The 57,671-nt window shown below is 52.9% G+C and carries 50 protein-coding genes and 4 pseudogenes (2 of these 54 only partly in view); 36 read left to right on the plus strand and 18 right to left on the minus strand.

Features of this window, described 5'->3' with window-relative positions; genetic code table 11:
- From HT085_RS01175 to HT085_RS01255, 17 genes and pseudogenes are all read left to right on the plus strand, one after another.
- Positions 1 to 880, plus strand: the 3' portion of a protein-coding gene (locus HT085_RS01175; protein ID WP_003689678.1) for a leucyl aminopeptidase. It extends 527 nt beyond the left edge of the window; 880 of the gene's 1,407 nt are visible here — the last part of the coding sequence; its start codon lies off the left edge, out of view; the stop codon is at positions 878 to 880.
- A 62-nt stretch (positions 881 to 942) separates the two neighbouring features.
- A complete protein-coding gene (locus tag HT085_RS01180; protein WP_003690667.1) occupies positions 943 to 1,383 on the plus strand; it encodes a DNA polymerase III subunit chi in 441 nt (146 codons plus the stop codon).
- Between the two features lie 259 nt (positions 1,384 to 1,642).
- Complete coding sequence (locus HT085_RS01185) at positions 1,643 to 2,461, plus strand: FKBP-type peptidyl-prolyl cis-trans isomerase (RefSeq protein ID WP_003689673.1); 819 nt, start codon at positions 1,643 to 1,645, stop codon at positions 2,459 to 2,461.
- A 106-nt stretch (positions 2,462 to 2,567) separates the two neighbouring features.
- The gene (purN, locus tag HT085_RS01190; RefSeq protein ID WP_003689670.1) at positions 2,568 to 3,194 is read left to right on the plus strand and encodes a phosphoribosylglycinamide formyltransferase; all 627 of its coding nucleotides are present in this window, start codon (positions 2,568 to 2,570) and stop codon (positions 3,192 to 3,194) included.
- 15 nt (positions 3,195 to 3,209) lie between these two features.
- Positions 3,210 to 3,881 carry a DUF3108 domain-containing protein gene (locus tag HT085_RS01195; RefSeq protein ID WP_003690671.1) on the plus strand — a complete coding sequence of 224 codons (672 nt, stop codon included), beginning with the start codon at positions 3,210 to 3,212 and terminating at the stop codon, positions 3,879 to 3,881.
- A gap of 117 nt (positions 3,882 to 3,998) precedes the next feature.
- Positions 3,999 to 4,421, plus strand: coding sequence for an OsmC family protein (locus HT085_RS01200; RefSeq protein ID WP_003689668.1), 423 nt, complete (start codon positions 3,999 to 4,001; stop codon positions 4,419 to 4,421).
- Positions 4,422 to 4,943: 522 nt separating this feature from the next.
- The gene (locus HT085_RS01205) at positions 4,944 to 5,660 is read left to right on the plus strand and encodes a GntR family transcriptional regulator (protein WP_003689664.1); all 717 of its coding nucleotides are present in this window, start codon (positions 4,944 to 4,946) and stop codon (positions 5,658 to 5,660) included.
- Between the two features lie 148 nt (positions 5,661 to 5,808).
- Positions 5,809 to 6,711, plus strand: coding sequence for a LysO family transporter (locus HT085_RS01210; RefSeq protein ID WP_003689662.1), 903 nt, complete (start codon positions 5,809 to 5,811; stop codon positions 6,709 to 6,711).
- Between the two features lie 42 nt (positions 6,712 to 6,753).
- A pseudogene (locus HT085_RS01215) lies at positions 6,754 to 7,528 on the plus strand (DeoR/GlpR family DNA-binding transcription regulator).
- Between the two features lie 111 nt (positions 7,529 to 7,639).
- Positions 7,640 to 9,328 carry a glutamine--tRNA ligase/YqeY domain fusion protein gene (locus HT085_RS01220; RefSeq protein ID WP_025455767.1) on the plus strand — a complete coding sequence of 563 codons (1,689 nt, stop codon included), beginning with the start codon at positions 7,640 to 7,642 and terminating at the stop codon, positions 9,326 to 9,328.
- A gap of 91 nt (positions 9,329 to 9,419) precedes the next feature.
- Entirely contained in the window at positions 9,420 to 10,376 is a 957-nt protein-coding gene (gene gshB, locus HT085_RS01225) for a glutathione synthase (RefSeq protein ID WP_025455768.1), read from the plus strand.
- Positions 10,377 to 10,534: 158 nt separating this feature from the next.
- Entirely contained in the window at positions 10,535 to 10,918 is a 384-nt protein-coding gene (locus HT085_RS01230; protein ID WP_003689658.1) for a diacylglycerol kinase, read from the plus strand.
- Between the two features lie 131 nt (positions 10,919 to 11,049).
- A complete protein-coding gene (locus HT085_RS01235) occupies positions 11,050 to 11,523 on the plus strand; it encodes a copper chaperone PCu(A)C (RefSeq protein ID WP_003689657.1) in 474 nt (157 codons plus the stop codon).
- A gap of 124 nt (positions 11,524 to 11,647) precedes the next feature.
- Entirely contained in the window at positions 11,648 to 12,751 is a 1,104-nt protein-coding gene (gene mnmA / locus HT085_RS01240) for a tRNA 2-thiouridine(34) synthase MnmA (RefSeq protein WP_025455769.1), read from the plus strand.
- A 70-nt stretch (positions 12,752 to 12,821) separates the two neighbouring features.
- Positions 12,822 to 14,492 (plus strand): AMP-binding protein, encoded by a 1,671-nt coding sequence (locus tag HT085_RS01245; RefSeq protein ID WP_003690674.1) that lies wholly within the window; start codon positions 12,822 to 12,824, stop codon positions 14,490 to 14,492.
- A 111-nt stretch (positions 14,493 to 14,603) separates the two neighbouring features.
- Positions 14,604 to 16,238 carry a CTP synthase gene (locus HT085_RS01250; protein ID WP_003689652.1) on the plus strand — a complete coding sequence of 545 codons (1,635 nt, stop codon included), beginning with the start codon at positions 14,604 to 14,606 and terminating at the stop codon, positions 16,236 to 16,238.
- Positions 16,239 to 16,379: 141 nt separating this feature from the next.
- Positions 16,380 to 17,033: an IS1595 family transposase gene (locus HT085_RS01255; RefSeq protein WP_171000407.1), complete on the plus strand. Its 654-nt coding sequence runs from the start codon at positions 16,380 to 16,382 to the stop codon at positions 17,031 to 17,033.
- Here HT085_RS01255 and HT085_RS01260 read toward each other — a convergent pair.
- From HT085_RS01260 to uvrA, 4 genes are all read right to left on the minus strand, one after another.
- Positions 17,030 to 17,218 (minus strand): transposase, encoded by a 189-nt coding sequence (locus HT085_RS01260; protein ID WP_014580099.1) that lies wholly within the window; start codon positions 17,216 to 17,218, stop codon positions 17,030 to 17,032. The two genes, HT085_RS01255 and HT085_RS01260, sit on opposite strands and share 4 nt — an antisense overlap.
- A 307-nt stretch (positions 17,219 to 17,525) precedes the next feature.
- Positions 17,526 to 18,659, minus strand: a complete 1,134-nt coding sequence (locus HT085_RS01265; protein WP_003689650.1) for a DNA cytosine methyltransferase — start codon at positions 18,657 to 18,659, stop codon at positions 17,526 to 17,528.
- A gap of 3 nt (positions 18,660 to 18,662) precedes the next feature.
- A complete protein-coding gene (locus tag HT085_RS01270) occupies positions 18,663 to 19,304 on the minus strand; it encodes an Eco29kI family restriction endonuclease (protein ID WP_003689649.1) in 642 nt (213 codons plus the stop codon).
- 17 nt (positions 19,305 to 19,321) lie between these two features.
- Complete coding sequence (gene uvrA, locus HT085_RS01275; protein ID WP_003690680.1) at positions 19,322 to 22,171, minus strand: excinuclease ABC subunit UvrA; 2,850 nt, start codon at positions 22,169 to 22,171, stop codon at positions 19,322 to 19,324.
- Positions 22,172 to 22,324: 153 nt separating this feature from the next.
- On the opposite strand from uvrA, the gene HT085_RS01280 reads away from it, so the two are divergent.
- Positions 22,325 to 23,104: a phosphatidylserine decarboxylase gene (locus HT085_RS01280; RefSeq protein ID WP_003690682.1), complete on the plus strand. Its 780-nt coding sequence runs from the start codon at positions 22,325 to 22,327 to the stop codon at positions 23,102 to 23,104.
- Positions 23,105 to 23,643: 539 nt separating this feature from the next.
- Here the strand turns inward: HT085_RS01280 and znuD are convergent.
- Positions 23,644 to 25,920: a TonB-dependent zinc receptor ZnuD gene (gene znuD, locus HT085_RS01285; RefSeq protein WP_014580101.1), complete on the minus strand. Its 2,277-nt coding sequence runs from the start codon at positions 25,918 to 25,920 to the stop codon at positions 23,644 to 23,646.
- Positions 25,921 to 26,330: 410 nt separating this feature from the next.
- Between znuD and HT085_RS01290 the strand changes: the two genes are divergently transcribed.
- Together HT085_RS01290 and trpD are read left to right on the plus strand one after the other, a co-directional pair.
- Positions 26,331 to 26,921 (plus strand): aminodeoxychorismate/anthranilate synthase component II, encoded by a 591-nt coding sequence (locus HT085_RS01290; protein WP_003689643.1) that lies wholly within the window; start codon positions 26,331 to 26,333, stop codon positions 26,919 to 26,921.
- A 63-nt stretch (positions 26,922 to 26,984) separates the two neighbouring features.
- Positions 26,985 to 28,013, plus strand: a complete 1,029-nt coding sequence (gene trpD / locus HT085_RS01295; RefSeq protein ID WP_010358628.1) for an anthranilate phosphoribosyltransferase — start codon at positions 26,985 to 26,987, stop codon at positions 28,011 to 28,013.
- 333 nt (positions 28,014 to 28,346) lie between these two features.
- Here the strand turns inward: trpD and HT085_RS01300 are convergent.
- Positions 28,347 to 28,676: pseudogene (locus tag HT085_RS01300) on the minus strand (transposase); the annotation flags it as partial.
- Positions 28,677 to 28,819: 143 nt separating this feature from the next.
- Entirely contained in the window at positions 28,820 to 29,938 is a 1,119-nt protein-coding gene (locus HT085_RS01305; RefSeq protein ID WP_010359793.1) for a histone deacetylase family protein, read from the minus strand.
- A 130-nt stretch (positions 29,939 to 30,068) separates the two neighbouring features.
- On the opposite strand from HT085_RS01305, the gene yajC reads away from it, so the two are divergent.
- The 9 genes from yajC (at position 30,069) to HT085_RS01345 (ending at position 38,504) form a co-directional block, all read left to right on the plus strand.
- Positions 30,069 to 30,335: a preprotein translocase subunit YajC gene (gene yajC / locus HT085_RS01310; protein WP_003687494.1), complete on the plus strand. Its 267-nt coding sequence runs from the start codon at positions 30,069 to 30,071 to the stop codon at positions 30,333 to 30,335.
- A 210-nt stretch (positions 30,336 to 30,545) separates the two neighbouring features.
- Positions 30,546 to 32,399, plus strand: coding sequence for a protein translocase subunit SecD (gene secD / locus HT085_RS01315; RefSeq protein ID WP_003687495.1), 1,854 nt, complete (start codon positions 30,546 to 30,548; stop codon positions 32,397 to 32,399).
- A 3-nt stretch (positions 32,400 to 32,402) separates the two neighbouring features.
- Positions 32,403 to 33,338, plus strand: a complete 936-nt coding sequence (gene secF / locus HT085_RS01320; RefSeq protein WP_003687497.1) for a protein translocase subunit SecF — start codon at positions 32,403 to 32,405, stop codon at positions 33,336 to 33,338.
- Positions 33,328 to 33,462 carry a hypothetical protein gene (locus HT085_RS12005; RefSeq protein WP_010356960.1) on the plus strand — a complete coding sequence of 45 codons (135 nt, stop codon included), beginning with the start codon at positions 33,328 to 33,330 and terminating at the stop codon, positions 33,460 to 33,462. The genes secF and HT085_RS12005 overlap by 11 nt, the downstream gene beginning before the upstream one ends.
- 80 nt (positions 33,463 to 33,542) lie before the next feature.
- Entirely contained in the window at positions 33,543 to 33,812 is a 270-nt protein-coding gene (gene rpsO / locus HT085_RS01325; protein WP_002217790.1) for a 30S ribosomal protein S15, read from the plus strand.
- Between the two features lie 277 nt (positions 33,813 to 34,089).
- Positions 34,090 to 35,214: an ABC transporter ATP-binding protein gene (locus HT085_RS01330; protein ID WP_010356995.1), complete on the plus strand. Its 1,125-nt coding sequence runs from the start codon at positions 34,090 to 34,092 to the stop codon at positions 35,212 to 35,214.
- A 15-nt stretch (positions 35,215 to 35,229) separates the two neighbouring features.
- Positions 35,230 to 36,195, plus strand: coding sequence for an ABC transporter permease subunit (locus tag HT085_RS01335; protein ID WP_003690691.1), 966 nt, complete (start codon positions 35,230 to 35,232; stop codon positions 36,193 to 36,195).
- Complete coding sequence (locus HT085_RS01340) at positions 36,195 to 37,082, plus strand: ABC transporter permease subunit (RefSeq protein WP_003687503.1); 888 nt, start codon at positions 36,195 to 36,197, stop codon at positions 37,080 to 37,082. Before HT085_RS01335 ends, HT085_RS01340 begins: the two co-directional genes overlap by 1 nt.
- Positions 37,083 to 37,208: 126 nt before the next feature.
- Complete coding sequence (locus tag HT085_RS01345; protein ID WP_003690692.1) at positions 37,209 to 38,504, plus strand: NAD(P)/FAD-dependent oxidoreductase; 1,296 nt, start codon at positions 37,209 to 37,211, stop codon at positions 38,502 to 38,504.
- 93 nt (positions 38,505 to 38,597) lie between these two features.
- Here HT085_RS01345 and HT085_RS01350 read toward each other — a convergent pair whose 3' ends face one another.
- From HT085_RS01350 to ppsA, 3 genes are all read right to left on the minus strand, one after another.
- On the minus strand, positions 38,598 to 39,902 hold the full coding sequence (locus tag HT085_RS01350) for an ammonium transporter (protein WP_003687507.1): 1,305 nt from the start codon (positions 39,900 to 39,902) through the stop codon (positions 38,598 to 38,600).
- A gap of 614 nt (positions 39,903 to 40,516) precedes the next feature.
- Positions 40,517 to 41,776, minus strand: a complete 1,260-nt coding sequence (gene rho, locus HT085_RS01355; RefSeq protein WP_003687508.1) for a transcription termination factor Rho — start codon at positions 41,774 to 41,776, stop codon at positions 40,517 to 40,519.
- A gap of 220 nt (positions 41,777 to 41,996) precedes the next feature.
- Complete coding sequence (gene ppsA / locus HT085_RS01360) at positions 41,997 to 44,381, minus strand: phosphoenolpyruvate synthase (RefSeq protein WP_003690694.1); 2,385 nt, start codon at positions 44,379 to 44,381, stop codon at positions 41,997 to 41,999.
- Positions 44,382 to 44,735: 354 nt separating this feature from the next.
- Here ppsA and HT085_RS01365 point away from each other — a divergent pair, with 354 nt between their 5' ends.
- Both HT085_RS01365 and ppsR read left to right on the plus strand, forming a co-directional pair.
- Positions 44,736 to 45,389, plus strand: a complete 654-nt coding sequence (locus HT085_RS01365) for an IS1595 family transposase (RefSeq protein WP_048596862.1) — start codon at positions 44,736 to 44,738, stop codon at positions 45,387 to 45,389.
- A 125-nt stretch (positions 45,390 to 45,514) separates the two neighbouring features.
- On the plus strand, positions 45,515 to 46,336 hold the full coding sequence (ppsR, locus tag HT085_RS01370; protein WP_003687512.1) for a posphoenolpyruvate synthetase regulatory kinase/phosphorylase PpsR: 822 nt from the start codon (positions 45,515 to 45,517) through the stop codon (positions 46,334 to 46,336).
- Positions 46,337 to 46,421: 85 nt separating this feature from the next.
- Here ppsR and HT085_RS01375 read toward each other — a convergent pair whose 3' ends face one another.
- Together HT085_RS01375 and HT085_RS01380 are read right to left on the minus strand one after the other, a co-directional pair.
- A complete protein-coding gene (locus HT085_RS01375) occupies positions 46,422 to 47,084 on the minus strand; it encodes an HAD family hydrolase (RefSeq protein ID WP_003690696.1) in 663 nt (220 codons plus the stop codon).
- Positions 47,085 to 47,121: 37 nt separating this feature from the next.
- Positions 47,122 to 47,949: a ferritin-like domain-containing protein gene (locus HT085_RS01380; RefSeq protein ID WP_003690698.1), complete on the minus strand. Its 828-nt coding sequence runs from the start codon at positions 47,947 to 47,949 to the stop codon at positions 47,122 to 47,124.
- A gap of 381 nt (positions 47,950 to 48,330) precedes the next feature.
- On the opposite strand from HT085_RS01380, the gene lolA reads away from it, so the two are divergent.
- The 5 genes and pseudogenes from lolA (at position 48,331) to HT085_RS01400 (ending at position 52,271) form a co-directional block, all read left to right on the plus strand.
- Positions 48,331 to 48,954: an outer membrane lipoprotein periplasmic chaperone LolA gene (gene lolA / locus HT085_RS01385; RefSeq protein WP_003687518.1), complete on the plus strand. Its 624-nt coding sequence runs from the start codon at positions 48,331 to 48,333 to the stop codon at positions 48,952 to 48,954.
- Positions 48,955 to 49,226: 272 nt separating this feature from the next.
- Entirely contained in the window at positions 49,227 to 50,363 is a 1,137-nt protein-coding gene (locus HT085_RS01390; RefSeq protein WP_010951012.1) for a polyamine ABC transporter substrate-binding protein, read from the plus strand.
- A 94-nt stretch (positions 50,364 to 50,457) separates the two neighbouring features.
- Positions 50,458 to 50,659: pseudogene (locus HT085_RS11645) on the plus strand (glycosyltransferase family 2 protein); the annotation flags it as partial.
- A 228-nt stretch (positions 50,660 to 50,887) separates the two neighbouring features.
- Positions 50,888 to 51,700: pseudogene (pglE, locus tag HT085_RS01395) on the plus strand ((galactosaminyl)2-N,N'-diacetylbacillosaminyl-alpha1-diphospho-di-trans,octa-cis-undecaprenol synthase PglE); the annotation flags it as partial.
- A 40-nt stretch (positions 51,701 to 51,740) separates the two neighbouring features.
- Positions 51,741 to 52,271 (plus strand): gamma carbonic anhydrase family protein, encoded by a 531-nt coding sequence (locus tag HT085_RS01400; RefSeq protein WP_003687524.1) that lies wholly within the window; start codon positions 51,741 to 51,743, stop codon positions 52,269 to 52,271.
- 167 nt (positions 52,272 to 52,438) lie between these two features.
- Here the strand turns inward: HT085_RS01400 and HT085_RS01405 are convergent, their stop codons facing one another.
- The 6 genes from HT085_RS01405 to pta form a co-directional block, all read right to left on the minus strand.
- A complete protein-coding gene (locus HT085_RS01405) occupies positions 52,439 to 54,034 on the minus strand; it encodes a peptide chain release factor 3 (protein WP_003687528.1) in 1,596 nt (531 codons plus the stop codon).
- 106 nt (positions 54,035 to 54,140) lie between these two features.
- Complete coding sequence (gene hisI / locus HT085_RS01410; protein ID WP_003687532.1) at positions 54,141 to 54,536, minus strand: phosphoribosyl-AMP cyclohydrolase; 396 nt, start codon at positions 54,534 to 54,536, stop codon at positions 54,141 to 54,143.
- Positions 54,537 to 54,566: 30 nt separating this feature from the next.
- Positions 54,567 to 55,334 (minus strand): imidazole glycerol phosphate synthase subunit HisF, encoded by a 768-nt coding sequence (gene hisF / locus HT085_RS01415; protein ID WP_003690707.1) that lies wholly within the window; start codon positions 55,332 to 55,334, stop codon positions 54,567 to 54,569.
- Between the two features lie 12 nt (positions 55,335 to 55,346).
- Positions 55,347 to 56,084, minus strand: coding sequence for a 1-(5-phosphoribosyl)-5-[(5-phosphoribosylamino)methylideneamino]imidazole-4-carboxamide isomerase (gene hisA, locus HT085_RS01420; protein WP_003687535.1), 738 nt, complete (start codon positions 56,082 to 56,084; stop codon positions 55,347 to 55,349).
- A 32-nt stretch (positions 56,085 to 56,116) separates the two neighbouring features.
- A complete protein-coding gene (gene hisH, locus HT085_RS01425) occupies positions 56,117 to 56,755 on the minus strand; it encodes an imidazole glycerol phosphate synthase subunit HisH (protein ID WP_003687537.1) in 639 nt (212 codons plus the stop codon).
- 129 nt (positions 56,756 to 56,884) lie between these two features.
- A protein-coding gene (gene pta, locus HT085_RS01430) for a phosphate acetyltransferase (RefSeq protein ID WP_010357022.1) crosses the window boundary here: on the minus strand, positions 56,885 to 57,671 show its 3' portion. The gene runs 716 nt beyond the window's last position; 787 of the gene's 1,503 nt are visible here — the last part of the coding sequence; its start codon lies beyond the right edge, outside the window; the stop codon is at positions 56,885 to 56,887.

A 57,671-nucleotide genomic window follows, 5' to 3' on the forward strand; every position in this document is an offset into this window, starting at 1 on the left:
GTTCCTCGCGCGTACCGCCAAAGCCGAAGCCGAGAAACTGGGCGCGCACGCCAAAATCATCGAAAAAGACTACATCAAAGAAAACATGGGTTCGTTTTGGTCGGTTGCCAAAGGCAGCGTCGAAGACCCATATTTGGTTGAACTGAGCTATTTCGGTGCGGCCGACAAAGAAGCCGCGCCTGTGGTATTGGTCGGCAAAGGCATTACCTTCGACACCGGCGGCATTTCCCTCAAACCCGGCCTGAACATGGACGAAATGAAGTTTGACATGTGCGGCGCGGCAACCGTCATCAGCACCTTCTGCGCCGCCGTCAAACTGCAACTGCCGATCAATCTGATTGCCATCGTCGCCACTTGTGAAAACATGCCTTCCGGTGCGGCAAACAAACCGGGCGATGTTGTGAAAAGTATGAAAGGGCTGACGATTGAAGTGTTGAACACCGATGCCGAAGGCCGTCTGATTTTGTGCGACGCGCTCACTTACGCCGAGCAGTTCAAACCCAAAGCCGTCATCGATGTCGCCACCCTGACCGGCGCGTGCATCGTCGCCTTGGGGCACGATGTCAGCGGCGTGATGGGCAATAATCAGGATTTGATCGACAGCCTGCTTGCCGCTTCCTACAACGTGGACGACAAAGCGTGGCAACTGCCGCTCTTTGAAACCTACAAAGACCAGCTCAAATCCAACTTTGCCGACATCCCCAATATCGGCACGCCCGGCGCGGGCACGATTACCGCCGCAACATTCCTGTCCTATTTCACCGAAGGCTACCCGTGGGCGCACCTTGACATCGCGGGTACGGCGTGGAAATCCGGAGCGGAAAAAGGTGCGACCGGCCGCCCCGTACCGCTGCTGATGAACTATCTGCGGAATCTTTAATTTTGCCACAATGCCGTCTGAAGCTTTTCAGACGGCATCATCCTGTCAAATGCTCAAACAATATGCCGAAAGTTACCTTTTATACCCATGTTGACCAAATCCCCCTTTTTACCTGTCGGTTGATTGCGCGCGCTATCCGAGACGGCGGCAGGATACTGGTGTGGTCCGACTCGTTCGGGCGGCTTCAGGAATTGGACAAAATGCTTTGGCAATACGAGGCCGAGAGTTTTATTCCGCACGAAATTTGGGAAACGGAAGAAGCCATGCCGTCTGACACATCCGTCCTGCTTGCCTGCGGCGGCAATCTGCCCCGAATTCCCGAAGGCATGGCCGTTTTGAACCTGTCCGACGGTTTTTGGAACACCGCTTCGGTCTTGCCCGCGCGCGTTTTGGAAATCGTCGGCAACAGCCTGGAAGATCTCGCCGACGCGCGCGAACGCTTTACCGCCTACCGCCGAAGCGGTTTTGCCATCGAACATCACGGCATGGAGGGCAAGGCATGAAATGCCGTCTGAAATGCCGCATTTACAAAATTTAAACAGGCTTGATTCTATTTGATTAAAATTTCCTTATCGGTTGAACCCCGCCACTTGGACATCTGTCCTTCGGGGCGGTAGAATCAAACCTTATTTTGGAAGGTTCAATCCCTTCCAAAACAGGGCAACACACAGATTGACGCTTTATGTGCCATCCTGTGTGTTGAAACATTCAAACTCGGCTATAATCCCGTTTTTCCGACTTTATCGACAGCGAAGATCCATCATGAACACCATTTTCAAAATCAGCGCACTGACCCTTTCCGCCGCTTTGGCGCTTTCCGCCTGCGGCAAAAAAGAAGCCGCCCCCGCATCTGCATCCGAACCTGCCGCCGCTTCTGCCGCGCAGGGCGACACCTCTTCAATCGGCGGCACGATGCAGCAGGCAAGCTATGCGATGGGCGTGGACATCGGACGCTCCCTGAAACAAATGAAGGAACAGGGCGCGGAAATCGATTTGAAAGTCTTTACCGATGCCATGCAGGCAGTGTATGACGGCAAAGAAATCAAAATGACCGAAGAGCAGGCCCAGGAAGTGATGATGAAATTCCTGCAGGAGCAGCAGGCTAAAGCCGTAGAAAAACACAAGGCGGATGCGAAGGCCAACAAAGAAAAAGGCGAAGCCTTCCTGAAGGAAAATGCCGCCAAAGACGGCGTGAAGACCACTGCTTCCGGTCTGCAGTACAAAATCACCAAACAGGGTAAAGGCAAACAGCCGACAAAAGACGACATCGTTACCGTGGAATACGAAGGCCGCCTGATTGACGGTACCGTATTCGACAGCAGCAAAGCCAACGGCGGCCCGGCCACCTTCCCTTTGAGCCAAGTGATTCCGGGTTGGACCGAAGGCGTACGGCTTCTGAAAGAAGGCGGCGAAGCCACGTTCTACATCCCGTCCAACCTTGCCTACCGCGAACAGGGTGCGGGCGAAAAAATCGGTCCGAACGCCACTTTGGTATTTGACGTGAAACTGGTCAAAATCGGCGCACCCGAAAACGCGCCCGCCAAGCAGCCGGATCAAGTCGACATCAAAAAAGTAAATTAAGTCCGAATCCATGCCCGAAACAGGTTTTCGGGCATTTTTACGGCAAATGCCGTCTGAAGCCACCAAACAGCGGTTCAGACGGCATCCCTTTCAAAAGCGCACCATTATGAAAAACATCGTCATCCTGATTTCCGGACGCGGCAGCAATATGCAGGCAATCGTCAATGCCGCCATTCCCAACGTCCGCATTGCCGCCGTGTTGAGCAACAGCGAAACGGCTGCCGGTTTGCAATGGGCGGCCGAACGCGGCATCCCGACCGACAGCCTGAATCATAAAAACTTTGAATCACGACTTGCCTTCGATACGGCCATGATGGAAAAAATCGACGCATATCAACCCGATTTGGTGGTTTTGGCAGGTTTTATGCGGATTCTGACCCCTGAGTTCTGCGCCCATTACGAAGGCAGGCTGATGAACATCCATCCGTCCATCCTGCCCTCGTTCACCGGGCTTCATACGCACGAACGCGCTTTGGAAGCAGGTTGCCGCGTTGCCGGCTGTACGATTCATTTCGTTACGGCCGAGCTGGATTGCGGCCAGATTGTATCGCAAGGGATTGTGCCGATACTTGACGGCGATACGGCAGACGATGTTGCCGCCCGGGTTTTGGCTGTCGAACACAAACTCTATCCGAAAGCCGTTGCCGATTTTGCCGCCGGCCGCCTGATTATCGAGGGAAACCGTGTCAGAAATTCGGAAAACGCCGATGCCGCCCGTTTCCTGACGGCGTAAACCGGGCGGGAGCAAATGATGAAGACTTTTAAAAATATATTTTCCGCCGCCATTTTGTCCGCCGCCCTGCCGTGCGCGTATGCGGCAAGGCTACCCCAATCCGCCGTGCTGCACTATTCCGGCAGCTACGGCATTCCCGCCACGATGACATTTGAACGCAGCGGCAATGCTTACAAAATCGTTTCGACGATTAAAGTGCCGCTATACAATATCCGTTTCGAGTCCGGCGGTACGGTTGTCGGCAATACCCTGCACCCTGCCTACTATAAAGACATACGCAGGGGCAAACTGTATGCGGAAGCCAAATTCGCCGACGGCAGCGTAACCTACGGCAAAGCGGGCGAGAGCAAAACCGAGCAAAGCCCCAAGGCTATGGATTTGTTCACGCTTGCCTGGCAGTTGGCGGCAAATGACGTGAAACTCCCCCCGGGTCTGAAAATCACCAACGGCAAAAAACTTTATTCCGTCGGCGGCCTGAATAAGGCGGGTACGGGAAAATACAGCATAGGCGGCGTGGAAACCGAAGTCGTCAAATATCGGGTGCGGCGCGGCGACGATACGGTAACGTATTTCTTCGCACCGTCCCTGAACAATATTCCGGCACAAATCGGCTATACCGACGACGGCAAAACCTATACGCTGAAGCTCAAATCGGTGCAGATCAACGGACAGGCCGCCAAACCGTAAATCGGTTTTCAGGCGGTTTTTTGCCGTTTTGTCCATATTTCTGTATAAGCCGCTTGAAATTGTTTACAATAACGCCATATGCAAAGCGGTTTTAACGCTATTTTCGGGAATGACACCATGCAGGTTACATCAAAATGGATAGACGGAATGTGTTTTGTCGGCACGGCGGAAGGCGGGCACAGCGTCGTTATGGAGGGATCGGCGGCAGAAGGCGCGGCCAAGCGCGGGCCCAGCCCTTTGGAAATGCTGCTGTTGGGGGTGGCGGGCTGTTCGAGCATCGATGTGGTGATGATTGCCGAAAAACAGCGTCAGAAAGTGACTGACTGCCGTGCGACGGTTACGGCGAAACGGGCGGACGATGCGCCGCGCGTGTTTACCGAAATCCACATCCATTTCAAGGTAATCGGGCATGATTTGAAAGAATCGGCCATTGAGCGCGCCGTTCAGATGTCTGCCGAAAAATACTGTTCGGCTTCGATTATGTTGGGCAAAGCGGCAAAGATTACCCACAGTTTTGAAATTGCCGGGGCGGAGAAATAGGCATCGGGCGGCATTATGGGGAAACGGCTGATGCCGTCTGAAGGGGAAAGGTGCGGCAGGCAATCCGGAGGCGCATAAAAAAGCAGATATATTCGGACTGCACCTCCCGAATATATCTGCCTGCTGTTTCCTCTTTATTCAGCCTTTATAATACTTGGACTTGTCGGGGTATTGTGCAGGCTTGATTCCGGATTGTCAACAATTTTCGGTCAAATTTTAAATGCCGCGTTTTAAAATGATGCCCGCCTGATTTTGCGGGCGGGCGGAAGGCGGGAATCCCGTTATTTTAAGCCATATATTAATTTATTGAATTAAAATAAATTTGTGCAATATAGTGGATTAACAAAAACCAGTACGGCATTACCTCGCCTTGCCGTACTATTTTTGTACTGTCTGCGGCTTCGTCGCCTTGTACTGATTTAAATTTAATCCACTATACTTTAATTTCTCCTACACGATTTGAAACACAGCCGTCTTAAAACATCTTAAAAAATTTGAAAGCGTAAAAATACGGAAAACATCATGAACTTTGAAAACGACGACATTATCCATGCGCCGACCACGTCTTCCCTGATTCTCGAAGAGCGGCACGATTCGGAGCTGTTCCGTGTTTACGCCCTGATTTTGGACGGCATTACCGATCAGGTGCTGCTGCCCGGCAAAAAGCTGACCGAATCCGAACTTTGCCGTCAGATGGTGTGTTCGCGCAACACCGTCCGCGGCGCGCTGTCGCTTTTGGCGCACGACAAGATTGTCGATTTGCAACCCAACAGGGGCGCGTTCGTCCACGTTCCCGATTTGAAAGAAATGCAGGATGTGTTCAATGCGCGCATCGAAATGGAGACGATGATTTTGAACATCCTCGCCGGCCTGCCGGATTTGGAAACGCGCCTCAAGCCGCTTTATGCGATGATAAGGTGCGAAGAAGAGGCCTCCGGCAGGGGCGACCGCGTCGGCTGGAACCGCCTGTCCAATGCCTTCCACGTCGAACTGGCGCGCCTGGTGGGCAACGATGTGCTGTTCGACATTATGAACACGCTGTGCGCGCGGTCTTCCCTGATTGTCGCCGTGGCGGGCGTGCATCGCGAGAAAAAACACGCCATCAATACGCATACGCATTCCGAACACCGCGAAATCCTCGACCTGCTGCTGGCGGGCAGGCGCAACCGCGTGGTCAAAATCCTGCGCCGCCATTTGGGCAACTGTATGGAGCGTTTGGAAAAGACTTTGGAAGATTGAATGCCGGAGCGGATAAGCCGCCTGAACCTTCAGGCGGTTTTTTAATGGCGAACCTGATGCCGTCTGAAATATGGATGCGGGTATCTGCAATTTTCAGACGGCAATTTTTAAGCCGCACATATCATGCGGCAATAAAGGAGGGTAGGGGATGAGCAGCCTGATGACGTTGTTTTCGGTATTGGTACCGATGTTTGCCGGATTTTTTATCCGTGTTCCCAAGCCTTACCTGCCCGCTTCGGACAAGGTGCTGTCGGTTTTGGTGTATGCCGTGCTGCTGCTGATCGGCGTATCGTTGTCGCGCGTGGAGGATTTGGGTTCGCGGTTGGGCGATATGGCGTTGACGGTTCTGTGGCTGTTTGTTTGTACGGTAGGGGCGAACCTGCTTGCCTTGGCAGTGTTGGGAAAGTTGTCCCCGTGGCGGATAGGGGGAAAAGGGAAGGGCGTTTCGGTCGGCGTGTCGGGCAGTGTGAGGCAGCTCGGATGCGTACTGATCGGTTTTGTGTCCGGCAAATTGATGTGCGATATTTGGATGCCGTCTGAAAACGCGGGTATGTACTGCCTGATGCTGCTGGTGTTCCTCATCGGCGTACAGCTCAAAAGTAGCGGCGTATCGTTGCGGCAGGTTTTGCTTAACCGGCGGGGCATCCGGCTGTCGGTTTGGTTTATATTGTCATCTCTTTCAGGCGGGCTGCTGTTTGCCGCATCGGCAGATGGTGTGTCGTGGACGAAAGGTTTGGCGATGGCTTCCGGCTTCGGTTGGTATTCCCTCTCGGGTTTGGTAATGACCGAGGCTTACGGGGCGGTATGGGGCAGCATCATGCTGCTGAACGATTTGGCACGAGAGCTGTTTGCACTGGCATTTATTCCGCTGCTGATGAAGCGTTTTCCGGATGCGGCGGTGGGGGTCGGCGGCGCGACCAGTATGGATTTCACATTGCCCGTAATTCAGGGTGCGGGCGGTTTGGAAGTCGTGCCGGTAGCGGTCAGCTTCGGCGTGGTGGTCAATATCGCCGCCCCGTTTCTGATGGTGGTGTTTTCCACGCTGGGCTGAACGCGGTAAAATCGGCATCCCGATGCAAGGAAGCAGAAAACGATGAAACCGAAAATCCAAAGGCATGGAGAGATTTTAAGCCTTGTCCGCCGGCATCAGTTTATGTCGGTGGACGAGCTTGCCGCCGCATTGGACGTTACCCCGCAGACGATACGTTGCGACATCCGCGAGTTGGAGGAGGGCGGCAGCCTGAAACGCCATCACGGCGGCGCATCTTCGGGCGGAAACTTGCCGGAGGGTCTGCCCGCCGACCGCCAAACCCGGTGTCAAAACGAAAAAAACGCCATTGCCCGGCTGATTGCGGAACACATCCCCGACGGTTCGTCGCTGTTCGTCAGTATCGGTACGACCATGGAAGCCGCGGCATCAGAGCTGGTGAAGCGGCGCAGCAGCCTGCGGATTATTACCAACAATATCCACGTCGCCTCCGTCGTTTCGGCACGTACGGATTACACGGTCATCATCACATCCGGCGTCGTCCGCCCTTTGGACGGCGGTATTACCGGCGTGGCGACCGTCGACTTTATCAACCAGTTCAAAGTCGATTATGCCGTGATGAGCACGCACGGCGTGGAAAGCGACGGTTCGCTTTTGGATTACGATTACAAGGAAGTCAGCGTCATGCAGGCGATGATTGCCAACGCGCGCGTCCGTTTTCTCGGCGTGGATCACAGCAAATTCCGCAGCAACGCGCTGGTCAGGCTCGGCGGCATTACCGGCGTTTGACAAAGTATTTACCGACAGGTTGCCTGATACCGCGATGCAGAAGATGCTGAAAGAGGCGGGGGTGGAATGCCTGATTGCCGATGCCGTCTGAACGCTATGTCAAAGCGCGCAAGTCGGGTACAATAAACACATCATCAAACCGCTTCAGACGGCATACGGAACCTCCCCAATGCCGTCTGAAGCCATCTGTTTAAAGAAAACCATGCTCAATAAAGACCAATTCGCGGACAACCATTTCATCCGCACCATCATCGAAGACGACCTCAAAAGCGGCAAACACGAAGCCGTCCAAACCCGTTTTCCGCCCGAACCCAACGGCTATTTACATATCGGACACGCCAAATCCATCTGCCTGAACTTCGGTTTGGCGTATATTTACGACGGTTTGTGCAACCTGCGTTTCGACGACACCAACCCGGAAAAAGAAAACGACGAATACGTCAACGCCATCAAAGAAGACGTCGAGTGGCTCGGTTTCCATTGGGCGGGCGAACCGCGTTTCGCTTCCGACTATTTCGACCGGCTTTATGACTACGCCGTCGGTTTAATCAAAGACGGCAAAGCGTATGTCGATGATTTGACGCCCGAAGAAATGCGAGAATACCGCGGTACGCTGACCGAAGCGGGTAAAAACAGCCCTTACCGCGACCGCAGTATCGAAGAAAACCTCGACCTGTTCACGCGTATGAAAAACGGCGAGTTCCCCGACGGCAGCAAAACCCTGCGCCTGAAAATCGACATGGCGGCAGGCAACATCAATATGCGCGATCCCGTCATCTACCGCATCCGCCGCGCCCATCACCACAACACCGGCGACAAATGGTGCATCTACCCGATGTACGATTACACGCATTGCATTTCCGATGCCATCGAAGGCATCACGCATTCCTTGTGCACGCTCGAATTTGAAGCGCACCGTCCGCTTTACGACTGGGTGTTGGACAACATCCCCGCGCCGCACGCCACCCGTCCGCGCCAATACGAGTTTTCCCGTTTGGAGCTTTTGTACACCATTACCTCCAAACGGAAATTGAATCAGTTGGTTGTGGAAAAACACGTTTCCGGCTGGGATGATCCGCGTATGCCGACCATTTCCGGTATGCGCCGCCGCGGCTACACGCCCGAAGGGGTGCGCCTGTTTGCCAAACGCGCCGGTATTTCCAAATCTGAAAACATCGTCGACATGAGCGTGTTGGAGGGTGCGATTCGCGAAGAGCTGGAAAACTCCGCCCCGCGCCTGATGGCGGTTTTGAACCCGCTCAAAGTGACCCTGACCAACTTTCAAGCCGGCAAAACCCAAAGCCGCCGTGCCGCGTTCCATCCGAACCACGAAGAAATGGGCGATCGCGAAGTACCTGTTTCACAAACCATCTACATCGAAGCCGACGACTTTGCCGAAAATCCGCCCAAAGGCTTCAAGCGTCTGATTCCCGGCGGCGAAGTACGCTTGCGCCACGGCTATGTCATCAAGTGCGGTGAAGTCGTCAAAGACGAAGCAGGCAATGTGGTTGAACTCAAATGCAGCATCGACCACGACACCTTGGGCAAAAATCCAGAAGGCCGCAAAGTTAAAGGCGTGATTCACTGGGTTTCCGCCGAACACGCCGCCGAAATCAAAGTCCGTCTGTACGACCGCCTCTTTACCGTCGAGCGTCCCGGTGCCGTGCGCGGCGAAGACGGCGAATACCTGCCGTTTACCGATTTCCTCAATCCGGAATCCGTTAAGGAAATCACTGCTTACGCCGAACCTGCCGCGAAAGATTTGCCGGCGGAAAGCCGTTGGCAGTTCGAGCGCATCGGCTATTTTGTGACCGACCGCCAAGACCACGGCAAAGACACGCCGGTGTTTAACCGCACGGTGACGTTGAAAGATTCTTGGCAGCCTAAGTAAACCCCATCCTTGCCGTCTGAATATTGTTCGGGCGGCATTTCTCCTTTACCCGCGAAATGCGGCACATTCGGCACACCGGAAAGGAAATATGATGAAAGTCCTCTTTATCGCCGACCCGATGGCAAGTTTCAAAACCTACAAAGACACCACCTACGCGATGATGCGGGAAATGGCAAAACGCGGCTGGCGGCTGTTTCATACCTTGAGCGGGGAATTGTCTGTAAACGGCGGTTTGGTAACGGCACAGGCATCGGCATTTGAATTTTCGGGTGCAAAAAACGATGATGACCATGAATGGTTTAAAGCGGCGGACAAAGTTCAGACGGCATTAAAAGAATTTGATGCCGTGATTATGCGTACCGATCCGCCGTTCGATATGCAATACCTTTACTCCACCCAATTACTGACGCTGGCGGAACAGCAGGGCGCGAAAGTGTTCAACAGCGGACGGGCGATGCGCGACTTTAACGAAAAACTGGCGATTTTGAATTTCAGCCGCTTTACCGCGCCCACGCTGGTAACGACCCGTTCCGCCGATGTCCGCGCATTTTTGAAAGAACACGGCGACATCATCGTCAAACCGCTCGACGGCATGGGCGGCATGGGCATCTTCCGCCTGACCGAAAAAGACCCCAACATCGGCAGCATCCTCGAAACCCTGATGCGGTTTGATTCCCGCACCATTATGGCGCAACGCTACATTCCCGAAATCGTACACGGTGACAAACGCATCTTGATTATCGGCGGCAAAGTCGTCCCCTATGCTTTGGCGCGTATCCCGCAAAACGGCGAAACACGCGGCAATCTGGCGGCAGGCGGGCGCGGTGTGGCGCAGGAATTGGACGGACGCGACCGGGAAATTGCAGAGACTCTGGCTCCCGAGCTTAAACGGAGCGGCATCCTGCTGGCCGGTTTGGACGTTATCGGCAGCAACCTGACCGAAGTCAACGTAACCAGCCCGACCGGATTCCAAGAAATTATGAAACAAAAAAGTTTCGACGTGGCGGCAATGTTTGCCGATGCCGTTGCCGCGTGGTTGGTACGTTAAACCGATGCCGTCTGAAAGGCTTTTGCTTCGTAACCGCTTGGTTTGTTCGGGCAGGCAGGGTTTTCCCTCGGCCGGCAGGGATGCGCTTAATGCCGTACGGACACCCCTCCGCCCCGTTTTCAGACGGCATATATTGAGGACATTTTGAAAGGATACCGATGGAACCTTCCTCCTACGCGGCAGAAAAAAAAGGCAAAAGCGGCATCAGGCGCGTCATCAACGCATTCGGCTATTCGATAGACGGCATCGCCGCCGCCTACCGTTACGAAGCGGCATTCCGTCAGGTTTTGTGGCTGAACGCGCTGCTGGTGTGCGCGGCATTTTTTTGGGTTTCCGAAACCGCCGTCCGCCTGCCGTTGATTATCGCGTCTTTTGTGTCGGTCATTGTCGAACTGTTCAACACCGCCGTCGAAGCCGCCGTCGATCATACTTCGACCGAAAAACACGAGCTGGCCAAACGCGCCAAAGATGCAGGTTCTGCCGCACAACTGGTTGCCATGCTGATGTTGGCGGCGGTTTGGCTGTCCGCCCTGTTCGGGTAAAACGCTTGCAGCAGGATTTGTAATCCTTTAGGATTAGTATTTATTATTCACTTAATCTACATCAAATTTCCGAGCAGTATTTGTATGTAAGATTAAGCACATTCCCCGTCTGATATTAAAGGAGCAGGAAGATGAAAAAATTATTGGCAGCCGTGATGATGGCAGGTTTGGCAGGCGCGGTTTCCGCCGCCGGAGTCCATGTCGAGGACGGCTGGGCGCGCACCACTGTCGAAGGTATGAAAATGGGCGGCGCGTTCATGAAAATCCACAACGACGAAGCCAAACAAGACTTTTTGCTCGGCGGAAGCAGCCCCGTTGCCGACCGCGTCGAAGTGCATACCCACATCAACGACAACGGCGTGATGCGTATGCGCGAAGTCAAAGGCGGCGTGCCTTTGGAGGCGAAATCCGTTACCGAACTCAAACCCGGCAGCTATCACGTGATGTTTATGGGTTTGAAAAAACAACTGAAAGAGGGCGACAAGATTCCCGTTACCCTGAAATTTAAAAACGCCAAAGCGCAAACCGTCCAACTGGAAGTCAAAACCGCGCCGATGCCGGCAATGAACCACGGTCATCACCACGGCGAAGCGCATCAGCACTAATCTGCTGGAAATATTTGAAATGCCGTCTGAAAAAGCCCGGGCTTTCAGACGGCATTTTTATGCCCGCCTTTAAAATGTGTTAAAATCCGCCTTTAAAAACCGCCGTTTCCAAGCCATCCTGCGTATGAATACGACATCAAACACTTCCAATATCATCGTCGGGCTTTCCGGCGGTGTCGATTCTTCCGTAACCGCCGCCCTGCTCAAGCAGCAGGGTTATCAAGTGCGCGGTGTGTTCATGCAGAACTGGGAAAACGACGACAACGACGAATATTGCAGCATCAAACAGGATTCGTTCGATGCCATCGCCGTTGCCGATATTGTCGGCATCGACATCGACATCGTTAATTTCGCCGCGCAATATAAAGACAAAGTTTTTGCTTATTTTCTTCAGGAATACAGTGCGGGGCGCACGCCGAATCCGGATGTGTTGTGCAATGCCGAAATCAAATTCAAATGCTTTTTGGACTACGCCGTAGGGCAGGGCGCGGATACCATTGCCACCGGACACTATGCGCGCAAAGAAGTCCGCAACGGCGTGCATTACCTGCTCAAAGGTTTGGATCGAAACAAAGACCAAAGCTATTTTCTCTACCGCCTCAAGCCTTTCCAACTCGAACGCGCGATTTTTCCGTTGGGCGGTTTGGAAAAACCCGAAGTGCGCCGCCTTGCCGCCGAATTTAATTTGCCGACTGCCGCTAAAAAAGACAGTACCGGCATCTGTTTCATCGGCGAGCGTCCGTTCCGCGAGTTTCTGCAGAAATACTTGCCGACCGACAACGGCAAAATGGTGACGCCCGAAGGGAAAACCATCGGCGAACACGTCGGGCTGATGTTTTACACATTGGGTCAGCGCAAAGGATTGGGCATCGGCGGCGCGGGCGAACCGTGGTTTGTTGCGGCTAAAGATTTGACGAAAAACGAACTCATCGTCGTACAAGGACACGACCATCCGCTGCTCTATACCCGCAGCCTTGTGATGAACGATTTGAGTTTCACGCTGCCCGAACGTCCGAAGGCAGGACGCTATACCTGCAAAACGCGTTACCGTATGGCGGACGCGCCTTGCGAATTGTGCTATTTGGATGATGAAACCGCCGAGCTGGTGTTTGACGAACCGCAATGGGCGGTTACGCCGGGTCAGTCCGCCGTGCTGTACGACGTCGACATCTGTTTGGGCGGCGGCATCATCCAAACGACCGACAAACCCGTCATCATCACGCGATAAAGGTAATGCCGTCTGAAACGGTTTTCAGACGGCATTGTTCCGCTCAATTCCACTTTAAAGACCGATACCTATGGAAAAAATCTGGTTAGAAAGCTACGAGAAGGGCGTCAGTGCCGAAATCGACATCACGCAATACAATTCCGTCAGCGACGTATTCCGCCAAAGCGTGGAAAAATTTGCCCGTCTGCCCGCTTTTCAAAATATGGGCAAAACGCTCACTTATGCCGAAACCGGCAAACTGGCGACCGATTTCGCCTCTTATCTGCAAAACGTCCTCAAGCTGCCGCGCGGCGAACGTGTTGCCATTATGATGCCGAACGTATTGCAATATCCGATTGCCCTTTTCGGTATTTTGCAGGCAGGTTTGGTGGCGGTGAACACCAATCCGCTCTATACGCCGCGCGAGTTGGAGCATCAGCTGAAAGACAGCGGTGCGACCGCCATCATCGTTTTGGAAAATTTCGCCAACACGCTGGAGCTGGTGCTGCCGCGCACGCAGATCAAACACGTCATCGTCGCCTCCGTCGGCGAAATGTTCGGGCTGCTTAAAGGTTCGCTGATCAATTTCATCATCCGAAAAATCAAGAAAATGGTTCCCGAATACCGTATTCGGGAAACCGTTTCCTTTCAGACGGCATTGAAAGAGGGGGCGAAGCACGTTTTCCAACCTGTCGCATTAAACCGCGAAGATACCGCATTGTTGCAATACACGGGCGGCACGACAGGCGTTGCCAGAGGCGCGGTGCTGAGCCACGGCAACATCTGCGCCAATATGCTTCAGGCAAAAGAATGGATTAAAAACCAATTGCGCGAGGGAAAAGAAACCGTTATCGCCGCCCTGCCGCTGTACCACATCTTCGCCCTGACAGTGAATCTGATGATTTTTGCCAATGCCGGCTCGAAAATTGTCCTGATTGCCAACCCGCGCGATATGAAAGGCTTTATCGGCGAACTGAAAAAGCAGCGGGTTAACGTATTTATCGGCGTGAACACGCTGTTTAACGCGATGGTCAACCGGCCCGATTTCGCCGAAGTCGATTTTTCAGGATTGCGGCTGACTTTGGGCGGCGGTATGGCGACCCAAAAAGCCGTTGCCGAAAAATGGAAAAAAATCACCGGCACGCCCATCGTCGAAGCCTACGGTTTGACCGAAGCCAGCCCCGGCGTGTGCTGCAACCCCTTAAACATCGAATCATACAGCGGCAGCATCGGTTTGCCCGTCCCGTCCACCGAAGTCGAACTGCGCGACGCAAACGGCAAAGAAGTCCCCGTTGGGCAGCCGGGCGAATTGTGGGTAAAAGGCCCGCAAGTGATGCAAGGCTACTGGAACCGCCCCGAAGAAACCGCCAAAGCCATAGACGCGTGCGGCTTTTTGGAAACCGGCGATATTGCCGTGATGGACGAAAAAGGCCGTCTGAAGCTGGTCGATCGCAAAAAAGACCTCGTCGTCGTTTCCGGATTCAATGTTTATCCGAACGAAATCGAGGAATTCATCGCGCACCACGAAAAAGTTATGGAAGTTGCGTGTATCGGCGTACCCGACGAAAAAACCGGCGAGGCACTCAAAGTGTTCGTCGTCAAAAAAGACCCGTCTTTGACCAAAGAAGAACTCACCGCTTTCTGCCGTACCGGTCTGACCGCATACAAAGTGCCGAAAGACATCGAATTCCGCGACGAGTTGCCCAAGTCCAATGTCGGCAAAATCCTGCGCCGCGAGTTGCGCCAAAGTGCCGGGAAATAAAGAAAAGATACCGTCTGAAAACAGCCGTCCACCGTTCAGACGGCATCCGTCCGTTTGCAAGAACCGCGCGCTTCACGTTAAAATCACGCATTCCAATACGGGTATTCCATCATGACCAAATTCATTTTCGTAACCGGCGGCGTTGTCTCCTCACTGGGTAAAGGTATCGCCGCCGCTTCTATTGCCGCCATCCTCGAATCGCGCGGCTTGAACGTTACCATGCTCAAGCTTGATCCTTATATCAACGTCGATCCCGGCACGATGAGCCCGTTCCAACACGGCGAAGTGTTCGTAACCGACGACGGCGCGGAAACCGACCTCGACTTGGGACACTACGAACGTTTCATCGATTCCACGATGACCCGCCGCAACAGCTTCAGCACGGGTCAGGTGTACGAAAACGTCATCGCCAAAGAACGACGGGGCGACTATTTGGGCGGCACGGTTCAAGTCATCCCGCACATTACCGACGAAATCAAACGCCGCATCCACGAAGGCGCGGCGGGTTACGATGTGGCGATTGTCGAAATCGGCGGTACGGTCGGCGACATCGAATCGCTGCCGTTTTTGGAAGCCATCCGCCAGATGCGAAGCCAGTTGGGACGCAACAACACCCTGTTCGCCCACTTGAGCTACGTTCCCTACATCGCCGCCGCAGGCGAAATCAAAACCAAGCCGACCCAGCACACCGTGAAAGAAATGTTGAGCATCGGCTTGCAACCCGACATCCTGATTTGCCGTATGGACAGGAAAATGCCGGCAGACGAACGCCGCAAAATCGCCTTGTTCTGCAACGTGGAAGAGCGCGCGATTGTCGGCAGCTACGATGTGGACAGCATCTACGAATGCCCCGAAATGCTGCACGACCAAGGCATCGACAACATCATTACCGAGCAGTTGCAGCTTAACGTGCAGCAGGCGGATTTGACCGCGTGGAAAAAAATCGTCCACGCCGTCAAAAACCCGAAACACACCGTCAAAATCGCGATGGTCGGCAAATACGTTGATTTGACCGAATCCTACAAATCATTGATTGAAGCCTTGAAACACGCGGGCATCCATACCGAAACCGATGTGCAGATTACCTTCGTTGACAGCGAAAGCATCGAGAAAAACAAGGGCGACGTTTCCGTACTCAAAGATATGGATGCCATCCTCGTTCCCGGCGGCTTCGGTTCGCGCGGCGTGGAAGGCAAAATCGCCGCCGTGCGCTACGCCCGTGAAAACAACGTGCCATACTTGGGCATCTGCCTCGGTATGCAGATTGCGCTGATTGAATACGCCCGCGACGTGGCAGGTTTGAAAGGTGCGAATTCCACTGAGTTTGACTTGAAATGCGCTGCCCCCGTCGTCGCCCTGATTGACGAATGGCAAACCGCCGACGGCAGCGTCGAAACCCGTGACGAATCCGCCGATTTGGGCGGCACGATGCGTTTGGGCGCGCAAGAAGTCGAATTGAAAGCAGGCAGCCTCGCCGTCAAAATCTACGGCAGCGGACACATTCGCGAACGCCACCGCCACCGCTACGAAGTCAACAACAACTACGTTTCCGCGCTGGAACAGGCAGGTTTGGTCATCGGCGGCGTATCCGCCGGACGCGAACGCTTGGTCGAAACCATCGAACTGCCGAACCATCCTTGGTTCTTCGCCTGCCAGTTCCATCCCGAGTTCACGTCCAACCCGCGCAAAGGGCATCCTTTGTTCACCGCGTTTGTCAAAGCCGCGTTGAACAATAAAAAAGCCTGATAAAGCGTTACTTGATGATCAAAATGCCGTCTGAAAGCCTGACAAAGACTTTCAGACGGCATTTTCGCAAATCGGGGATCATAAAAGCCATCAATTTAATTTGGGTCTGTACTAGATTAGCAGATATGTTACCCTCGAAATATGAAGATAACACACTGCAAATTAAAGAAAGAAGTACAGAAAGAACCGCTCCGTTCTTTTGTACCGGAAGTTACCGCCCGTTCTGCCGCCGATATTTTGGGTATCCATCCCGATTCGGCGGCACTGTTTTACCGTAAAATCCGCACGGTTGCCAACCATCGTTTGGCCTTGGCTGCCGATGAGGTTTTCGAGGGCCCCGCCGGGCCGGGCGCAAGCTGTTTCGGCGGACGGCGTAAAGGCAGACGCGGTCGCGGCGCGGCAGGAAAAGCGGTTGTCTTCGGCATTCCGAAACGCAACGGGCGGGCCTATACCGTTGCCGCGGACGATGCCGAGCCTGAAACGTTACCCCCTGCCGTCAAAAAGAAAATCATGCCGGACGGTATTGTTTATGCCGATAGCCCGGGCAGCCGCGGCAAGTCGGACGCGGGCGGTTTTATCCGTTGCCGCATCAACCGTTCCAAGGAATTTGCAGACCGTCGGAACCACATTAACGGCATTGGGAACTTTTGGAATCAGGCAAAACGCGCCTTGCGAAAATACAACGGAATCGATCGTAAACCTTTCCCGCCGTTGTTGAGGGAATGCGAATTTCGACTTAACTCCGGCACACCGTCCCGGCAGCTAAAAATCCTGCGGGATCGGTGTGGAATTTAGGGATAATCTAGTACAGCCCCTAAGTTTTTAGTATGAGGGGAATATGCGGAGAATTTGGTTTTAATCAGCCGCCGGAGTAGGGAATAATCCGCATCGTCGGGCGGCAGCGTCCAAATGGCGTGAATATGGTTCGGCAGCACGCATACGGCGACGGTTTCAAAGGGATATTGTTTTTGCACATCCATATAAGCCGCACGCGAAGCCGATATGTCCGACAAGCAGACGCGATTTCGGGGCGGCGGGTTTGACGGTGAAAAAGAATGTGCCGCCGGCAATGAAGTTTCTGCGATAACGCGCCATAGGATTTTTGTTTGTGGTTTGGGTGTTGGAGAAGGAATGGTTTGTTGTTTAAGGTTTAACTTTGTTGGACCTGATGTTTCCAAACGACATTGGAGGCCGTCTGAAAGCACTAGCTTCAACGAAGTTAAAAGTTGAAACGGCAAACCGTCAATCAAGCAACCGCGTGCGTACCGCACACACGCAGTGGGCGGGTTAGTTGTGCAGGCTGCTTTTCTCCGACAACACCCCCATCAGATGTTTGCCTAAAATTTCCGACAATTTGACAGGAACCGCATTGCCAATTTGTCGCATTGCTTCTCCCCAAGCTCCAGAAATGACAAATTCTTCAGGGAATGTTTGAAGAAGTTTTGCTTCATAGCTGGTAAAGTATCTGACTGTTCCATCATCATAACGAATCATATTTTCTCCGCCGGGAACGCCATGCCCACCTGCTTTAATGGTTTTGGACGGTTCGTCTATCCCGCTTCCTGTGTGTCCGGGATAAATTCTTGCGCCATCCCTATATTCATGTCCTGTAATTTTATGATTCCCCAAAGGATGCGGGATGTCGGACAAGGTATCCCTTACCGTTTGCCAAGGTTTTTTTTCTGGTTCGAATATACCGTATTTTTTTTGTAACTTTTCAGCAATATCTTTATTGAATCTTTTGGGTTCGTTGTGTTTTTCCCAGTATTCCCCCGTTACATACTTTTCCCAATTCAACCTGTCTTCGGAATGTGTTCTTTTTGGGAATTTCCAATCAATATCCAAATCGGCCCGGATACCTACGATAACCACGCGTTCGCGTTTTTGCGGCACTCCGTAATCAGCTGCATTCAACAATTGATATGAAACCTTATATTTGATTCCTTTATATAAATTGAATTCAATTTCTTTCAGCCGTGTCAGATGGCCTTTCCAATCTTCATTCTGCAAAATACCAAGATTCGGATAAGTAAGCCGAAGTAGGATATATTCAAAATAATCAGCGAATGATTTTCTTAAAAGTCCTTTTACATTCTCAAAGATAAAAGCTTTGGGGCGGTAATACTCCACATATCTGACCGCATGAGGAAACATATCCCTTCTGTCTTCATGGGCAAGGTGTTTCCCGCCCAATGAAAAGGGCTGGCAAGGAGGACCGCCTGCAATGACTTCTATGCCTTCTTGACTGGAAAGATCAAAATCTGCCACATCTCCCTGATAAACAAGCTTGGGGTTAAAGTTGCTTCTTAAAGAATTGCATGCATCTTTATTGAGTTCAATAAAAGATGCATGTTGGAATCCTGCAAGTTCAAGGCCTTTTGCCAACCCGCCCGCGCCGGAAAAAATTTCCAAAGACTTCATAGGTTATTTTCTCTTTATTATCTCTAAATGTGTGTTGATATTTTCAAGTATGGACTCATAGCTATTCGGTATGCCGTTTAGCCTATCTGCCCAAACCCGCCCGCTATGAAGGACATCCCAATCCGATTTGGCTTGTTCGTAACGGCCTTTTCCGGGGTCGTGGTTTCCGAAACCATCGACACAAGAGTTCCATAGAGGTTTGTGTAATTTAATCAGGGCAGCTTCGATTGTGCCTATCATGTCAGAACCGGCACCTTCAAAGATAACGAATCTGCACATGAAATCGGAAGGATCTAAATCAGAAACAGCGGCAATACTCCTGCTGTGTTCTTTCAACCGGTGGAACAGTTCGGTTGATTGGTTTAGCGCATTATCAGAATTTCTTGCTTGCCGCCAGCCTTTGGGGACGGCCTTGCCAACATAAATTGGCGCATTGTAGGATAATCTGTTCCAGTCCGCATATTGTTTGTACAAAGGATTGTTACCGATATAGTAAATCGCATAAACCCCTGCACCTTTGAACTGTTTGGGTGGAGGAAGTGTATGAACAGGCGTACCATGAAAAAAGCGTATGGCATCTTTAACCAGTTCTACAAAAGCTTCGTTATGATAGATATGCTTGCTGCGGTCAAAATTATTGTTCATTTTCTATATCCGTTCGTTTACTTCAAAACCACTTTCAAATACTTCCCGGTATAACTCCCCTTAACCTTCGCCACTTCCTCAGGGCTACCTTTCGCGATAACCTTACCCCCACCATCGCCGCCTTCCGGCCCTAAGTCCACAATCCAATCCGCGGTTTTAATTACATCCAGATTATGCTCGATAATCACAATCGAGTTGCCTTTGCCTTTCAGACGGCCTATGACTTCCAGCAGCAGGGCGATGTCGGCGAAGTGCAGGCCGGTGGTGGGTTCGTCGAGGATGTAGAGCGTTCTGCCGGTGTCGCGTTTGGAGAGTTCCAAGGCGAGTTTGACGCGCTGGGCTTCGCCGCCGGAGAGGGTGGTGGCGGATTGGCCGAGGCGGATGTAGCCGAGACCTACGTCCATCAGGGTTTGCAGTTTGCGCGATACGGTGGGGACGGCGTCGAAAAATTCGCGGGCTTCTTCGACCGTCATGTCGAGGACTTGGCTGATGTTTTTGCCTTTGTATTGGATTTCGAGGGTTTCGCGGTTGTAGCGTTTGCCGTGGCAGACTTCGCAGGGGACGTACACGTCGGGCAGGAAGTGCATTTCGACTTTGATTACGCCGTCGCCTTGGCAGGCTTCGCAGCGGCCGCCTTTGACGTTGAAGGAGAATCTGCCGACGTTGTAGCCGCGTTCGCGCGAGAGGGGTACGCCGGCGAAGAGTTCGCGGATGGGGGTAAACAGGCCGGTGTAGGTGGCGGGGTTGGAGCGCGGGGTGCGGCCGATGGGGGATTGGTCGACGTTGATGACTTTGTCGAGGTGTTCGAGGCCGCGGATGTCGTCGTATGGGGCGGGTTCTTCTTGGGCGCGGTTGAGTTCGCGGGCGGTGATTTTGGCGAGGGTGTCGTTAATCAGGGTGGATTTGCCGCTGCCGGATACGCCGGTGATGCAGGTAATCAAACCGAGCGGCAACTCGAGGGTGACGTTTTTGAGGTTGTTGCCGCGCGCACCTTTGAGGACGAGCATTCGGTCGGGATTGACGGGCGTGCGTTCAGACGGCACGGCAATGGATTTTTTGCCGCCGAGGTATTGTCCGGTAACGGATTTTTCGCATTTGGCGACATTTTCGGGTGTGTCGGCAATCAGTACGTTGCCGCCGTGTTCGCCCGCGCCGGGGCCCATATCGACGACGAAATCGGCTTCGCGGATGGCGTCTTCGTCGTGTTCGACCACAATTACGCTGTTGCCCAAATCGCGCAGGCGTTTGAGGGTGGCGAGCAGGCGGTCGTTGTCGCGCTGGTGCAGGCCGATGGAGGGTTCGTCCAAAACGTACATCACGCCGGTCAGGCCGCTGCCGATTTGGCTGGCGAGGCGGATGCGCTGGGCTTCGCCGCCGGAAAGGGTTTCGGCGGAACGGCTTAAATTCAGGTAATCCAGCCCGACGTTAATCAAGAAGCCGAGCCGCTCGGTGATTTCTTTGAGGATTTTTTCGGCGATCTGTTTTTTGTTGCCGTCCAAATCCAGCGTTTCGAAGAATCGGTGGGTTTTGGTCAGCGGCCAGGCGGAGACTTCGTGCAACGGTTCGCCGCCGACGTAAACGTAGCGTGCTTCTTTGCGCAAACGTGCGCCGCCGCAGCTCGGGCAGGCACGGTGATTTTGGTACTCGCGCAGTTTTTCGCGCACGGTTTCGCTGTCGGTTTCGCGGTAGCGGCGTTCGAGATTGGGGATGATGCCCTCGAAGGCGTGGCTGCGGTTGAAGGTGGTGCCGCGTTCGGACAGGTAGGTGAAATCAATGACTTCTTTGCCCGAGCCGTGCAACACGACTTTTTTGACTTTTTCAGGCAAAGTTTCCCAAGCGACGTTGACATCAAATTTATAATGATGCGCCAGCGATTGAATCATTTGGAAATAGAATTGGTTGCGTTTGTCCCAACCGTCAATCGCGCCGGTTGCCAGCGACAATTCGGGATGGGCGACTACTTTTTCGGGGTCGAAGAAATTGGTGTTGCCCAAGCCGTCGCAAGTCGGGCAGGAACCCATCGGGTTGTTGAACGAAAAGAGGCGCGGTTCCAATTCGGGCAGGCTGTATGAGCATACGGGGCAGGCAAAACGCGCGGAAAACCAATGTTCTTCGCCGCTGTCCATTTCCATCGCCAGCGCGCGCTCGTTGCCGTGGCGCAGCGCGGTTTCAAAACTTTCCGCCAGTCGTTGTTTGATGTCGGCTTTCACTTTCACGCGGTCGATGACGACGTCGATATTGTGTTTGATGTTTTTTTCCAGCTTCGGTACTTCGTCAAGCTGATAGACTTCGCCGTCCACGCGCACACGGGCAAAGCCTTGCGCCTGCAAGTCGGCAAAGAAATCGACAAACTCGCCCTTACGCTCGCGCACCGCCGGCCCCAGAATCATCACGCGCGTATCTTCCGGCAGTTTTAATACGGCATCGACCATTTGAGATACGGTTTGGCTGGATAGCGGCAGCTTGTGTTCGGGGCAATACGGCGTGCCGACACGGGCGTATAAAAGGCGCAGGTAGTCGTGGATTTCCGTTACCGTGCCGACGGTGGAACGCGGATTGTGGCTGGTGGATTTCTGCTCGATGGAAATCGCAGGCGACAGGCCTTCAATCAAATCGACATCGGGTTTGTCCATCATCTGCAAAAACTGCCGCGCATAGGCAGACAGGCTCTCGACATAACGCCGCTGCCCTTCGGCATATAAAGTATCAAACGCCAGCGATGATTTGCCGCTGCCTGACAATCCTGTTACCACCACGAGCTTGTGGCGGGGAATGTCCAAATCGATGTTTTTCAAATTATGCGTGCGCGCGCCGCGAATGCGGATGGTGTCGTTGTCGTGCGAATGTCGGGGATGATGGTTGCACATAATGGATGCCGCCTGAAAAAATAAAGGAAAACCGATATTGTAGCACTTTCTCGGATGCCGTCTGAAGCCGCGTTCAGACGGCATTTGTCGGCGGAACGCGGCGGATTCCGTTATAATGTCGCTATTTAATATATTTGAATAAAAGGATGACAAATGAACCGTCTTTATCCCCACCCGATTATCGCCCGTGAGGGCTGGCCGATTATCGGCGGCGGTTTGGCTTTGAGCCTGCTGGTGTCGATGTGCTGCGGCTGGTGGTCTTTGCCGTTTTGGGTGTTTACCGTATTTGCATTGCAGTTTTTCCGCGACCCTGCGCGTGAAATTCCGCAAAATCCTGAAGCGGTGTTGAGTCCGGTTGACGGCCGTATCGTGGTGGTCGAGCGCGCACGCGATCCGTATCGTGATGTCGATGCTTTGAAAATCAGTATTTTTATGAACGTGTTCAACGTGCATTCGCAAAAATCGCCTGCCGATTGTACGGTAACGAAAGTGGTCTATAACAAAGGCAAATTCGTGAATGCGGATTTGGACAAAGCCAGCACGGAAAACGAACGCAACGCGGTTTTGGCGACTACGGCTTCCGGTCGTGAAATTACTTTTGTTCAAGTGGCCGGTCTGGTGGCACGCCGTATTTTGTGTTACACCCAAGCAGGTGCGAAACTGTCCCGCGGCGAACGCTATGGCTTTATCCGCTTCGGTTCGCGCGTGGATGTGTATCTGCCTGTCGATGCGCAGGCGCAAGTGGCGATTGGTGATAAAGTAACCGGCGTAAAAACCGTATTGGCGCGTTTGCCGCTGACTGATTCTCAAGCCGATCCTGTTTCACAAGCTGCTTCGGTTGAAACAGCGGCAAACCCATCTGCCGAACAGCAGCAAATCGAAGCGGCGGCGGCTAAGATTCAGGCGGCTGTGCAAGATGTGTTGAAAGATTAATTTTGCGAACTGAAATAGAAAATATCAGTACCATCATTCACACGAATGAGGAAGTTTGGTTTTTTGAATTTTTGCTAATGTTCACACCGTTATGTTCACGAAAATGGGAATCCGGGAACTTAACGTTACGGTGATTTATCAGAAATAACAGAAACCGAACGAATTGGATTCCCGCCTGCGCGGGAATGACGACTCATTAGTTACCTAAAACTTAAAAAACAGAAACCTTTACGCCGTCATTCCCACGAAAGTGGGAATCCGGGAACTTAACGTTACGGTGATTTATCGGAAACGGCTGAAACCGAATGAATTGGATTCCCGCCTGCGCGGGAATGATGGGATCTTGGGTTTTTGCTTTTGATTTTTCTGCTTTTGCGAGAATGACGGCGTGAAAGCAAGAATGATGAAACAAAGAAAATGGGAATGATGGCACAGTGGTTTGTTCCTTGTCTTTGCCATATTTCCTAACAAGTTGATTAAAAAGAAAAAAAGGTTTTCAGAATGCCGTCTGAAAACCTTTTTTGTTTGCCTGTCCGATTTTAAAACTTCACGTTTACGCCGCCGGTAAAGCTGCGGCCCATTTGCGGCGTATCAGAGAGGAAGCTGCTGTGGGCGTAAACGGATTGGTTGAGCAGGTTGTCGGCTTTGACGTACCAATTCCACTCGCCATAGCGCGTATTGCGGCGGTAGTTTGCACCGAGGTTGAGCATATGGTGTCCGGGCGTACGCGTTTCGTAGCGGGCGAGTTTGTTTTGGGCGAACACGCGGTAGTAGTCCAAATTGGCATCGATACGGTCGGTTAGCGAGGTTTTCAGGTGGAAGCCGAGGCGCGCAGCCGGAATGCGGGGGGCGTTTTGGTCGTCCTGCGCGATGAAGGGACGTTTGCCGTAGGGATCTTCCCTGCCGGGTAGGGACGGCAGGTTTTTCAGACGGCCTCGTACATAGTCGCCGGAAACGCCGATGCGGTAGCGCGGTGTCGGTTTGAAGTAGATTTCGCCTTCCGCGCCGTAGAAGTCGGCACCGGATTGGTTGTAGCGCACGAGCTTCATTTCGCTGTCGTCTTCGATGGATTTGGGGCCGCGTCCGTCGTTTAAGGTTTGGGCGTAAATGTAGTTGCCGAATCGGTTGCGGTAGGCTGCCAGATTGTATTGCCAGCGGTCGCCTTCGTAGCCCAGCGCGAGTTCGATATTGTTGGAACGCTCTTTGTTGAGGTGTTTGTTGCCGACTTCAAAGGTGTTGGTGGCGACGTGCTTGCCGTGTGCGTACAGTTCTTGCGTTGACGGCAGGCGTTCCTGATGGGAGGCGGTCAGGCTGAGTTTGTGGTGTGGCGTGAAATACCAGTTGCCCGAAAGTGCGAACGAGCGGGCGGTTTGGCGGTGCGCGCCGAGGTCGGGCAGGGGCTGGTTGTAGTAGTTTTCTCGATCAATCAATGCTTTGTCGTACCGGATGGAGGCTTTTTGTTTTTCCACGCGTACGCCGCCTTCAAGCGTGAAGTTGTCCCAATTTGCCTGTTCTACACCGAAAAAGCTGTAATGGCGGACATTGTTGTCAATCAACATCGGTTGTTGGACGGTTTCGGGAATGGCGGAAAGCGCGCTGGATTTTTGTCCCAAATATTGCACGCCCCAGCTGCCTTTCAGACGGCCTATGGGTTGGTGGCGCAACTCGATACGGGCGTTGTGTGTTTTGTTGTTGAAGAAGTTTTCTACTGCATCGCCTGCTTTTTCGTCGTGGTGGTAGTCATTGCGGTTCAGATGTACGCGCAGGGCTTCAAAACCGGGGAATGGCTGCTTCCATTCGGCGCGGAGTTCGTAGCGTTTGTTGCGCAGGTCTATCCACGGTTTGCCGTTGTGGGTGTGTGCGTGTGCACCGTCGCCGTCGTGGAAGCCGCAGCTCAAGCCCGGATTGTCGTAATCGATGTCTTCTTCGGTCAACAAGTGCGGATAAAGCTGCAAATAGCGTTTGTTGATCAAACTCTTTTGCCAGATGATGTCGGCGTGGCAATCATCGTATTCGTGGCTGTGGGCAGGCAGGCCGTAGCGGTCGCGACGGTCGCTGTATGCTGCGCCGATAAAGCCTTTTTCGCCTACCCAAGACAGCCCGATGCTGCCCGTTTGCGAATCGGCATGGCTGTCGGGCAGGCGTTTCAGATTGCGGTAACGCGGTACGGCGTAATCGCCCGATTTGCGGTACAAGCCTTCGGTATGCAGCACGAAGTTTTTGCCCAGTCCGATATTGATGCCTGCGGATGTCAGTTTTTCTAAATTGCCGCTGCTCAAACGCAATCCGGCTTCGCCCGATACGCCGTTTTCAGGCATTTTTTCGGGGATTTTTCCATCGGCAACATCGACCAGCCCCGCCACATTGCCCGAGCTGTACAAGAGCGTAACCGGCCCGCGCAGGATTTCAACCTGTTGCGACAAGGCGGTATCTACCATAATGGCGTGATCGGGAGAAAAGTCCGCCATATCGCCCGTTTCGCCGTGATGGTTCAATACTTTAATCCGTCTGCCCGTTTGACCGCGAATAACGGGAGCGGATGCGCCGCCGCCGTATTGCGAGGCATGAATGCCCGGTACGCCGTCCAAAGCGTCGCCCAAGTTGACGGCTTTTTGGCGCAAAGTATCGCCGGAGATGATTTTGTCGGAGGCGGTCGAAGTGTGCAGCAGCCCCGAAGTCGCGCGCGGACGGCTTTTGCCGACGACGCTGACCGTTTCCAAGCCCACCGATTGCTCAGTTTCATGCGCTTGGGCGAGGAGGGGTGTGTTGATTAAAAGAATTGATAAAACAATGGGTTTGAGTGTGATTTGTGCCATTTTGGCTTCTCGTCGCATTTCAAAAGTTTGTTATTATATAACATTGCATTTTTTATATCATAAGATTTTGAGAATACTCAGAGGGCATAGGCAAAAGTTTTTCAAATGACACGGTTGTGATATTTAATGGCGTTAATTTGTATTAACCCTAATTTTAGGGAAGTTAATGATGTGAACACGAACGCCGCTATATGTTAGCTATCGGATAACCAAAATTTATGAGGGCATAAAAACGGTACGTTCCCGAACGGTCGAAAAGGTGGCAAAATGGCGTACTTGTCAGAACGCGAGGCTCTGCGCCAGATTCACGAGGGCGCATCGGGCACGCTAAGATATAAGGGGGTATGGATGGGGGTATCGGAAATGCAGTTAATAATAAACAAATTATAAATCAATAGGTTAATCACAAAATGCTTTTGTTTATCGACAATTACGACAGTTTTACTTACAACATCGTCCAGTATTTCGCAGAATTGGGGCAGGAAGTCGCCGTGCGCCGCAACGATGATATTACGTTGGAGGAAATCGAGGCATTGAATCCGCAATATCTCGTTATCGGTCCCGGACCGTGTTCCCCTAAGGAGGCGGGTATTTCAGTAGAAGCCATGCGCCATTTTGCCGGCCGGCTGCCGATTATGGGCGTGTGCCTCGGGCATCAGACGATAGGCGAAGCGTTCGGTGGAGATGTGGTACGGGCAAAAACCTTGATGCACGGTAAGGTGTCGCCCGTGTCCCATTCGGGCAAGGGTATGTTTAAGGGTTTGCCCAATCCGGTTACCTGTACGCGTTATCACAGCCTCGTTATCGAACGCGGCACGCTGCCGGATTGCTTGGAAATCACGGCGTGGACGGAAGACGGCGAAATTATGGGCGTGCGCCATAAGGAATATGCCGTCGAGGGCGTGCAGTTCCACCCCGAAGCCCTCTTGACCGAACGCGGACATGATATGTTGAACAATTTTTTAGTTGAATTTCAAAACTTCAAACCGCAAAAAATCTGACGTGATGCCGTCTGAAGCCCTTCGGGCGGCATTTTCGTCCGAATATTGAACGGAGGACAAAAAATGATTACACCGCAACAGGCTATCGAACGATTAATCAGCAATAACGAGTTGTTTTACGATGAAATGACCGACTTGATGCGCCAAATGATGAGCGGAAAAGTGCCGCCCGAACAAATTGCGGCGATTTTGACCGGCTTGCGTATCAAGGTTGAAACCGTTTCCGAAATCACCGCCGCCGCCGCCGTGATGTGCGAGTTTGCGTCAAAAGTGCCGCTGGAGGATGCGGACGGGCTGGTCGATATCGTCGGTACGGGCGGGGATGGCGCGAAAACCTTCAATATTTCGACGACTTCGATGTTTGTTGCTGCAGCGGCAGGCGCAAAGGTTGCCAAACACGGAGGCCGGTCGGTCTCTTCCTCCAGCGGTGCGGCTGACGTGATGGAGCAAATGGGCGCAAACCTCAACCTGACTCCCGAACAGATTGCCCAAAGTATCAGGCAGACCGGTATAGGGTTTATGTTCGCACCCAATCACCACAGTGCCATGCGCCATGTCGCCCCGGTGCGCCGTTCGCTCGGTTTCCGAAGCATTTTCAACATATTGGGTCCGTTAACCAATCCTGCGGGCGCGCCGAACCAGCTTTTGGGCGTGTTCCACACCGATTTGTGCGGCATTTTGTCGCGGGTCTTGCAACAACTCGGCTCAAAACACGTTTTGGTCGTTTGCGGGGAGGGCGGTTTGGATGAAATTACACTGACGGGCAAAACGCGCGTTGCCGAACTCAAAGACGGAAAAATCAGCGAATACGACATCCGCCCAGAAGATTTCGGTATCGAAACCCGCCGCAATTTGGATGAAATCAAAGTTGCCAATACTCAGGAATCTTTGTTGAAAATGAACGAGGTACTGGACGGGAAAGAAGGGGCGGCGCGCGATATCGTATTGCTTAATACCGCCGCCGCCTTATATGCCGGAAATATCGCTGCTTCGCTTTCAGACGGCATATCTGCCGCACGGGAAGGCATCGATTCAGGTAGGGCGAAGGCGAAAAAAGAGGAGTTTGTCGGTTTTACACGGCAATTCGCCTAAGCCGGCAAACTTGATATAAAGCAACAAATGCCGTCTGAACGGCGGAATTGGCGTTTCAGACGGCATGAGGCCTTTGCAAAAAAGCCCTTCCTTCGACATCCGAAACCCAAACACAGGTTTTCGGCTGTTTTCGCCCCAAATACCTCCTAATTTTACCCGAATATCCCCTTAATCCCCCCCGGATACCCGATAATCAGGCATCCGGGCCGCCTTTTAGGCGGCAGCGGGCGCACTTAGCCTGTTGGCGGCTTTCAACAGGTTCAAACACATCGCCTTCAGGTGGCTTTGCGCACCCACTTTGAGCAGCCCGAAATAGGCTGCCCGCGCATAGCGGAATTTACGGTAGCGGCATAAGGTGCTGCAACCGGGGATGCCCGGTTCGTCAAAACGGCAAAACAGGTTGAAACCGATGCGGGTGATGAGGCTGTGTTCGAGTTCGGGATCGGAGAGGCTGTGCCATTGTCCGGGCAGGACGGCTTTGAACATGGACGACAGGGGATGGGCGGGACGGCCGCGGCGGTCTCGGAGGTAACGGGTTTTTTGACGGATCAGGTATTGTTCGATCGGCTGCCAATCAATCACCTGGTCCAACTCCGATAGCGGGAAGCGGCCGATGTGTTTGGCAGTCATGGCTTGGGCGGTTTGCCGGAAGAAGGTGTTCATGGGAAATCCCCTAAATGCCTTGGTGGGAATTTAGGGGATTTTGGGGATTTTTGCAAAGGTCTCAAGAGATGTGTTTAAGCACGCGGAAGGCTTTCTGTTTGCGTCAGGTCAAATAATGATGCCGTCTGAAAACCGAATCGGCTTCAGACGGCATTTATATCGTAACGGTCGGATTGGGTAGGTTGGCGCACCTGTCCGGTTTTCGGTTTGGCAAACCGTTTTTTTGTTGGGTTCAGTGTTTTCTGATAGGCGGTTGCGGCATCGGATTTGCCCAGCCCCGCCAGTACGCGGATATGCTCGGCAGCAGATTGTGCCAGAGGTTCAAGGGTGTAGCCGCCTTCGAGTACGGATACGATTTTGCCGGGGCAGCTGGATGCCGTCTGAATGATTTTGTGTGTCAGCCAGGCAAAATCCGCCTCGTGCAGGTTGAGCCTGCCCGATTCGTCCAGACGGTGTGCGTCGAATCCTGCCGACAGCAGCACCAGTTCGGGTTTGAATGCGGCAAGCCGGGGCAGCCACTGTCTGCGGACGGCTTCGCGGAATGTGCGGTTGCCCGTTCCCGACGGCAAGGGCAGGTGCACCATATTGCCGCCGTCGGGCATACCGTTGTTTTCGGGGAAGGGGAAAAGGTCGGTTTCAAACAGGTTGAAAAACAGGATGCGCGGATCGTCTTTGAATATTTCTGCCGTACCGTCGCCGTAGTGGACATCGAAATCGATGACGGCAATGCGTTTCAGGCGGTATTCGGCAATGGCATGCATGACGCCGGCGGCAACGTTGTTCAGCAGGCAGAATCCGCCGGCTTTGCCGCTTTTCGCGTGATGCTCCGGCGGGCGGGCGGCGCAAAAGGCGTGCCACGCTTTGCGTTTCATGACCATATCGACTGCCTGAACTGCCGAACCGGCGGAAAAACGGGCGGCGGACAGGGAGTTTTTGCTGATAACGGTGTCGTCGTCCAAACGGCAAATCTTGCCGTCTTCGGGTAGGCAAGATTCCAAACGGTTCAGATATTTGCTCGAGCGGACAAGTGCAAGGCGCGTATCGCTGATTTCTTCCGCCTCTACGGTTTGGAGGTGCTGCCAAATACCGGCGCGGCGCAATGCCTGCTCGATGCAGAGGATGCGGTCGGGCGAATCGGGATGGTTTGCCCCGGGGTCGTGCCCGGTGCAGGCGGGGTGGAAAATCCAGGCGGTCTGGGCGTTTTTGCCCAAAAAAAGGCGCAACAGGGCGTAGAGTTTCAGGAACAGGCGGGTCAGCGGCATGGGTTCGGGAAAGGGGGTGCAGACGGCATACGGTTGGGTATGGGCGGCAAACCCGATATATTGTTTACGGTCTTATGCTATTATATACCCCGCTCGATTTTCAATCATATTTAGAAAGAACGGATAAATTATGAATCAAGCTGTTGCACAATTTGCTCCTTTGGTGTTGATTATGGTGGTGTTCTACTTCCTGATCATGCGCCCCCAACAAAAGAAATTCAAAGCGCATCAGGCAATGCTTGCCGCCTTGAAAGCCGGCGACAAAGTGGTCTTGGCGGCAGGTTTCAAGGGTAAGGTAACCAGAGTCGGCGAACAGTTTTTTACCGTGGATATCGGACAGGGTACAAAAATCGAGGTCGAAGTGGAACGCAATGCGATTGCCGCAAAAGTCGATTGATTTGTGCCGACAAGCCGCATCGGGAAAGCCCGAATGCGGCACTTTGTTTTGAATTCCAACCGAAGGCTTGACCATGTTCCGACACGCAGGGCGGCATATTCAAGATGCTGCCTTTCGGTCTTGCCTGGCAGGGAGGGGTTTTGCCTCTTCTGAAATAGCCCGATTCCGACACCACCGAAAGGGTGGGGTTCCAACCATTAAGGAACAATGATGAACCGTTATCCTTTATGGAAATATCTGCTGATTGTGTTCACGATTGCGGTTGCCGCAGTGTATTCGCTGCCCAACCTATTCGGCGAAACGCCCGCCGTGCAGGTATCGACCAACCGACAAGCCATCATCATCAACGAACAGACTCAATCCAAAGTGGATGCTGCGCTGAAAAACGCGGGCATTCAGACCGACGGGATGTTTGTTGTGGATAATTCACTGAAAGTGCGTTTCAAAGACACAGAAACGCAGCTTAAAGCGCGCGACGTTATCGAAAACACTTTGGGCGAAGGGTATATTACCGCGCTCAACCTGTTGGCGGACAGCCCCGAATGGATGGCGAAAATCAAAGCCAATCCGATGTTTTTGGGTTTGGACCTGCGCGGCGGCGTGCATTTCACCATGCAGGTCGATATGAAAGCCGCGATGCAGAAAACGTTTGAGCGTTATTCGGGCGACATCCGCCGCGAACTGCGCCGTGAAAAAATCCGCAGCGGCACGGTGCGTCAGGCTGAAAACAGCCTGACCGTCCCTTTGCAGGATGCCGGCGATGTGCAAAAGGCACTGCCTCAGTTACTCAAGCTGTTTCCTGAGGCAACGTTAAATTCAGAAGGCAGCAATATTGTATTGGCGCTTTCGGAAGAGGCGGTGAATAAAGTACGATCAGATGCGGTGAAGCAAAACATCACTACCCTGCATAACCGTGTAAACGAATTGGGTGTGGCAGAGCCGATTATCCAACAGTCAGGTTTGGACCGCATTGTCGTACAGCTTCCCGGCGTGCAAGATACTGCCAAGGCAAAAGACATCATCGGCCGTACCGCGACTTTGGAAGTCCGCATGGTGGAGGACGATCCTGCCAAGTTGCGCGAGGCATTGGAAGGCAACGTGCCGAGCGGTTATGAGCTGCTTTCAAGCGGCGGGGAGCATCCCGAAACTCTGCTGATCAGCAAACAGGTCGAGCTGACCGGCGACAACATCAACGATGCGCAACCGAGTTTCGACCAAATGGGCGCACCTGCCGTCAGTCTGAGCTTGGACAGCGCGGGCGGCAGCATTTTCGGCGAACTGACTGCCGCAAATGTCGGCAAACGCATGGCGATGGTTTTGATCGACCAAGGAAAATCCGAGGTTGTAACCGCACCGGTTATCCGTACTGCCATTACCGGCGGACGCGTGGAAATTTCCGGAAGCATGACGACAGCCGAAGCCAACGATACGTCTTTGCTGTTGCGTGCCGGTTCTCTTGCCGCACCGATGCAGATTGTCGAAGAACGTACCATCGGTCCGTCTTTGGGTAAGGAGAACATCGAAAAAGGCTTCCATTCGACTTTATGGGGTTTTGCCATCGTTGCTGCATTCATGGTGGTTTATTACCGCCTGATGGGTTTCTTTTCTACTATTGCATTGAGTGCCAACATACTGTTCCTAATCGGTATTTTGTCTGCCATGCAGGCAACGTTGACGTTACCGGGTATGGCCGCGCTGGCGTTGACTTTGGGTATGGCAATCGACTCCAACGTCTTGATTAACGAACGTATCCGAGAGGAATTGCGTGCCGGCGTGCCGCCGCAGCAGGCAATCAATCTCGGTTTCCAACACGCATGGGCGACCATTGTTGATTCGAACCTGACTTCGCTGATTGCCGGTATCGCGCTTTTGGTATTCGGTTCCGGACCGGTAAGAGGTTTTGCCGTCGTACACTGCTTGGGTATTCTGACTTCGATGTATTCGTCCGTCGTCGTATTCCGTGCGTTGGTCAATCTGTGGTACGGCCGCCGCCGCAAATTGCAGAATATTTCCATCGGTGCGGTATGGAAACCTGAAGCCGAAACTGCGGCAGGTAAGGAGTAAGCTATGGAACTCTTTAAAATCAAACGCGATATTCCGTTTATGAGCTACGGCAAACTGACAACCTTCATTTCGTTGGTTACCTTTATTGCCGCCGTATTCTTTTTGGTTGCCAGAGGCCTGAATTTCTCTGTCGAATTTACCGGCGGTACGGTAATGGAAGTCCAATATCAGCAGGGTGCGGATGTCAATAAGATGCGCGAACGCCTCGATACGCTGAAAATGGGTGATGTACAGGTTCAGGCATTGGGTACGAACAAACACATCATGATCCGCCTGCCGAACAAAGAAGGTGTTACTTCCGCACAGTTGTCCAATCAGGTTATGGATTTGCTGAAAAAAGACAGTCCCGACGTTACTTTGCGCCAAGTCGAATTTATCGGCCCGCAAGTCGGTGAGGAATTGGTAAATAATGGATTGATGGCTTTAGGTTTTGTCGTTATCGGCATCATTATTTACCTGTCGATGCGTTTCGAATGGCGTTTTGCCGTATCTGCCATTATCGCCAATATGCACGACATCGTGATTATTCTCGGCTGCTTTGCCTTCTTCCAATGGGAATTTTCGCTGACCGTCTTGGCAGGTATCCTTGCCGTATTGGGCTATTCTGTGAACGAATCCGTCGTCGTCTTCGACCGTATCCGTGAAAATTTCCGCAAGCCGGCGATGCGCGGACATACCGTGCCGGAAGTCATTGACAACGCGATTACCGCAACGATGAGCCGCACCATCATTACCCACGGTTCGACCGAGGCGATGGTTGTTTCTATGCTGGTGTTCGGCGGTGCAGCCTTGCACGGCTTTTCTATGGCACTGACCATCGGTATCGTGTTCGGCATCTACTCTTCCGTATTGGTTGCCAGCCCGCTCTTGCTGATGTTCGGTTTGAGCCGCGACAATATCGCCAAGGAAGCGAAACAGAAGGAAGAAATTGTGGTCTGATGTCAAATGCCGTCTGAAACCGGAAGATGTCTCCGTTTTCAGACGGCATTTCGCCGACATCGCAAAATATCGTGCAGAACAGCAAAAATTGTGTGATAATGCGCTGTTCCTGTTTCAGGAATAGGGAGTTTGCCATTGTCGAGGCTTGGCAAACTTGTCCGAATCCCATTTGGGGTTCTTTTTATTTTTCGGAGTTTTTCCATTATGGCACTGACCGTAGAACAAAAAGCACAAATCGTTAAAGATTTCCAACGTAAAGAAGGCGACACCGGCTCTTCTGAAGTACAAGTTGCCCTGTTGACTTTCCGCATCAACGATCTGACCCCCCACTTCAAAGCCAACCCCAAAGACCACCACAGCCGTCGCGGCCTGTTGAAAATGGTCAGCCAACGCCGCCGCCTGTTGGCCTATTTGCGCCGTACCCAGCCCGATACGTATCGCGCGTTGATTACCCGCTTGGGTCTGCGTAAATAATTGCGCTTTCCGACACCGCCCAGAAAAATGGGCGGTGTTTTCTTTTCTGTTGCTTTCCGACAAGCTCAAACCCATATTTATTACCCTAAAAACCTTATAAACTAATATAATGCGGGGTTCTTTAGAACCCCTTTTTATTTCATGCTGCCCGTGCGCTTCACAAGAGTTTCAGACGGCATCAGACGTTGCGACTCCCGCCAGCAATCAAACAGCTTTTTATCACCCATTCGAAAATCCGTTTTGCCGGTACTCGTCTTTTTATTGGAGTATTGCCATTATGACCGCAACCACAGCGTCTTCAGCCAAACCTTATCTGCAAATCCAAGGTTTGGTGAAAAAGTTTGGTGACAATTACGCTGTCGATAACATCGACTTGGACATTTATCAAAACGAAATCTTCGCCCTTTTGGGCAGTTCCGGCAGCGGAAAATCTACGCTGCTGCGTATGCTGGCGGGTATGGAAAGTCCCAATCAGGGAAAAATCATCCTTGATGGTCAAGATATTACCAAACTTGCACCCTATGACCGCCCCATCAATATGATGTTCCAAAGTTACGCGCTTTTTCCGCATATGACGGTGGAGCAAAACATTGCCTTCGGTCTGAAACAGGACAAAATGCCTAAAGGCGAAATCGATGCGCGCGTCGAAGAAATGCTGCGTCTGGTTCAGATGACCAAATTTGCCAAACGCAAACCGCACCAATTGTCCGGTGGTCAGCAGCAACGTATCGCCTTGGCGCGCAGTTTGGCAAAACGTCCGAAAATCCTGTTGCTTGACGAACCTTTGGGGGCGTTGGATAAGAAATTGCGCCAGCAAACCCAGCTCGAGTTGGTCAATACGCTGGAACAAGTCGGCGTAACCTGCATTATGGTTACGCACGACCAAGAAGAGGCGATGACGATGGCGACCCGCATCGCCATTATGTCCGACGGTCAGTTGCAGCAGGTCGGCACGCCCAGCGACGTGTACGACTATCCCAACAGCCGCTTCACTGCCGAGTTTATCGGCGAAACCAACATCTTTGACGGTGTGGTGATTGAAAATCATGCCGACTATGCCGTTATCGAATGCGAAGGTTTGGAAAACCACGTCCGTATCGACCATGGTTTGGGTGGCCCGAGCGAGCAGGATCTTTGGGTTAGTATTCGACCAGAGGATATTGATTTATATAAAGAAAAACCCGAATATTTGGGCGACTACAACTGGGCGAAAGGCACGGTAAAAGAAATTGCCTATTTGGGCAGCTTCGCCATATACCATATCAAACTCGCCAACGGGCGCGTCGTCAAAAGCCAAGTTCCTGCACCTTACTGGTATGTGCGTAACATCACGCCGCCGACTTGGGATGAAACCGTCTATATCAGCTGGCCGGAAAACCAACCGACTCCGTTGTTCCGTTGATTTAAGGGGAGTGAGATGAACCTTAATAAACTGAAAAACAAACTGTTCCGCCGTCCGGGGCAGCGTGCGGTGATTGCCGTACCGTATATTTGGCTTTTGGTGCTGTTTCTGATTCCGTTCGCCATCGTGCTGAAAATCAGCTTTGCCGAACAAGAAATCGCCATTCCACCGTTTACTCCTTTAACGACGATAGATGAGGACTTGGGTCGCCTGAACATCGCCGTCAGCTATCAAAACTATGCCGATATTTTCCAAAATTTTTGGCATACCCTTAACCCCTTCGGCGACAGTGAAAACAGTAATATCTATCTGATGACTTATTGGTCTTCAATTAAGACTGCGCTGACGACGACGGTGATTTGCCTGTTGGTCGGTTACCCGACCGCCTATGCGATTTCCCGTGCCAATCCTTCCGTCCGCAATGGTTTGCTGCTTGCCATCATGTTACCTTTTTGGACATCGTTCCTGCTGCGTGTCTATGCGTGGATGGGTTTGCTCGGGCATAACGGCATCATAAACAACTTATTGATTAAGATGGGTATTATCAGAGAACCATTAGATTTGTTCTATAATGCGTTTTCGTTAAATTTGGTAATGGTTTATGCCTATCTGCCGTTTATGATTCTGCCGCTTTACACGCAGCTGGTGAAACTGGACAGCCGCCTGCTCGAAGCGGCTTCCGACTTGGGCGCGGGACCGGTCAAATCGTTCTTGACGATTACCCTGCCTTTGTCGAAAACCGGCATTATTGCAGGTTCGATGCTGGTTTTCGTCCCCGCTGTCGGTGAGTTCGTCATTCCCGAGCTGGTCGGCGGTTCGGAAAACCTGATGATCGGTAAAGTATTGTGGCAGGCATTCTTTGATCAAAACAACTGGCCGTTGGCTTCTGCCGTCGCCGTCGTGATGGTCGCGCTACTGGTTGTACCGATTGCCCTGTTCCAGCACTATGAAAACCGCGAATTGGAAGAAGGAGCCAAATAATGCAGAAATCCAAATTATCTTGGTTCTTGAAACTGATGTTGGCACTATCGCTGGCGTTTCTGTATATCCCGCTGGTTGTTTTGGTCATCTATTCGTTCAACGAATCCAAACTTGTTACCGTTTGGGGCGGCTTTTCGACCAAGTGGTACGGCGCATTGCTGGAAAACGACACCATTTTGGAAGCCGCTTGGCTGTCGCTGCGGATTGCCGTTGTGTCTTCGCTTGCCGCCGTCGTTTTGGGCACGCTGGCGGGCTATGCGATGGCGCGTATCAAACGCTTTCGCGGCAGCACGCTGTTTGCCGGTATGATTTCCGCGCCCATGGTCATGCCCGACGTGATTACCGGTCTGTCTATGCTGCTGCTGATTATTCAGGTGCAGATATTTTTGCAGGGCAGCGAATGGTTGCAACATCTCTACTTCGATCGCGGCTTTTTCACCATCTTCCTCGGACATACGACGCTGTGCATGGCATACATTACCGTTGTCATCCGTTCGCGGCTGGTCGAGCTTGACCAGTCGCTCGAAGAAGCCGCAATGGACTTGGGCGCGCGTCCGCTGAAAATCTTTTTTGTCATCACTTTGCCTTTGATTGCCCCTGCCATTGCTTCAGGCTTCCTACTCGGCATTACCTTGTCTTTGGATGATTTGGTGATTACCTCATTCCTCTCCGGCCCCGGTTCATCCACATTGCCGCAGGTTATTTTCTCCAAGATCAAGTTGGGTCTCGATCCTCAGATGAATGTCTTGGCAACCATCCTGATCGGCATCATCGGAACATTGGTCATCATCGTCAATTATTGGATGATGAGGCAGGCAACCAAGCGCAACCGAGAAGCGGCAGAAGCCTACCGCCAAGAAAAATTGGCTGCCGAGAAAGCAAATTAATTAATAAGGCAGGCTGACCGCATGACTGGGTCAGCCTGTTTTTTTTCAACCGATTTTCTGTTTGGACGATATGGCCCGACAGCCTGTATCATTCCGTCCGAAAATATACCCGATAAAGCAAACACAATGATTCGCCCTGATTTTCAAGAATATCTGCCTTCTTATTATTTTAGTTCGGTTAATCCGCATACTGTTTATCCGAAACTCCAATGCCGTCTGAAAGCCGAAACCTGCATTATCGGCGGCGGTTTGAGCGGTTTGTGTACCGCATTGCCGCTGGCGGAACACGGACATGAAGCCGTCGTTTTGGAAGCCGCACGTATCGGCTTCGGCGCGTCCGGCAGGAGTGGCGGGCAGGTTATCAGCGACTACGCCTGCGGTATGGGGGAAATTGAAAAACAGGTCGGCTTGGAGCAGGCGCAATGGTTTTGGCAACAGTCTTTGCAGGCGGTCGAACTGGTGGACGAACGCGTCCGCAAACATGCCATCGATTGCGATTGGCAGCGCGGTTATGCCACGGTTGCCGTCCGTCCGCAGCATTGGGAAGAGTTGCAGCAGTGGCATGAACACGCCCAACGGCATTACGGTGCGAGTCATTATCAACTTTGGGATAAAGCCGAGTTGAAACAGCAGCTTGACAGCGATATGTACCAAGGCGCACAGTTCGATCCCTTGTCCGGGCATCTTCATCCGCTCAATTACACGTTGGGTGTTGCCAGCGCCGCTGCCGAAGCCGGCGCGCAGATTTTCGAGCAATCCCCGATGACGCGCATCGAACCGTATCAAAACGGTTGGCTGGTTTACACGCCCGAAGGCAGCGTCGAGTGTAAAAATGTGGTCTATGCCGTCAATACTTATGTCGGTTTGAACCCGATATTCCGGCCTTTGGAACGCAAGGCGATTGCCGTCAGCACCTTTATTATTGCCACCGAACCCTTGGGCGCGCGCACAAAAGGGCTTATCCGCAACAATATGGCAGTATGCGACAACCGCCATATTTTGGATTATTACCGCCTCAGCGCGGACGGCAGGCTGCTTTTCGGCGGTAAGGATAACGAATTTATCGACAATCCTGCGCGTATGACCGAGCTTGTCCGCCAAGATATGCTTAAAGTTTTTCCGCAGCTTGCCGATGTTAGAATCGAATATTCGTGGGGCGGGGAGTGCGATATTACCGCCAACCTTGTCCCGCATTTCGGACGTTTGACCTCGAATGTTTTTTATACGCAAGGTTATTCCGGGCACGGGATGGCGATAACGGGCATTGCAGGCCTGGCGGTTGCCGAAGCAATTTTAGGGGACGAATGCCGTCTGAAACCGTTTGAACAGTTGCGCCAGCCGAATATTATCCTGCAACCGTTTTTGCGCAAACTCGGTTCTTTCCTCGGCTCGAAATATTATCAGTGGAAAGACAGCCGTTAAGCGTCGCAGGCAGTATGTTTATCCCCATCGGCGGCAAACGTGAAAAATGCCGTCTGAAACCCGATTTTCAGGCTTCAGACGGCATAGCCGTCCTTATTCCACGTGTTCGCCGTGGATATTCAGATCCAAACCTTCGCGTTCGACATCCTTGCCGACGCGCAGACCGCCGCAGATTTTCCCCACAGCCTTCAAAATCGCCCAACTCATCAGCCCGCTGTATGCCGCCATAATGAACCCGTCTTTTACCTGTATCCACAACTGCTGCCAAACTGCCGCATCCCCACCGAAAATGCGGTTGTCGAAAAAGATGCCGGTCAATATTCCGCCTACCAGCCCGCCGAATCCGTGTATGCCGAAAGCGTCCAAAGAATCATCGTAACGCAATTTGTGTTTGACGACGGTGACGGACACAAAGCACGCGGCGGCAGTCAATATACCGATGGCGGCCGCGCCCGACGGACCGGTAAAGCCGGCGGCAGGGGTGATGCCGACCAGCCCGGAAACTGCGCCGGAAGCCAGCCCCAAAGCAGAAGGTTTGTGTCCCGCTATTTTCTCGCAGGCAAGCCAGCCTGCCGCGCCGAATACGGCCGACACCTGCGTTACCGCCATCGCCATCCCCGCCGCCGCGTCTGCCGCAAGCGCCGAACCAGCGTTAAAGCCGAACCAGCCGAACCACAACATTGCCGCGCCAATCAGCGTCATCGCCATATTGTGCGGAGGCATCGCCTCGCGCCCGTAGCCTATGCGCCTGCCCAAAACCAAGGCGGCGACGAGTCCCGCGATACCGGCATTGATGTGCACCACCGTACCGCCGGCATAATCCAATACGCCGCCCTTGCTCATAAAGCCGCCGCCCCACACCCAATGCGCGCCCGGCACATAAACCAATAAAAACCATATGCCCGAAAACAGCATCATTGCCGAATATTTCATTCGTTCGGCAAACGCGCCGGTAATAATGGCAGTCGAAATAATGGCAAACGTCATCTGAAAAAACATAAATACCGGTTCGGGAACAGTCGGCGCATTGGGCGACACGGTCAGCATCCGTGCGGCAGCGTCTATCTGCATCCCGCTTAAAAATACGCGCCCCAAACCGCCGATAAAGGCATTTCCCGGCGTGAACGCCAAAGAATAGCCGACGGCGACCCAAAGGATGCCCACCAATGTCGCGATGGAAAAGCTGTGCATCATCGTCGAGAGCAGGTTTTTTTTCCGCACCATACCGCCGTAGAATAAAGCCAGCCCGGGAAGCGTCATCAACAGTACCAAGGCAGCCGCAGTCATCACCCAGGCGGTATCGCCCGAATTGACGGCGGAATAAGGTTTCCACCAGTTTAAAGGTTCTGCCGATAGGGATGCCGGCAGCAAAGATGCCGCCCATATGTGTTTTTTCATTTTGATTAAAGTTTCCTTAATGGTTGGGCCCGTCTTTCGGAAAGGCGGGGTCGGGGCTTGTCCGGGATGGGCGCAAGCCCTGCCGGACCGGCGCGGGGATTTTGCCGATGTGCCGCCCTGTGCGTGAAACAAATCCCTTGTTTGAATATGGAAATATCGCATCCTATCCCTTGCCCCCGTTGTCCGGCGGGAGGATTTATCCTTAGGCGGCGCATATGCGGGCGTATGGATTGTCAACAATTTACTGTAGGAAAATATACAGAGGTTTGGGCGATAAGTCAAAAGATTGTTGACAATATTTTTATTTTATAAAATTAATTTATTGATTAATATATTAAAAATTTCTAATTGGAAATAAAAAATAAAATTTATACAAAAATGGGCGCGGTTCGGCGCAACCTTGAATCAAGTTCCCGCATCGGTTTTCATTGCCGGTAGGGATGCGTTCGAGCCGGTTTTGCAAAGGCCGCGCCTTCGGCAGGCGGACACGGACACTGCCGGCGGTTGCGCCGTTAGCGGGGGGGGGAGCTGCGCCGGCCGTGCGAATGAAAATGTCGTCTGAAACCCGATTTTCAGGCTTCAGACGGCATTTCGCATTAATGCGGGCGGCGCGTTTATTTTCCGCGCATCAGTTCAAAGAAATCATCATTATTTTTAGATGCTTTGATTTTTCCGTTTAAGAACTCGGTAGCTTCGATTTCGTCCATCGGGTGCAGGAACTTGCGCAGTAACCACATACGTTGCAACTGGTCGTTCGGCACAAGCAGCTCTTCGCGGCGCGTGCCGGATTTGTTGATGTTGATGGCGGGGAAGAGGCGTTTTTCCGCCATACGGCGGTCGAGGTGCAATTCCATATTGCCGGTACCTTTGAATTCTTCGTAAATCACATCGTCCATACGGCTGCCGGTTTCAACCAATGCGGTGGCGATAATGGTCAGCGAACCGCCTTCTTCCACGTTGCGCGCCGCACCGAAGAAACGTTTGGGGCGGTGCAGCGCGTTGGCATCGACACCGCCGGTCAGGATTTTGCCCGAGGCGGGGACGACGGTATTGTAGGCGCGGGCAAGGCGGGTAATCGAATCCAGCAGGATGACCACGTCTTTTTTGTGTTCCACCATACGCTTGGCTTTTTCAAGCACCATTTCGGCAACTTGGACGTGGCGTTGCGCCGGTTCGTCAAAGGTGGAGGAGACTACTTCACCTCGGACGGAACGGCTCATTTCGGTTACTTCTTCGGGGCGTTCGTCAATCAAGAGGACGATGAGTTCGACTTCAGGATAGTTTGCGGTAACGGCGTGGGCAATGTTTTGCAGCATCACGGTTTTACCGATTTTGGGCGGGGCAACCAAGAGGGCGCGCTGACCTTTGCCGATGGGCGAAATCAGGTCGATGGCGCGTCCGGTCAGGTTTTCTTCGGACTTTAAGTCGCGTTCCAGCTTCAACTGTTCGGTCGGAAACAGCGGGGTCAGGTTTTCAAACAGGATTTTATGGCGGCATACTTCCGGGTGGTCGCCATTGATGGAATCCAGTCTGACCAAGGCAAAATAGCGTTCGTTGTCTTTGGGGACGCGCACGCTGCCTTCGATGGTGTCGCCCGTATGCAGGTTGAAGCGGCGGATTTGAGTGGGCGAGACATAGATGTCGTCGGGGCCGGCAAGATAGGACGTGTCCGCGCTGCGGAGGAAGCCGAAGCCGTCGGGCAGGATTTCGAGCGTGCCGGAGCAGGTAAAACCCTCGCCTTTTTTCATCATCTGGCGGACGATGGCAAATACGAGGTCTTGTTTGCGGAATCGGTTGGCGTTCTCGATGCCGTGTTCTTCCGCCAATTCTAAGAGTTTGGAAATGTGCAGGGTTTGTAATTCGGAGACGTGCATAATCAATGATATATAGAATAGAAAGGAAAAGACGGGTGGATGCCGTCTGAAAGAAGAAGCTGACTGTTGCCGGTTGCTCGGAGAGGGGGGAATTGTAGGCAGTCGGCGCGTGGGTGTCAAATATTATCGCGGACGGGGCATCGACAGGAAATGCCGTCTGAACGGAGCTGCTTGGAAAAAATACCCCCGCGCTTTTCAGGCTTGGGGGTATGGGAATTGATTATTTGTTCAATTCATTCGCCAAATACAGCCAAGTTTCGATGACGGTATCCGGGTTCAGAGACACGCTTTCGATGCCTTCTCCAACCAGCCATTTGGCAAAGTCCGGATGGTCGGACGGACCTTGACCGCAGATACCGACATATTTGTTCTGCTTGCGGCAGGCGGAGATGGCAAGATGCAGCATCACTTTGACGGCAGGGTTGCGTTCGTCAAACGATTCGGACACCAAGCCGCTGTCTCGGTCGAGGCCGAGGGTCAGCTGGGTCATGTCGTTCGAGCCGATGGAGAAGCCGTCGAAGTATTGCAGGAATTGTTCCGCCAATACCGCGTTGCTCGGCAGCTCGCACATCATAATCAGGCGCAGGCCGTTTTTGCCGCGTTCCAAGCCGTTTTCTTTCAATGCCTTAACCACTGCTTCGGCTTCGCCCAAAGTGCGGACGAACGGAATCATGATTTCGACGTTGGTCAGACCCATTTCGTCACGAACGCGTTTCAAGGCTTTGCATTCCAAGGCGAAACAGTCTTTGAAGCTCTCGGCAACATAACGCGCCGCACCACGGAAGCCCAACATCGGGTTTTCTTCATGCGGTTCGTATACGCTGCCGCCGACCAGGTTGGCGTATTCGTTGGATTTGAAGTCGGACATACGGACGATGGTTTTACGCGGATAAACCGATGCGGCAAGCGTTGCCACGCCTTCGGCGATTTTATCGACGTAGAAGTCGACAGGGGATGCGTAACCGGCGATGCGGCGGATAATTTCCGCTTTCAGTTCGTCGTCTTGTTTGTCAAATTCCAACAAGGCTTTCGGGTGGATGCCGATTTGGCGGTTGATGATAAATTCCATACGCGCCAAGCCGATGCCTTCGCTGGGCAGATTGGCGAAGCTGAATGCGAGTTCGGGATTGCCGACGTTCATCATGACTTTGACGGGTGCTTTTGGCATATTGTCCAAGGCGACATCGGTAATTTGTACGTCCAGCAGGCCGGCATAGATAAAGCCGGTATCGCCTTCGGCACAGGATACGGTAACTTCCTGACCGTTTTCCAAGAGTTCGGTCGCATTGCCGCAGCCGACGACGGCAGGAATACCCAGTTCGCGCGCGATGATGGCGGCGTGGCAGGTGCGTCCGCCGCGGTTGGTCACGATGGCGGAAGCACGTTTCATCACGGGTTCCCAATCCGGATCGGTCATGTCGGTAACCAGTACGTCGCCGGCTTCGACGGAATCCATCTCGGAAGCATCTTTAATCAGGCGCACCTTGCCCTGACCGACTTTTTGACCGATGGCACGACCTTCGCACAAGACGGTTTTTTCGCCGTTGATGGCGTAGCGACGCAGGTTGCGGCTGCCTTCTTCTTGGGATTTGACGGTTTCGGGGCGGGCTTGCAGGATGTAGAGTTTGCCGTCCAGGCCGTCGCGTCCCCATTCGATATCCATCGGGCGGCCGTAGTGTTTTTCGATGGTCAGCGCGTAGTGTGCCAACTCGGTGATTTCTTCGTCGGTAATGGAGAAGCGGTTGCGGTCTTCTTCGGGGACTTCGACGTTGGTTACCGATTTGCCGGCTTCGGCTTTGTCGGTGAAAATCATTTTGATGTGTTTCGAACCCATGGTCTTGCGCAGGATGGCGGGTTTGCCTGCTTTGAGCGTGGGTTTGAACACATAAAATTCGTCCGGGTTGACCGCGCCTTGTACGACGTTTTCGCCCAGACCGTAAGAGGAGGTAACAAAGACGACTTGGTTGTAGCCGGATTCGGTGTCGAGGGTGAACATCACACCTGATGCGCCGCTGTCGGAACGCACCATGCGTTGAACGCCGGCGGAAAGGGCGACGATGTCGTGTTCGAAGCCTTTGTGGACGCGGTAGGAAATGGCGCGGTCGTTGTACAGGGAGGCGAAAACGTGGCGCATCGCTTTTTTAACGTTATCCAAGCCATTGATATTCAGGAAGGTTTCCTGTTGGCCGGCAAATGATGCGTCGGGCAGGTCTTCGGCGGTTGCGGAAGAGCGTACGGCAACGGAAATGTCCGCGCCGTCGGCATCGGTAACCATTTTGTTCCATGCCGCTTCGATTTCGGCATCGAGCTGTTCGGGGAAGGGCGTGTCCAAAATCCATTGGCGGATTTCTTTGCCGACGCGTGCCAGTTCGGAAACGTCTTCGACATCCAATTTTGCCAGAGCGGCGGAAATGCGTTCGTTCAGACCGTTGTGTGCGAGAAATGCGCGGTAGGCATCGGCTGTGGTGGCAAAGCCACCGGGGACGCGAACGCCTTTTTCGGTCAGTTGACTGATCATTTCGCCCAGCGAGGCGTTTTTACCGCCCACGCGTTCAACATCTGTCATACGCAGGTTTTCAAACCAGATTACGTAGTTGTCGGCCATTTGTGTGTCCAATCCAAAATATGTTAAAAAAGAAACAAATCCGCTTGCTTATTTTAAGCGATTCGTTCCGCCGCTGTCACGTTTTTATCTGTCCGGACAACCGCTGCGCCGTCTGAAAAATAGCGGGTTCCGGCTGTGTAGCGGTTTGAAACCGATGGCAGGCATATTGTTTTTTTCGGGTATTTCCTTTGTAAAACAGATGGTTTTGAATAGGTTAATGTTTTATGCCGTATTTTTCCTGTTTCTTTTTTTTGGAATTTTATTTTAAAGAAATCTGATTTTGAGATAATTTGTTTTAAAATATGATTTGTTTTTGGGTCTGTACCAGATTAGCAGATATGTTGCCCTCGAAATATGAAGATAACACACTGCAAATTAAAGAAAGAAGTACAGAAAGAACCGCTCCGTTCTTTTGTACCGGAAGTTACCGCCCGTTCTGCCGCCGATATTTTGGGTATCCATCCCGATTCGGCGGCACTGTTTTACCGTAAAATCCGCACGGTTACCAACCATCGTTTGGCCTTGGCTGCCGATGAGGTTTTCGGGGGGGCCGCCGGGCCGGGCGGAAGCTATTTCGGCGGACGGCGTAAAGGCAGACGCGGTCGCGGCGCGGCAGGAAAAGCGGTTGTCTTCGGCATTCCGAAACGCAACGGGCGGGTCTATACCGTTGCCGAGGACAATGCCGAGCCTGAAACGTTGCTCCCTGCCGTCAAAAAGAAAATCATGCCGGACGGTATTGTTTATGCCGATAGCCCGGGCAGCCGCGGCAAGTCGGACGCGGGCGGTTTTATCCGTTGCCGCATCAACCGTTCCAAGGAATTTGCAGACCGTCGGAACCACATTAACGGCATTGGGAACTTTTGGAATCAGGCAAAACGCGCCTTGCGAAAATACAACGGAATCGATCGTAAACCTTTTCCGCCGTTCTTGAAAGGATGGGAATTTCGATTTAACTTCGGCACACCGTCCCGGCAGCTAAAAATCCTGCGGGATCGGTGTGGAATTTAGGGATAATCTAGTACAGCCCCTTGTTTTTTGGGGTGTAATCCGAGGTAGGGGCGGCTGGGGTGCTTCTCCCTTGTCTGCCGCTGCTGTTATGATGATATTTTTATTCTGTATTTAAGGAGGGGGTGATGAGCAGTCCGCGCCAAGTGTTTTATATTTCCGACCGCACCGGTCTGACTGCCGAGAATATCGGCGAGGCTTTGCTGAACCAGTTTGGCAATCTGTCGTTCAAACGCCATACGCATCCGTTTGTCGATACGCCGGAAAAGGCGCGCGCGGTGGTGGAGAAGGTCAATCGGAGCCGGCAGGAAAACGGTCAGCGTCCGATTGCGTTTGTCAGCGTGGTTGATGACGAAATCCGCCGGATTATTAAAGGGGCGGATGCTTTTCAGATTAATTTCTTTGAGACTTTTTTGGGACTGTTGGAGAAGGAACTCAATACCGAAGCAACGGTATCCGGGCAGGGGCATCACAGTATCGGCAATACGAAGCGTTACGATGCGCGTATGGAGGCGGTCAATTTTTCTTTGAACCACGATGACGGGGTCAGCGATAAGAACCTTCAGGAGGCGGATGTGATTCTGATGGGCGTGTCCCGTTCGGGCAAAACGCCGACCTGCCTGTATCTGGCGTTGCAATACGGTATCCGTGCGGCAAACTATCCGCTGATTCCCGACGATTTGGAATCGGCCGATCTGCCGCGTATGGTCAAGCCGTATAAAGACAAACTGTTCGGGTTGACTATCCAGCCGGAACGTTTGCAGGCCATCCGTCAGGAACGCCGCCCGAATTCGGCTTATGCGCGCATCGACACCTGCCGCAGCGAAGTGGCGGACGCGCAGAGTATGTTCAGACGGCATGGCATTCCGTTTGCGAATACGACGGACAAGTCGGTTGAGGAACTGGCGGTACACATCCTTCAGGCGTGCAAGCTCAAACGCAGGTTTTGACGGGCTTTGATTCGGTTTGAAGGTGGAAATGCCGTCTGAAATCAGGTTTCAGACGGCAGTTTTATGTTTGTGGGGCGGATATTTTTCAGGGCTGTATTTTGTCCAGACATTCGAGCAGATCGAGCGGCGTGCGGATGTGGAAATCCGCCTGCCATGAGCCGGTATCGTCTTCATCGGAAATATAGCCCCATTCGGCGAGGACGGTTTTCATACCGGCGTTGCGTCCGGCTTGGATGTCGCGTTCCGCGTCGCCGACGTAGAGGGTGTGTTGCGGGTCGGCGTGGATTTTTCCGCAGGCGTGCAGCATGGGTTTGATGCTGGGTTTGGGTTCGCCGCAGGTGTCGCCGCTGACGACGGTGGCGGGCGGAACGGCGAATCCGAGTTTGGGAACGAGTTTGTCGGTGAAGCGCATGGGTTTGTTGGTGATGATGCCCCATTTGATGCCGCGTCTGCCGAGTTCGGCGATGAGTTCGTTCACGCCGTCGAAGAGAGTGGTGTCTTGGGCGTAGCGGCTGTCGTATTCCTCCAGATATTCGGTGCGCCATGCGGTATAGTCGGGGTGTTCGGGCGTGATGTTCGCGCCGAGTTTGAGCAATCCTGCCGCGCCGTGGCTGGCTTGGGTGCGGATTTCGTCCATGCTTTTTTCGGGCAGTCCGTGGCGGGCGAGTTGGGTGTTGAGTGCGCCGCCGAGGTCTAGGGCGGTGTCGGCGAGCGTGCCGTCGAGGTCGAACAATACGGCTTGTATCATGTGTTTTCCTTTTTTATAAAGTGTGGGACGAAAGGTTTCAGACGGCATGTTTATTTTGTTTCAAACCCTGCTCGAAATCTTCCAACATATCCAATTCGAAGCGGCTGAAGCCCGCTTTTTCCCGCGCTTCGATGTTCACATAGCCGCGGAAGATAAACATATCGTAACGGGCAATCAGACTGCGGAACAGGGCGACAGGTTCCAAACCGCGTTCGCGGCAGAGGTGTTGATACCACCGGTTGCCGATGGCGACGTGTCCCACTTCGTCGCGGTAAATGATGTCCAACACGCCGCAGGTTGCCGAATCGCCGCGCTGCTCCACCTTCGCGCGTATCCCCGGCGTAACGTCCAGTCCGCGCGCCTCCAACACGCGCGGTACCAACGCCATACGCAACAGCGGGTCGTAGGCGGTTTTGTACGCCATATCCCACAAATGGTTGTGCGCCTCGAAACTGCCGTAATCGAAGCCGAAAGCGCGCAATCTGTCGCGCACCAGGCGGAAGTGGTACACCTCCTCCTTCGCCACTTTCACCCAGTCGCGGACAAACTGAAACGGCAGCGTGCGGAAACGGTATGCCGCGTCCAAAGCCAGATTGACGGCGTTGAACTCGATATGCGTAATCGCGTGCAGCATCGCCGCATAGCCTTCTGCCGTGTTCATTTTGCGCGGGGTCAGTTGCGAGGGCGCGACCAAAACAGGCGTGTCCGGCCGTCCCGCGCGGGGGAAGTCCGCCGGCGGCGCGTTTGCCTCCGCCCCGTCCGCATTTTGAACGGCGGCAAACGCCTCATCCGTCAGCCGTCCTTTTTCATCGGGGTCGCCCGAAAGCAGGGCGCGTTCCGGCAAAGCATAAATATCGGGTTTCATCTCAAGTCCGCCGTGTTCGGAAAACGAATATTATAGCGTTTAAAAAAAACAAGATGAGGCATATAATCTCCGCGATTCGGCATTCCGCGCCCAAACCGTCAAATATAGTGGATTAACAAAAACCAGTACGGCGTTGCCCCGCCTTGCCGTACTATTTGTACTGTCTGCGGCTTCGTCGCCTTGTCCTGATTTTTGTTAATCCACTATAACGCGGCATACAATTGAAAGGGCAGCGTGGCGCGCCTGCTTTTTCCGAGCGGTCAAAAAAATCAGCCCTCGGAAAACGCGGTTTGCAAAATGCAAACCGCCCGTAACGCCGCCCGTATGATTGTTTTGCCGCGCCGATACTTTGCGCCACACCCATCCCGACAAGGAAAAATAATGATGAAACCGCACAACCTGTTCCAATTCCTCGCCGTTTGCTCCCTGACCGTCGCCGTCGCTTCCGCACAGGCGGGCGCGGTGGACGCGCTCAAGCAATTCAACAACGATGCCGACGGTATCAGCGGCAGCTTCACCCAAACCGTCCAAAGCAAAAAGAAAACCCAAACCGCGCACGGCACGTTCAAAATCCTGCGCCCGGGCCTCTTCAAATGGGAATACACTTTGCCCTACAAACAGACTATTGTCGGCGACGGTCAAACCGTTTGGCTCTACGATGTTGATTTGGCACAAGTGACCAAGTCGTCCCAAGACCAGGCCATCGGCGGCAGCCCCGCCGCCATCCTGTCGAACAAAACCGCCCTCGAAAGCAGTTACACGCTGAAAGAGGACGGTTCGTCCAACGGCATCGATTATGTGCGGGCAACGCCCAAACGCAACAACGCCGGCTACCAATACATCCGCATCGGCTTCAAAGGCGGCAACCTCGCCGCCATGCAGCTTAAAGACAGCTTCGGCAACCAAACCTCCATCAGTTTCGGCGGTTTGAATACCAATCCCCAACTCTCGCGCGGCGCGTTCAAGTTTACCCCGCCCAAAGGCGTGGACGTGTTGAGCAACTGATGCCGGCCGCCCCGATGCCGTCTGAACGCCGCCGAGGCTTCAGACGGCATTTTCACGCAGGCGGAACAATGTCCCGCATTATCGGCCGATCGGGCAACGGAACGGCAAATCCGTGAAAATTAACGGTTGCGCCCCGGCTGTTTTTGCCGTTTAATGCAAACCTTGCTGCACCAAGGGCCAAGAAAGCCGACCGGCCGCCCCCACAGCTTCCGATGCAGGCGGCCCGTCCGTCCCTGCAATGTTTTTTATTTTTGAACGAAAGGTCGAAAACCATGAAAAAAACACTGGTGGCGGCAATCCTGAGCCTTGCCTTGACTGCGTGCGGCGGCGGAAGCGATACCGCCGCCCAAACCCCCTCCGCCAAGCCCGAAGCCGAACAATCGGGCAAACTCAACATCTACAACTGGTCGGATTATGTCGATCCCGAAACCGTCGCCGCCTTTGAAAAAGAAACCGGCATTAAGATGCGTTCCGACTATTACGACAGCAACGAAACACTGGAGGCAAAAGTCCTGACCGGCAAATCCGGCTACGACCTGACCGCGCCGTCCATCGCCAACGTCGGCCGGCAAATCAAAGCGGGCGCGTATCAGAAAATCGACAAGGCGCAAATCCCCCATTACGGCAACATCGATAAAGATTTGCTGAAAATGATGGAAGCCGTCGATCCGGGCAACGAATACGCCGTCCCCTATTTCTGGGGCATCAACACCTTGGCAATCAACACGCGGCAGGTGCAAAAGGCATTGGGTACGGACAAGCTGCCCGAAAACGAGTGGGATTTGGTGTTCAAACCCGAATACACCGCCAAACTCAAATCCTGCGGCATCAGCTATTTCGACAGCGCAATCGAACAGATTCCCTTGGCGTTGCACTATTTGGGCAAAGACCCCAACAGTGAAAATCCCGAAGACATCAAAGCCGCCGTCGATATGATGAAAGCCGTCCGAGGCGACGTGAAACGCTTCAGCTCTTCCGGCTATATCGACGATATGGCGGCGGGCAACCTGTGTGCCGCCATCGGTTACGGCGGCGATTTGAACATTGCCAAAACCCGTGCCGAAGAAGCCGCAAACGGCGTGGAAATCAAAGTATTGACCCCGAAAACCGGCGTAGGCGTGTGGGTGGATTCCTTTATGATTCCGCGCGACGCGCAAAACGTTGCCAACGCCCACCGCTATATCGACTACACGCTCCGGCCCGAGGTGGCTGCGAAAAACGGCAGCTTCGTTACCTACGCGCCCGCCAGCCGTCCCGCGCGCGAGCTGATGGATGAAAAATACACCTCCGACGCATCGATTTTCCCGACCAAAGAACTGATGGAAAAAAGTTTCATCGTATCACCCAAATCCGCAGAATCCGTCAAACTGGGCGTGAAGCTGTGGCAAGGGCTCAAAGCGGGCAAATAACCGGAATCCCTGCCGTCTGAAACCTTTCGGGCGGCAGGAAACGGCGTGTCCGCATTAAGTCAGGATTAGGATTATTTAGAAAGATGAGATGGATATGAATTTAAGTATTGTCGTTCCTATTTATAATGTCGAAAGTTATTTGGAAGCGTGTTTAAATTCTATAGAACCTATATTAAGTAATGAAAATGTCGAACTTATTCTTGTGAATGACGGGTCAAAAGACGGAAGTGAAGATATATGTTATAAATATATAGATAAAATATCAAACACCAAACACCAAACACCAAACACCAAACACCAAACACCAAACACCAAACACCAAACACCAAACACCAAACACCAAACACCAAACACCAAACACCAAACACCAAACACCAAACACCAAACACCAAACACCAAACACCAAACACCAAACACCAAACACCAAACACCAAACACCAAACACCAAACACCAAACACCAAACACCAAACACCAAACACCAAACACCAAACACCAAACACCAAACACCAAACACCAAACACCAAACACCAAACACCAAACACCAAATACCAAATATATATATCAGGATAACCAAGGATTGTCGGAGGCGAGAAATACCGGAATAAAAAATTCAAATGGAAAATATATAGCATTTATTGATTCGGATGATTTTATTAATTGTCAGGTTTTGCTGGATTTTCTTGGTAAAGATGATAGTGATATGCCGGATGTGGTTTTTTTAAATGCAGTTAAATATGATAAGGGAAGAGTTTCATATTTTGGCGAAGATTATCAGCCTGAAAAAATATTAAATCAATCCAAAGTCGAAGTTTTGAAAGGATTGTGCCGATTTAGAAAATTTCCGGGTTCGGCGTGTAATAAGATTATAAAAAGAGAATTGATTATTAAAGAAAAACTATTTTTTGAAAAAGGAATTTATGCTGAAGATATCGAATGGTCAATGAGGTTGTTTAATGCGGCAACAACTTTTTCTTATTTGGACGGTTGTTATTACTATTATCGGCAGGGAAGAAAAGATTCTATTACGGGAACTGTTTCGGAAAAAGGTATAAAGTCATTATTATATATTTTGGAGAAAAATGCGGAAATGGAATTTAATAGGGATATATCGAGTTATCTTTATTCTTTTCTTTCCTACGAATATCTCGTTTTGCTTTTTATAATGACAAGTAAAAATATAGCGTGTGATTCTGATATAAAAAGAAGGGCATATCATTTAAGGTTTATGCTGTTAAAGTCCAATAAGCTGATATATAAGCTGATATTCCCGATAATCACATTATTCGGGGTCGATATTACAGGCAGGATTTTAAAAGCAATCAGGGGGAATATTTAATAAATCCTTTAACAATATATACCTTACCGAAGGAGGAAAAATGAACGCAATCAGAACTTTCCAAAACCGCACGCCCGAAATCCACGAAACCTGCATGATAGACGAGGCGTGCGTCGTCATCGGCGAAGTCTCGCTTGCCGAAGATGTTTCCGTGTGGCCGTGCGCCGTGTTGCGCGGCGATGTGAACAGCATCACCGTCGGCGCGCGCAGCAATATACAGGACGGCAGCGTCCTGCACGTTTCCCACAAAACCGCCGCCAAACCCGAAGGGTCGCCGCTGGTTATCGGCGAAGACGTTACCGTGGGGCACAAAGTGATGCTGCACGGCTGCCGAATCGGTAACCGCGTCTTGGTCGGTATGGGCAGCACCGTTTTGGACGATGCCGTTATTGAAGATGACGTGATGATCGGCGCGGGCAGCCTCGTTCCGCCGCGCAAACGTTTGGAGGGCGGCTATCTTTATATCGGTTCGCCTGTGAGGCAGGTTCGTCTGCTGACCGATGAGGAAAAAGCCTTTTTGAAATATTCCGCCGCACATTATGTGAAGCTGTCGAAACAGTACGGGATGTGAAATCACATCGGCGTTCTTGCGTCAGTCCCAAATTCACGCGGTTGGGATGCCCGATAACGGTATCCGATGCGCCTTGATTTTGACCGGCTGCGTTTGAGTTGCAGGCAAAAATGCCGTCTGAAAGCCTTTTTTTCGGCTTCGGACGGCATTTTATTGCCGATTTCTTTTTAGAGTTTGACCGAATGTTCGCGCGTTTCGTGGAACACGATGTCCGGCCAACGTTCTTGCGTCAACCCCAAATTCACGCGGTTGGGGGCGAGGTAGGCGAGGTTGCCGCCTGCGTCGATGGCGAGGTTGCCTGCGTTGGCTTTTTCAAATTCCGCCAGTTTTTTCTTGTCGTCGCACGATACCCAGCGCGCCGACCAGATGGATGCGCTGTCGAACACGGCTTCCACGCCGTATTCGTTGGCGAGGCGTGAGGTTACGACTTCAAACTGCAACACGCCGACCGCACCCAAAATCAAATCCGCGCCGCTCATCGGTTTGAATACTTGAACCGCACCTTCTTCGCCGAGTTGTTGCAAACCTTTTTGCAGTTGTTTGATTTTCAGCGGGTTTTTGATGCGGACGCTGCGGAACAGTTCGGGTGCGAAGAATGGGATGCCGGTAAACGCCAGTTGTTCGCCTTCGGAGAAGCTGTCGCCGATTTGGATGTTGCCGTGGTTCGGGATGCCGATGATGTCGCCGGCGTAGGCTTCTTCCGCCAGTTCGCGGTTGTGCGACATGAAGGTTACTACGCTGGAGGCGGCGATTTCGCGGTTGATACGCAGGTGTTTCATCTTCATGCCGCGCTCGAATTTACCGGAGCAGACGCGCAAGAAGGCGATACGGTCGCGGTGTTTCGGGTCCATATTGGCTTGGATTTTAAAGATAAATCCGGAAAATTTCGGCTCGTCCGGCCCGACCATGCGCATGGTCGCGTCGCGCGGTTTCGGTGCGGGTGCCCAGTCAATCAATGAATTGAGGATTTCCTGAATGCCGAAGTTGTTAATCGCAGAGCCGAAGAACACTGGCGTGAGTTCGCCGGCGAGAAATTCGTCGAGATTAAATTCGTTGGAAGCCGCCTGCACCAATTCGATTTCGTCGCGCAACTGCTGGATTTCCAACGGAAAGCGTTGTTCCAATTCGGGATTGTTTATGCCTTTGATGATGTCGAACTCGTGCGGCAGGCGTTCGCCGCCCGCTTCAAAGAGATAGATTTCGTCGTTCAGGATGTGGTACACGCCCTTGAAGTTTTTGCCCATACCGATCGGCCAGGTAACGGGCGCGCAGCGGATTTGCAGGATGTCTTCCACTTCGTCCAAGAGTTCCAAAGAATCGCGCACTTCGCGGTCGTATTTGTTCATGAAGGTAACAATCGGCGTATCGCGCAGGCGGCAGACGTTCAAGAGTTTGATGGTTTGCGCTTCCACGCCTTTTGCCGCGTCGATGACCATCAAGGCGCTGTCCACTGCGGTTAAAACGCGGTAGGTGTCTTCGGAGAAGTCTTGGTGTCCCGGCGTGTCCAAGAGGTTGACGGTGTGGTCTTTGTAGTCGAACTGCATCACGCTTGATGCCACGGAAATGCCGCGCTGCTTCTCGATGTCCATCCAGTCGGAGGTGGCGAATTTGCCGGTTTTCTTACCTTTCACCGTGCCTGCGCTTTGAATCGCGCCCGAAAACAGCAGCAGTTTTTCGGTCAGCGTGGTTTTACCCGCATCGGGGTGGGAGATGATGGCAAACGTGCGGCGGCGGCGCACTTGGTCGAGGATTTCTTGGGACATGGTTTTCTTTGCAAAAAGGTTCAGGCCGCTTTTCAGACGGCCCGGACAGTGTTTGAGACGGCGAAATTGTACAAAAAAATGCCTGATAATTCAATGTTGGAGGCGGTCAGTGCGTGCTGCCGTAAATCTCTTTTTCGTCTTTCAGGACGGCATCGGCGGTTTCCCACGCACCGCCGTTCCATTTTTTGTAAAAGCAGCTTTCGCGCCCGGTGTGGCAGGCGATGCCGCCGTTTTGGGCGATGAGCATCACAATGGTATCGCCGTCGCAGTCGAGGCGCAGTTCGCGGACTTTTTGCGTGTGTCCCGACTCTTCGCCCTTCATCCATTGTTTTTGGCGCGAACGGCTGTAATAGTGGGCAAAGCCGGTTTCGACGGTTTTTTGCAGGGCTTCGGCGTTCATCCACGCCACCATTAAAACACGTTTGGTTTCGGCATCTTGGGCGATGGCGCAAACCAAACCTTTTTCGTCAAATTTGACGGCTTCAAGCAGGTTTTTATCCATATTTCCTTTCAGACGGCATAGTCGGGGCGGTCAGAGGCGCACTTCGATGCCGGCTTCGCGCATAGTGCGTTTGGCTTCGCGGATGGCGATTTCCCCGAAATGGAAAATGCCGGCGGCAAGTACGGCATCGGCTTTGCCTTCGGTTATGCCTTCAATCAGGTGCCGGACATTGCCGACCCCGCCGGAGGCGATGACGGGGATGTCGACGGCTTCGGCAACGGCGCGGGTCAGCGGCAGGTTGAAACCCTGTTTCGTCCCGTCCCTGTCCATACCGGTGAGCAGGATTTCGCCCGCGCCGCGTTTTTGCATTTCGACCGCCCATTCCACCGCATCCAAACCGGTCGGATTGCGCCCGCCGTGGGTAAAGATTTCCCAGCGTGTGTTTTCGGGGTTGACGGCTTTGGCATCGACGGCGGCGACGATGGCTTGCGAACCGAAAAATCCGGCGGCTTCGTTAATTAAATCGGGACGGGTAACGGCGGCGGTGTTGATGCTGACTTTGTCCGCGCCTGCATTGAGCAGGCGGCGGATGTCGGCAACGGTGCGTACGCCGCCGCCGACGGTCAGCGGGATGAAGACTTGTCCGGCAACCTCTTCGATGATGTGCAGGATGGTGTCGCGGTTGTCGGATGAGGCGGTGATGTCGAGGAAGGTCAATTCGTCCGCGCCTTCGCCGTTGTAGCGTTTGGCGGCTTCGACGGGGTCGCCCGCGTCGCGCAAACCGATGAAGTTCACGCCTTTGACGACGCGCCCGTCTTTTACGTCGAGACAGGGGATGATGCGTTTTGCCAGTGCCATAATCGGATGCCTTTAGTCGAGGGAATCTGCCAGTTGCTGCGCTTGGGCAAAATCGATGCTGCCCTCGTAAATCGCGCGGCCGGTAATCGCGCCTGCTACGCCATGTTTTTCGGCGGCACACAGGGCGCGGATGTCGTCCAAGCCGGTCAGTCCGCCGGAGGCGATGACGGGAATGCGGACGGATTGGGCGAGTTTGACCGTCGCGTCGATGTTCACGCCGCTCATCATACCGTCGCGCCCGATGTCGGTGTAGATGATGCTGTTGACACCGTCGTCTTCAAAGCGTTTTGCCAAATCAATTACATGATGCCCGGTTACGGTTGCCCAGCCGTCGATGGCGGCCATACCGTCTTTGGCATCCAGTCCGACGATAATCCTGCCGGGGAAGGCTTTGCACGCTTCGCGCACCAAGTCGGGGTTTTTGACTGCCGCCGTGCCGATAATCACGTCGTTCAGTCCCAAATCCAAATATTGTCCGATGGTTTTCAAATCGCGCATGCCGCCGCCGAGCTGCACGGGGATGTCTTTGGCGACGGCGGCGAGGATGTCTTTGATGGCGGGCAGGTTTTGCGGAACGCCGGCAAATGCGCCGTTCAAATCTACCAGGTGCAGGCGGCGCGCGCCTTGTTCGAACCAGTGCAGCGCGGTGTCGGCGGGCGAATCGGAAAAGACGGTCGCCTCTTCCATCAGCCCTTGTTTCAAGCGGACGCAACGTCCTTCTTTCAAATCGATGGCGGGTATCAGCAGCATAGTTTTTCTCCTTGTGCGGGGCCGTGTCGGGCTTACCAGTTTAAAAAGTTTTTCAACATCGTCAGCCCGGCATCGTGGCTTTTTTCGGTGTGAAATTGCGTGGCGAATACGTTGTCTTTGCCGACGATGCAGGCAAACGGGGACGGGTAGTCGCTTTCGCCCAATATGGTTTCGGGATTTTCGGGGGCGAAATAGTAGCTGTGGACGAAATAAAAACGCGTGTTTTGGGGGATGCCTTGAAAAAGCGGGTGGTTTTGGGTTTGGCGCACGGTGTTCCAGCCCATATGCGGGACTTTCAGACGGCATCCCTGCGGGTCGCGGAGGTCGCGGGCAAAGCGTCTGACTTTGCCGCCGAACCAGCCCAAGCCGTCGGTGTTTCCTTCTTCGCTGTGGTCGAATAAAAGTTGCGCACCGACGCAGATTCCGAAAAACGGTTTGTTTTTTAAGGCATCTTTGACTGCCTCGTCCAAGCCGCCGCGCGTCAGTGCCGCCATACAGTCGGGCATCGCGCCCTGCCCGGGAAAAATGACTTTGTCGGCGCGGGACACGCGGTCGGGGTCGCCGCTTAAAAAGATTTTGGTATTTTTTCCGGCAAGCTGCCCCGCCGTCCGGACGGATTTCAATACGGAATGCAGGTTGCCCATACCGTAATCGATAATGGCGGTTTGCATGGCTTCCTCCTCTTTTTTGCAATATGGCTGCGATTTTAACAAACAAATGTGCCGGGCTGATAAAAATGCCGTCTGAAAACGGGAATCTGTCTTCAGACGGCATAGGGTTCAAACCCGGAAAGCCGTTTGTCAGCCTTCCATTTGTTTTGCCTGAACGGCAGTCAGGGCGATGGTGAACACGATGTCTTCCACCAGCGCGCCGCGAGACAGGTCGTTGACCGGTTTGCGCAGGCCTTGCAGCAGCGGGCCGACGCTCAAGACGTTGGCACTGCGTTGGACGGCTTTATAGGTGCAGTTGCCGGTGTTCAGGTCGGGGAAGACCAAAACGGTTGCCTGTCCTGCCACCGGGCTGCCCGGGGCTTTGGATTTGCCTACGCCCGGCACGGTTGCCGCGTCATATTGCAGCGGGCCGTCGATGGCGAGGTCGGGGCGTTTTTCCCGGGCAAGTTTGGTGGCTTCGATGACGGTATCGACATCGGGGCCGCTGCCGGAGTTGACGGTGGAGTAGGAAATCATCGCCACTTTCGGGTCGATGCCGAAGGCTTTTGCGGAATCGGCAGACTGGATGGCGATGTCGGCAAGCTGTTGCGCGGTCGGGTTCGGATTAACCGCGCAGTCGCCGAACACCAGAACCTGATTTGGTAGCAGCATAAAGAATACGCTGGATACGAGGCTTGCGCCCGGTGCGGTTTTAATCAGTTGCAAAGCGGGGCGGATGGTGTTGGCGGTGGTGTGAACCGCACCGGATACCAAACCGTCCACATCATTTTGCGCCATCATCATCGTACCGAGTACCACGGTGTCTTGCAGTTGCTTGCGCGCGTCTTCGGGTGTCAGGCCTTTGGATTTGCGCAGTTCGCACATCGGCTCGACGTATTGTTCGACCAATGAGGCGGGATCGATGATTTCCAAAGAG

This window comes from Neisseria gonorrhoeae (assembly GCF_013030075.1).
In the GTDB taxonomy this organism is placed as follows: Bacteria; Pseudomonadota; Gammaproteobacteria; order Burkholderiales; family Neisseriaceae; genus Neisseria; species Neisseria gonorrhoeae.

What these genes read in the sequence shown, in the direction of transcription:
- hisI (WP_003687532.1), bottom strand. Translation starts at nt 54,536, where the DNA reads ATGGATAAAAACCTGCTTGAAGCCGTCAAATTTGACGAAAAAGGTTTG.
- ppsA (WP_003690694.1), bottom strand. Translation starts at nt 44,381, where the DNA reads ATGGCCGACAACTACGTAATCTGGTTTGAAAACCTGCGTATGACAGAT.
- HT085_RS01195 (WP_003690671.1), top strand. Translation starts at nt 3,210, where the DNA reads ATGATGAAGACTTTTAAAAATATATTTTCCGCCGCCATTTTGTCCGCC.
- HT085_RS01280 (WP_003690682.1), top strand. Translation starts at nt 22,325, where the DNA reads ATGAACCGTCTTTATCCCCACCCGATTATCGCCCGTGAGGGCTGGCCG.
- HT085_RS01365 (WP_048596862.1), top strand. Translation starts at nt 44,736, where the DNA reads ATGAAGATAACACACTGCAAATTAAAGAAAGAAGTACAGAAAGAACCG.
- HT085_RS01205 (WP_003689664.1), top strand. Translation starts at nt 4,944, where the DNA reads ATGAACTTTGAAAACGACGACATTATCCATGCGCCGACCACGTCTTCC.
- HT085_RS01270 (WP_003689649.1), bottom strand. Translation starts at nt 19,304, where the DNA reads ATGAACAATAATTTTGACCGCAGCAAGCATATCTATCATAACGAAGCT.
- HT085_RS01380 (WP_003690698.1), bottom strand. Translation starts at nt 47,949, where the DNA reads ATGAAACCCGATATTTATGCTTTGCCGGAACGCGCCCTGCTTTCGGGC.
- HT085_RS01180 (WP_003690667.1), top strand. Translation starts at nt 943, where the DNA reads ATGCCGAAAGTTACCTTTTATACCCATGTTGACCAAATCCCCCTTTTT.
- HT085_RS01255 (WP_171000407.1), top strand. Translation starts at nt 16,380, where the DNA reads ATGAAGATAACACACTGCAAATTAAAGAAAGAAGTACAGAAAGAACCG.
- gshB (WP_025455768.1), top strand. Translation starts at nt 9,420, where the DNA reads ATGAAAGTCCTCTTTATCGCCGACCCGATGGCAAGTTTCAAAACCTAC.
- trpD (WP_010358628.1), top strand. Translation starts at nt 26,985, where the DNA reads ATGATTACACCGCAACAGGCTATCGAACGATTAATCAGCAATAACGAG.
- HT085_RS01375 (WP_003690696.1), bottom strand. Translation starts at nt 47,084, where the DNA reads ATGATACAAGCCGTATTGTTCGACCTCGACGGCACGCTCGCCGACACC.
- hisH (WP_003687537.1), bottom strand. Translation starts at nt 56,755, where the DNA reads ATGCAAACCGCCATTATCGATTACGGTATGGGCAACCTGCATTCCGTA.
- HT085_RS01265 (WP_003689650.1), bottom strand. Translation starts at nt 18,659, where the DNA reads ATGAAGTCTTTGGAAATTTTTTCCGGCGCGGGCGGGTTGGCAAAAGGC.
- HT085_RS01200 (WP_003689668.1), top strand. Translation starts at nt 3,999, where the DNA reads ATGCAGGTTACATCAAAATGGATAGACGGAATGTGTTTTGTCGGCACG.
- purN (WP_003689670.1), top strand. Translation starts at nt 2,568, where the DNA reads ATGAAAAACATCGTCATCCTGATTTCCGGACGCGGCAGCAATATGCAG.
- znuD (WP_014580101.1), bottom strand. Translation starts at nt 25,920, where the DNA reads ATGGCACAAATCACACTCAAACCCATTGTTTTATCAATTCTTTTAATC.
- lolA (WP_003687518.1), top strand. Translation starts at nt 48,331, where the DNA reads ATGATGAAACCGCACAACCTGTTCCAATTCCTCGCCGTTTGCTCCCTG.
- HT085_RS01290 (WP_003689643.1), top strand. Translation starts at nt 26,331, where the DNA reads ATGCTTTTGTTTATCGACAATTACGACAGTTTTACTTACAACATCGTC.
- HT085_RS01210 (WP_003689662.1), top strand. Translation starts at nt 5,809, where the DNA reads ATGAGCAGCCTGATGACGTTGTTTTCGGTATTGGTACCGATGTTTGCC.
- mnmA (WP_025455769.1), top strand. Translation starts at nt 11,648, where the DNA reads ATGAATACGACATCAAACACTTCCAATATCATCGTCGGGCTTTCCGGC.
- HT085_RS01185 (WP_003689673.1), top strand. Translation starts at nt 1,643, where the DNA reads ATGAACACCATTTTCAAAATCAGCGCACTGACCCTTTCCGCCGCTTTG.
- uvrA (WP_003690680.1), bottom strand. Translation starts at nt 22,171, where the DNA reads ATGTGCAACCATCATCCCCGACATTCGCACGACAACGACACCATCCGC.
- HT085_RS01260 (WP_014580099.1), bottom strand. Translation starts at nt 17,218, where the DNA reads ATGGATGTGCAAAAACAATATCCCTTTGAAACCGTCGCCGTATGCGTG.
- hisA (WP_003687535.1), bottom strand. Translation starts at nt 56,084, where the DNA reads ATGCTGCTGATACCCGCCATCGATTTGAAAGAAGGACGTTGCGTCCGC.
- secF (WP_003687497.1), top strand. Translation starts at nt 32,403, where the DNA reads ATGGAACTCTTTAAAATCAAACGCGATATTCCGTTTATGAGCTACGGC.
- HT085_RS01405 (WP_003687528.1), bottom strand. Translation starts at nt 54,034, where the DNA reads ATGTCCCAAGAAATCCTCGACCAAGTGCGCCGCCGCCGCACGTTTGCC.
- ppsR (WP_003687512.1), top strand. Translation starts at nt 45,515, where the DNA reads ATGAGCAGTCCGCGCCAAGTGTTTTATATTTCCGACCGCACCGGTCTG.
- HT085_RS01250 (WP_003689652.1), top strand. Translation starts at nt 14,604, where the DNA reads ATGACCAAATTCATTTTCGTAACCGGCGGCGTTGTCTCCTCACTGGGT.
- HT085_RS01390 (WP_010951012.1), top strand. Translation starts at nt 49,227, where the DNA reads ATGAAAAAAACACTGGTGGCGGCAATCCTGAGCCTTGCCTTGACTGCG.
- HT085_RS01220 (WP_025455767.1), top strand. Translation starts at nt 7,640, where the DNA reads ATGCTCAATAAAGACCAATTCGCGGACAACCATTTCATCCGCACCATC.
- hisF (WP_003690707.1), bottom strand. Translation starts at nt 55,334, where the DNA reads ATGGCACTGGCAAAACGCATCATCCCCTGTCTCGACGTAAAAGACGGG.
- HT085_RS01230 (WP_003689658.1), top strand. Translation starts at nt 10,535, where the DNA reads ATGGAACCTTCCTCCTACGCGGCAGAAAAAAAAGGCAAAAGCGGCATC.
- HT085_RS01235 (WP_003689657.1), top strand. Translation starts at nt 11,050, where the DNA reads ATGAAAAAATTATTGGCAGCCGTGATGATGGCAGGTTTGGCAGGCGCG.
- HT085_RS01340 (WP_003687503.1), top strand. Translation starts at nt 36,195, where the DNA reads ATGCAGAAATCCAAATTATCTTGGTTCTTGAAACTGATGTTGGCACTA.
- yajC (WP_003687494.1), top strand. Translation starts at nt 30,069, where the DNA reads ATGAATCAAGCTGTTGCACAATTTGCTCCTTTGGTGTTGATTATGGTG.
- rpsO (WP_002217790.1), top strand. Translation starts at nt 33,543, where the DNA reads ATGGCACTGACCGTAGAACAAAAAGCACAAATCGTTAAAGATTTCCAA.
- HT085_RS01345 (WP_003690692.1), top strand. Translation starts at nt 37,209, where the DNA reads ATGATTCGCCCTGATTTTCAAGAATATCTGCCTTCTTATTATTTTAGT.
- HT085_RS01335 (WP_003690691.1), top strand. Translation starts at nt 35,230, where the DNA reads ATGAACCTTAATAAACTGAAAAACAAACTGTTCCGCCGTCCGGGGCAG.
- HT085_RS01400 (WP_003687524.1), top strand. Translation starts at nt 51,741, where the DNA reads ATGAACGCAATCAGAACTTTCCAAAACCGCACGCCCGAAATCCACGAA.
- HT085_RS01350 (WP_003687507.1), bottom strand. Translation starts at nt 39,902, where the DNA reads ATGAAAAAACACATATGGGCGGCATCTTTGCTGCCGGCATCCCTATCG.
- rho (WP_003687508.1), bottom strand. Translation starts at nt 41,776, where the DNA reads ATGCACGTCTCCGAATTACAAACCCTGCACATTTCCAAACTCTTAGAA.
- secD (WP_003687495.1), top strand. Translation starts at nt 30,546, where the DNA reads ATGAACCGTTATCCTTTATGGAAATATCTGCTGATTGTGTTCACGATT.
- HT085_RS01305 (WP_010359793.1), bottom strand. Translation starts at nt 29,938, where the DNA reads ATGCCGCTGACCCGCCTGTTCCTGAAACTCTACGCCCTGTTGCGCCTT.
- HT085_RS01245 (WP_003690674.1), top strand. Translation starts at nt 12,822, where the DNA reads ATGGAAAAAATCTGGTTAGAAAGCTACGAGAAGGGCGTCAGTGCCGAA.
- HT085_RS01330 (WP_010356995.1), top strand. Translation starts at nt 34,090, where the DNA reads ATGACCGCAACCACAGCGTCTTCAGCCAAACCTTATCTGCAAATCCAA.